The following is a 56661-nucleotide window of genomic DNA, read 5'->3' as shown; positions in this document are numbered from 1 at the left end:
ATGCTGCTCGGCGCGTTGCGCTTCACGCTCGCCGCGGTGCCCGCGGTGTTTTTCGTCAGGCGGCCGCAGATGCCGTGGCGCTGGCTCTTCGCCTACGGCGCGACGATCTCGTTCGGGCAATTCGCGTTCCTGTTCTCGGCGATGTACGTCGGCATGCCGGCGGGGCTCGCATCGCTGGTGCTGCAGGCGCAGGCGTTTTTCACGCTGATCTTCGCGGCGCTGTTTCTGCAGGAGCGCTTCCGTTTGCCGAACGTCGCGGGTCTGCTGATCGCGGCCGCGGGCCTTGCGGTGATCGGCCTGCAAGGCGGCCACACGATGTCGCTCGCCGGCTTCGTGCTCACGCTGTGCGCGGCGTGCATGTGGGCGCTCGGCAACATCGTCACGAAGAAGGTCGGCAAGGTCGATCTGGTCGGGCTCGTCGTGTGGGGCAGCCTGATTCCGCCGCTGCCGTTTTTCGCGGCGTCGCTCGTGTTCGAGGGGCCGCGGGAAATCGCCGCCGCGCTGACCGGCATCAGCGCGCTGTCGATTTTCGCGATCGTCTATCTCGCCTTTATCGCGACGTTGGTCGGTTATGGCTTGTGGAGCCGCCTGCTGTCGCGCTATCCGGCGAGCCAGGTCGCGCCGTTTTCGCTGCTGGTGCCGATCGTCGGGCTCGCGTCGGCGTCGCTGCTGCTCGGCGAGCAGTTATCCGCGATGCAGGTCGCGGGGGCCTTGCTCGTGATGGCGGGGCTCGCGGTCAATGTGTTCGGCGGCTGGGTCGTGCAGCGGCTCATGCCGGCGCGCTGAGCGCCGGCGGCGCGCCTCGCTCACGTCATGCGGTTCTTCGCGAGCGGCGGGTTCGCCGCGAAATAGCGCTTGATGCCGGTCAGGATCGCGCTCGCCATCCTGTCGCGATACGCGTCGTCGTTCAGGCGTCGCTCTTCGTCCGGATTGCTGATGAACGCGGTCTCGACGAGGATCGACGGAATGTCCGGCGCCTTCAGCACCGCGAAGCCGGCCTGCTCGACCGAGCCCTTGTGCAGCTTGTTGATGTCGCCGATTTCCTTGAGCACGAAATTGCCGTAACGCATCGAGTCGCGAATCTGCGCGGTGGTCGACATGTCGAACAGCGCGCGGTTCACGGTGGCGTCGGCGGATTTGATGTTGATGCCGCCGATCAGATCCGACGAGTTCTCCTTGTTCGCCATCCAGCGCGCGGCCGCGCTCGTCGCGCCATGCTCGGACAGCGCGAACACCGACGAGCCTTTCGCATCGGGTGTCGTGAACGCGTCCGCGTGAATCGACACGAACAGGTCCGCGCCGACGCGGCGCGCCTTTTGCACGCGCACGTTGAGCGGCACGAAGAAGTCGGCGTCGCGCGTCATCATGGAGCGCATGTTCGGTTGCGCGTCGATTTTCGCGCGCAGCTTCTTCGCGATGTCGAGCGCGATGTGTTTCTCGTAAGTGCCCGCGCCGCCGATCGCGCCCGGATCTTCCCCGCCGTGACCGGGGTCGATCGCGACGGTCAGCAGACGCACGGTGTTGCTTCTGCCCGGTTTCGGCGTGCTGAACGCGTAGGCGTCGTCGCTGCCGCCGAGATCGTTGCCGTCGAGGCCGCGCGCGGTGCTGCCGCTGCCATTGCCGCCCTTGTTGCGCGCGATCGCGGCGGGCGGCGCGAGCGGCGCCGACGGTGTGGCCTGCCTACCCGCGATGATCGGCGCAGTGGGCGTCCCCGTGCCATGCGCGGGAGGATGCGGCACGCCGGACGCGCTGCCGCTGCTGTCGTTGCCACCGCCGTTCTGCGCATAGTGCTCGAAGAACGCCTCGCTGTTGTCGGCGGGCGGCGTCGAGCCGGGGCCGCTCAGCGTGGCGGGCGGCGCGCCGTTTTCCGCGTCGAGCGCCTGCTGCTTGCGCTCGGTCTGCGCGAGCAGATCCATGAGCGGATCGGGTGCGACGGCCGGATACAGGTCGAACACGAGCCGGTACTTGTACGTGCCGACCGGCGGCAGCGTGAACACCTGCGGTTTCACCGAACCCTTGAGGTCGAACACCATGCGCACCACGTGCGGCTGATATTGCCCGACCCGCACCGACGAAATTTGCGGATCGTTCGGCGTGATTTTGGAGACGAGATCCTTGAGCTCCTGATCGAGATCGAGGCCGTTCAGATCGACGACGAGCCGGTCCGGTCCCTGCAGCAGTTGCTGCGTGTTCTGCAGCGGCTGATCGGATTCGATCGTCACGCGCGTGTAGTCGCGCGCGGGCCACACGCGCACGCCGAGCACCGAGCTCGCCCACGCGAGGCGCGGCGCGACGAGGCCGAGCACGAGCGTCGACGCGCCCGCCCGCAGAATCTGGCGGCGCCGCCAGTTATGCGTGGCGCCCGCCGCGGATTCGATCGAGTGGAACGGTTTGATCAACATCTTTCGAGACATGCCTTTCCTGATTCGCTATATGCCCGTGCGACGAGTACGCGTGCGTCTCCTTCGCCGTCGAGCGCGAGCGAGAAGACGAGATCCGGTACGCCAAGCAGCGGCCCCACGCGCTGCGGCCATTCGACGAGGCAGATCGCGCCGCTGTCGAAATATTCGCGAAAGCCCGCGTCGGCCCATTCGGCCGGATCGCTGAATCTGTACAGATCGAAGTGATAGAGCGCGAGTTCCCCAGCGGGCCGCTCGAGCACATAAGGTTCGACGAGCGTATAGGTGGGACTGCGCACGCGGCCGGTGTGACCGAGACCGCGCAAGGTTGCGCGCACGAGCGTGGTTTTGCCGGCGCCGAGGTCGCCGATGAGTTGCACCTGCAGGCCGTGGAATGCGTGGCCCCTCGCCGCTTCAGGCTCTTGCGCGGGCTGCTGGTCCTGCGCTGCCTCGCGCACGCTTTCGATCGCCTGTGCGAAACGCTCTCCGAACGCGTGCGTGGCGGCTTCGTCCGCGAGCGCGAAGGAGCGTTCGAGCAGGACGGGAGCGGGCGGCAGGTGCGCGTGATCGGGATTGACAGGCATTCTCGTAAAATAGCGTGATGAACCGAAGTCCGACGTCCTCTGTGTCCTGCATGAGCGCATCGGCCGATGCCGAGCCGACCCCTCGTGATATGCCTCGTTTCGACGAAGCAGCGCTCCGTGCGCTCGCGCTCGACATCAAGACGTGGGGCCGCGAACTGGGCTTCGGGGCGATCGGCATTAGCGACACCGATCTCTGCGCCGCTGAAGCGCCGCTTGCGGCGTGGCTCGAAGCGGGGTGCCACGGCGAGATGGATTATATGGCGAAACACGGCATGAAACGCGCGCGGCCGGCCGAGCTTGTGGCCGGCACGCGACGTGTGATTACCGCGCGCATCGCTTATTTGCCTGCGTCGACGCTTGCCGGGAGCGCACCCGGACGTGCGTGGGAAGAGGCAAGCGAGGGTGCGTACGAGGGTGCGTATGAAGCACCCGAAAGCGTGTCTGGAAGCGCGCCGCAAGACGCGCAGCACACGCCACGCACACGCGACTGGCGCGCGGCCGAGCATGCGCGGCTCGCGGACCCGTCGGCGGCGGTGGTGTCGATCTATGCGCGCGGCCGCGACTATCACAAGGTGATGCGTAATCGTTTGCAACATCTGGCCGAGAAAATCGAAGCGGCGATCGGGCCGTTCGGCTATCGCGTGTTTACCGATTCAGCGCCGGTGCTCGAAGTGGAACTCGCGCAGAAGGCGGGCATCGGCTGGCGCGGCAAGCACACGCTGCTCCTGCAGCGCGATGCCGGGTCGCTGTTTTTTCTCGGCGAAATCTACGTCGACATCCCCCTGCCGACCGATGCGCAAACCTCGCCCGAAGCCGCGCCCGAAACGCCGGGCTCGCATTGCGGCAGTTGCACGCGCTGTCTCGGCGCGTGCCCGACCGGCGCGATCGTCGCGCCTTACAAGGTCGACGCGCGCCGCTGCATCTCCTATCTGACGATCGAACTGAAGGGCAGTATTCCCCTGGACATGCGGCCGCTGATCGGCAATCGTGTCTATGGCTGCGACGATTGCCAGCTCGTGTGTCCATGGAACAAGTTCGCGCAGGCCGCGCCGCTCGCCGATTTCGACGTGCGGCACGGGCTCGATCGCGCGTCGCTCGTCGAGCTGTTCGCGTGGAGCGCGGACGAATTCGACACGCGCATGCAGGGCAGCGCGATTCGCCGCATCGGCTACGAAAGCTGGCTGCGCAATCTCGCGGTGGGTATGGGCAATGCGTTGCGCGCTGCGCCCGGAAGCCTTGGCGATGAGGCTCGCGCGGCGATCGTGCAGGCATTGAGGCAGCGCGCCGGCGACCCTTCGGCCGTCGTGCGCGAGCATGTGGAGTGGGCGCTGGAAGCGGCGTAAAGTAGCGGCAATTCGCGGCGGTTGGGTTGCCTTCGTGGCGCGCGTGCAGGAAGGCGCAGGCACGTCACGTGGCGAACGTGCAATGCGAACCCGCAGCGCAAACCTTCAGCCGCGCGGTAGGGGCGCAGGTAGGGGCGCAGGTAAAGGAGCAGGCAATCATGTTCAACGCAGTGATCGACGCGCCGTTCGGCAAGGTCGGCATCCGCCTCGAGGGCGACGCCGTGCGCGAGATCGTCTATCTGCCGGAATCGACGCGCAATGTCGCGCCCGATACACCGCTCGCGCGCGAAGCCGCCGAGCAGATCGAGCGTTACTTCGAGCGCGCGTCCGCGAAGTTCGAGCTGCCGCTCGCCGAGTGCGGCACCGCGTTCCAGCGGCGCGTGTGGCAGGCAATCAGCGAGATTCCGCCCGGCGTCGTGCTCACCTACGGGCAGCTCGCGAGGCAATTGGGCAGCGTGCCGCGCGCGGTCGGCCAGGCGTGCGGCGCGAATTTCTTTCCGATCGTGATTCCGTGTCACCGCGTCGTGAGTTCGAGCGGCATCGGCGGATTCGCGCATCATGCGGGCGATGGTTTCTTTCGCAACGTGAAGCGCTGGCTGCTCGCGCATGAAGGCGTTCCGTACGCATGAGCACGAGCGTGACGGATACCAGTAAGAAGGCCGGCGACGCGGCGAGCGCGTCGCCGCTTCTGCTCACGAGTTCCGCGTCGATCGATGCATTCTGCGACGCGCTGTGGCTCGAACACGGCCTGTCGCGCAACACGCTCGACGCGTATCGCCGCGACTTGCGACTCTTCTGCGAATGGCTCGCGCACGCGCGCAACGCGTCGCTCGATACCGCGAGCGAAGCCGACCTCACTGCCTACAGCGCAGCGCGCCAGAAAGACAAGGCGACCTCGGCGAACCGGCGGCTCTCGGTGTTTCGCCGTTATTACGCGTGGGCGGTGCGCGAGCATCGCGCGGCGCTCGATCCGACGCTGCGCATCCGCTCGGCGAAACAGCCGCCGCGTTTTCCGTCGACGCTCAGCGAAGCGCAGATCGAAGCGCTGCTCGGCGCACCCGATATCGATACGCCGCTGGGCCTGCGCGATCGCACGATGCTCGAGCTGATGTACGCGAGCGGTCTGCGCGTGACCGAACTCGTCACGCTGAAGACCGTGGAAGTGAGCCTGAACGATGGCGTGGTGCGCGTGACCGGCAAGGGCTCGAAAGAGCGCCTGATTCCGTTCGGCGAAGAGGCGCACGACTGGATCGAACGTTATCTGCGTGACGCGCGCCCAGCGCTGCTCGGCGAGCGCGCGGCGGATGCGCTCTTCGTGACGACCCGTGCGGAAGGCATGACGCGCCAGCAGTTCTGGAACATCATCAAGCGCCACGCGGCGGCGGCTGGCGTGCATGCGCCGTTGTCGCCACATACGCTGCGGCACGCGTTCGCGACGCATCTGCTCAATCACGGCGCGGACCTGCGCGTCGTGCAACTGCTGCTCGGCCACACCGATATTTCGACCACGCAGATCTACACGCACGTCGCGCGCGAGCGGCTGAAGTCGCTGCATGCGCAGCATCATCCGCGCGGGTGATGCGAGCTCGATGCGAGCTCGAGGCGGTTTGACGTGGGCCTGACGCGGGTTCGGTGCGGGTTCGGCGCGCGCTCGACCCAGCCCGCCTGACCAGACTAACCGCCGCACCCGCCGTTTCAGAGGAACTCGCGCAGCCGGTGCTTCAGAATCTTGCCGGTCGATGCAGCCGGCAACGCCGCAAGCACTCTGAGTTCGACCGGCCGTTTGTATGGCGCGAGCCGCTCGCCGCACCACGCGATCAATTCCGCGGGCGTGACCGTCGCGCCGGAAACCAGCTCGACGAACGCGATCACTTCCTCGTTGCCCTCGACCGCGCGCCCAATCACCGCCGACTGCACGACCTGCGGATGCGCGTTCAGCACATGCTCGACTTCGGCCGGATACACATTGAAGCCCGAGCGGATGATGAGCTCCTTGCTGCGCCCGACGATATGCAGCGCGCCATCCGCGTCCTGGCGCGCGAGGTCGCCGGTCTTGAGCCAGCCGTCTTCGGTGACGGCCGCGCGCGTTTGCTCGGGGCTGCGGTAGTAGCCGAGCATCACGTTCGGCCCGCGCACCCACAGTTCGCCGATCTCGCCTTGCGCCGCTTCGATGCCATCGAGCCCGACGAACTTCACCTCGACACCGGGAATGATCTCGCCGACCGAGCAGTCGCCGCGCGGCGCATCGAGCATCGTGTGCGAGACGGTCGGGCTGCTTTCGGTCATCCCGTAGCCGTTGTGCAGCGGCAGACCGTAGACGGCTTCGGCCTGCGCTTTGAGCGCGGCGTCGAGCGGCGAGCCGCCCGAATAGGCGAAGCGCAGTTGCGGCGCGGACCACGCGTGGCCCTGCGTCTGCAGATGTTCGAGCAGCTTCGCGTGCATGGCCGGCACGCCCTGGAAGATCGACACGCGCTCTTCGGCGAGCGCGCGGCGCACCGCTTCCGGCACGAAGCGCGGTGCGAGCCGCAATGTCGCGCCCGCATGCAGGCTGCCGAGGCACACCGACGCGAAACCGTACACGTGCGAAATAGGCAGCACCGCATAGACGACGTCGCCGGGCCCGACCTCGCGCAGCTGGCTCGACACCGCGGCGATGTACAACAGATTGCGGTGCGACAGCATCACGCCCTTCGGCGCGCCGGTGGTGCCGGTCGTGTAGATCAGCGCCGCGCATTGACGGTGGTTCGCGGCTTCCACGGGTTCGGCTTGCACCGTGCTGTCCACCGCATACGACCATGCGCCGATGTCCGGCGCGAGCGCGGGCGCGCTCTGCGCCTCGTGCCGCTGCGCATGCTGGCGCGCGTCGGCGGAGCTTTCCACCGCATAGGCGACGACGCGCGGTTGCGCATGCGCGCGGATCGAGTCGAGTTCGGCTGCGGACAGGCGCGCATTCGACACGAGCGCCCATGCATCGAGCTTCGCGGTTGCGAATAGCAGCACGATCTGCGCGATGCTGTTTTCCGCGACGATCATCACGCGATCGCCGCCGCGCACGCCCCATCCGCGCAGCAGCGCGGCGGTGGCGTCGACGGCTTCCAGCAGTTGCGCGCTGGTCAGGCGGCGCGCATCCTCGATCAGCGCGACGTGCTGCGGATCACGCGCGGCGGCGAGCGCGGCAATCTCGCTGATGCGCGCGGGCAGGGCGGCCAGCAATGCGGGAATGTCGATCGTGGAACGGATGGATGAAGCTGGGCTCATCGCTGCCTCCTGTTATTCGCGAACGATCGTGCCACAATCGCCGGGCCCGCACAATTGGCCGGTCGGCAAATAGCCGTTGTACGAACTCGCCATTACAATGCGCCGATGAGCAAATCCAGACATGTCTCCGAAACGCCTGCCACGCAGCTTTTGCGCCGCCACGGCGTCGCGTTCGGCGAACATCCTTACGACTACGTCGAGCACGGCGGCACCGGCGAATCGGCGCGGCAACTCGGCGTGGACGAACATCATGTCGTGAAGACGCTCGTGATGGAAGACGAGCACGCGAAGCCGCTGATCGTGCTGATGCACGGCGACCGCACCGTGAGCACGAAGAACCTCGCGCGGCAGATCGGCGCGAAGCGCGTCGAGCCGTGCAAGCCCGACGTCGCGAACCGGCACTCGGGTTACCTGATCGGCGGCACGTCGCCGTTCGGCACGCGCAAGCAGATGCCCGTGTACGTCGAGTCGAGCATTCTCGAGATGGACAAAATCTGGCTGAATGGCGGGCGGCGCGGTTTTCTCGTGAGCGTCGAGCCGAAGGTGCTCACGGATCTGCTGGCGGCCAGACCGGTGCAGTGCGCAAGCGTCGATTGACTTTCGGGTTGGTGCCGGCCTGAATACTTTCTTCGCGGATGTGTTCGGTAGAATGTGCGCCGCCCTGTTTCGAGTGGCGTGCCCTGAGGCGGTTGGGGTGTCGAGTGTCAGACCGCGATTCCTATAAGAGTCCCACATGCAAAATGTGATCGTTGCTATCGTTGCCTATCTGGTCGGTTCGCTCTCGTTCGCGGTGATCGTGAGCGCCGCGATGGGTCTCGACGATCCGCGTTCGTACGGCTCGGGCAACCCGGGCGCCACCAACGTGCTGCGCAGCGGCAGCAAGAAGGCGGCGATTCTCACGCTGATCGGCGACGCCTTCAAGGGCTGGCTGCCGGTGTGGCTGGTCGTGCATTTCGGCGCGCGTTACGGGCTCGACGACAGGTCGGTGGCGATTGCGTCGCTTGCCGTGTTTCTCGGCCACCTGTATCCGGTTTTCTTCCGCTTCAAGGGCGGCAAGGGTGTCGCGACCGCCGCGGGCGTGCTGCTCGCCATCAACCCGACGCTTGGCGTCGCCACGCTGCTGACCTGGATCATCGTTGCGTTCTTTACGCGCTATTCGTCGCTGGCGGCGCTGTGCGCCGCCGTGTTCGCGCCGCTCTTTTACGTGTTCCTGTTCGGGCCGCGCATCATCGCGCTGGCGGTTCTCGTGATGAGCGCGCTGCTCGTGTGGCGCCATCGCGGCAACATTGCGAAGCTGATGCGCGGGCAGGAGAGCCGTATCGGCGACAAGAAGAAGGCGGCGAGTCCGGCTGCGGGCAACGATCTTTGAGGCAGGGCTGCAGGGCAGGAGCGGCTGAAGTGGCCGGAGTCGTGTGCGGCGAGCACGTTGCGTCTCGACGCCGGTTTCGGCGCGGATGGCCGATGCAAGGCATCCCGACGCCGCGGCGGCTGCCGTCCGGGCTTTAGCGCGAGGCTCGTTGCCAGCCTCGCGCGCATCTCGCCGCTTAGTCTCGCCGCTTAATCGCGGAAGTTGTTGAAGTCGAGCGGCGTATCGGTCACGTCCTTGCGCAGCAGCGCGATCACGCTTTGCAGATCGTCGCGCTTGCCGCCGGTCACACGCACCGCGTCGCCTTGAATGCTCGCCTGAACCTTGATCTTGCTGTCCTTCACGAGGCGTACGATTTTTTTCGACAGGTCGCCGGATACGCCCTTCTTGATCTTGATGACCTGCTTGACCTTGTCGCCGCCGATCTTCTCGATCTTGCCGTAGTCGAGGAAGCGCACGTCGACGTTGCGCTTCGCCATTTTCGACAGCAGCACGTCTTTCACCTGGCCGAGCTTGAAGTCGTCGTCGGCATATGCGGTGAGTTCGTTTTCCTTGTGCTCGACGCGCGCATCGGACCCCTTGAAGTCGAAGCGCGTGGAAATTTCCTTGTTGGACTGCTCGATCGCGTTCTTGACTTCGATCATGTTCGCTTCGCAGACGACGTCAAACGATGGCATTGCATTCTCCCAATAGTGCGGCGATGCGTGACGCGGCCGGTCGGCTGCTCACGGTGCACTCGCTATAATCACGGACCGGACGTCATTTTACCGACGCCACTCCCTTTTGCCCAAGGCTGTCGCGCAGCGTCGCGAGATGGCCGATCCGGCCAGGGGGCGCTACTTTGTCGTCATGCGACGTTTCCCTGTTCTCGTTCCGATGTCCCAATCCGATTCCGCCGCCGCTTCCACCTCCGCTTGCGCCGCTCTTTTCGCCGGCTATCCGTTGAAGGCGCACAACACCTTCGGCTTCGACGTGCGCGCGCAGCTTGCGTGCCTGATCGAGCATGAAGAGCAGTTGCTGGCTGCGGTGCGCGATCCGCGCGTTGCCGGCCTGCCGCGCCTCGTGCTTGGCGGCGGCAGCAACGTCGTGCTGACCGGCGACTTCGCCGGGCTCGTGCTGCTGGTCGCGCTGCGCGGCCGGCGCGTCGTGCGCGAGGATCAGGACGCGTGGTATGTCGAAGCAGCCGGCGGCGAGCCGTGGCACGAGTTCGTCGCGTGGACGTTGGCGCAGGGGCTGCCTGGCCTCGAGAACCTCGCGCTGATTCCGGGCACGGTCGGCGCGGCGCCGATCCAGAACATCGGCGCCTACGGGCTGGAGATGTGCGAGCGTTTCGCGTCGTTGCGGGCAATCGAGCTCTCGACGGGCGAGGCGGTCGAACTCGACGCGCAGGCGTGCCGCTTCGGTTACCGCGACAGTTTCTTCAAGCAGGAAGGGCGCGGGCGTTTCGTGATTACGTCGGTGACGTTCCGTTTGCCGAAGGCGTGGCAACCGCGCGCCGGCTATGCGGATCTGGCGCGCGAGCTGGCGGCGCAAGGTCATGCGGGAAGCGCCGGTAAGGCCGACGGCGCGGGCCTGCAGCCGACCGCGCAGGCCATCTTCGATGCGGTGGTCGCCGTGCGGCGCGCAAAGCTGCCCGATCCGCTGGAGCTCGGCAACGCGGGGAGCTTCTTCAAGAATCCGGTGATCGAGGCGGCGCAGTTCGATGCGCTGAAGCGCCGCGAGCCGGATGTCGTGTCTTATCCTCAGCCGGATGGCCGCGTGAAGCTTGCCGCGGGCTGGCTGATCGACCGGTGCGGCTGGAAGGGGCATGCGATGGGCGCGGCGGCCGTACATGACCGGCAGGCGCTCGTGCTTGTCAATCGCGGCGGCGCGAGCGGTGCGGAAGTGCTGGCGCTTGCGCAGGCGATTCAGCGTGACGTGCTGGAAAAGTTTGGTGTGGAGTTGGAGTCCGAGCCGGTTTGCCTGTAACGCGCGGCTGCGGTATTTGCCGGAGCGGGAACGGTAGAAATGGAAAAGGCGCCGGGAGTTTTCTCCCTGCGCCTTTTTACATTCCGTCCGTGACTGTGCTGCTGCGTGGGCGTTTGTGCTCCTGAAGCGTTGCATTGTTGCGCCGGCGCGCACACCTTGCCTCGTATTCAAAATGCCCCGTCGCGTTCCCCGCGGGCGCCTCGCGAGTCGCTCGGCGGCCTGGCTCAGTGGTTGAGCTTGCCGAGCAGCAGGAATTCCATCAACGCCTTTTGCACGTGCAGACGGTTTTCGGCTTCGTCCCACACGACGCTTTGCGGGCCGTCGATCACTTCCGCGCTGACTTCCTCGCCGCGGTGCGCGGGCAGGCAGTGCATGAAGAGCGCGTCGGGATTGGCGCGCGCCATCATCTCGGCGTCGACGCACCAGTCCGCGAAGGCCTTCTTGCGCGCTTCGTTTTCGGCCTCGAAGCCCATGCTGGTCCAGACGTCGGTGGTGACGAGATCGGCGCCGGCGCAGGCCTCGTTCGGGTGGTCGAATTCCTCGTAGAACGGCGCGCTTTCCGCGGCGACCAGCGCGCGGTCGAGCTTGTAGCCGGGCGGCGTGGAGAGGCGCAGCTTGAAGCCGAGAATCTGCGCGGCTTCGATCCACGTGTAGAGCATGTTGTTCGCGTCGCCGACCCATGCGACCGTCTTGCCGCGGATCGGGCCGCGATGTTCGAAGTACGTGAAGATGTCCGCGAGCACCTGGCACGGGTGATATTCGTTGGTAAGCCCATTGATGACCGGCACGCGCGAATTTTCGGCAAAGCGCTGGATGATGTCCTGCCCGAACGTGCGGATCATGATGATGTCGACCATGCGCGAAATGACCTGCGCAGCGTCTTCGATCGGCTCGCCGCGGCCGAGCTGCGTGTCGCGCGTGCTCATGAACACGGCGTGGCCGCCCAACTGGAAGATGCCGGCTTCGAACGACAGGCGCGTACGCGTCGAATTCTTTTCGAAGATCATCGCCAGCGTGCGGTCATGCAGCGGGTGATAGGTCTCGTAGTTCTTGAATTTGCGTTTCAGAATGCGCGCGCGTTCCAGCACGTACTCGTAGTCTTCGAGCGATAAATCCTTGAACTGCAGGTAGTGGCGAATTTTCTTGGCGGTCATGAAACAAATACGGCGGTCTCACCCGGCAGGGTTGCCGGACTGCGCCGCCGTCGTTTGTGGTGGAGGGTAGCCCCCCTTCCTTACGGAAGAGGAGCCCCCTTGGAACCGGACTTGCGACTTTCACCGCATCCGGCTCGAGCCTATTGACGAAGCTCTCCTATTGGAGAACCGGCTTAGTTACAACAACATTCAGGTTATGCACTTGCTGGTGGCAATGCGGGTGCAAGAGAGCACGGTTAGACAGCGCGTCCGAGCCGCCATACATCCGGTATTCCAGATGATGATCATGCCAACCCGTTTCCTCTGTCAACTCCGTACCGCACAGCGCACACAAACCACCTTGAGACATATACAGCGTAACCCATTCGCGCCGGTACGACATGGATTGTTCCAGCCGCGCCTGTCGAAGTTGCTCGCCGTACTGTTCCCATTGCGGGTCGAAAGGATTGTATGCTCCCTTGACCTTCTTGTGCCGCTGAATCGGAGTACCGGTGATCTGGTACAGCTCCAGTAAGCCCTTACTGCCGTCGTCTTTCACCACGGGAGCGGCGAACACCCAATTCCGCGCCCCAACCGAATGGAAGTATTTCTTCCTGATCCAGTCGCGGCTCTTCTGTGGATGTCGCCGTTTCGACCACCGCCAGAGTCTCTGAAAAATCAGGTACTCCATGCGGCTGTACGTCGCCTTGGCCACCACGGGGCGGTGATACTGCGCCCAACCACGTAGCATCGGGTTCAGCAAGCGAATCAACTCCTCTTGCTTTACCGTCTTGTTGCCGCTAATCACTTCCACCACCTTGCGATAGAACGCTTGCGCGTTTTTCTTGCTCGGCTTGATGAGTAACGTTCCGCGATATTTGCGGAAATGCCACCCAAGGAAGTCGAAACCGTGGTCAATATGCACGATTCGCGTCTTCTCCTCGGACAATTGCAGCCCTCGTACAGCAAGGAATGCTTCGACCCAAGGTTGGACTTCAGTTTCCAGCACGTCTTTTGACACGCCGGTTATCACAAAGTCATCCGCGTACCGTACAACATTGATTTTCAGCTTCTTAACCTTCGCGAGTCCGAACTTTGCACCGAGGTGCGCTATCAGTTCTCGTTCCAGGCCATTTAGCGTCACATTGGCCAACGTTGGGGAAATGATACCCCCCTGCGGCGTACCGGCTTCCGTCGCCTGAAGCTGACCTTTGTAAATCAAGCCAGCTTTCAGCCATTTCCGGAGGATCGCCCTGTCCATCGGGACATGGTTTTCCAACCAGTCATGGTTGATATGGTCAAAGCAGCCTTTAATATCCGCCTCCAGAATCCAAGTTGCCGAAACCTTCTTGGACGTAGAGAGGAATATTTGGGCCATAGCATCAGCCGTCGAACGATTCTTCCGAAAGCCATAAGAATTCGGATCGCTCGTTGACTCTGCCACTGGCTCCAAAGCGAGCAAGTACAGAGCCTGCATCGCTCTGTCCAGCATGGTCGGGATGCCCAACGGGCGCATCTTCCCATTCGCCTTGGGGATAAAGACCCTCCGTAATGGCAGAGGTCTATATCCGCGCCGCCTCAACTTGCCGACGGCGAGCCATCGGCTTTCAGGCGTGTCCCATAGCTCACGATCGACTCCAGCCGTTCGCTTACCTTGGTTTTGCGTAACGCGTCGTATCGCCCATACCTTGGCGGACAACGTGCGGGTTAGCATCCGTTGCAGTGCCTTCACTCTGCGCCAGTTGCCTTCCTGCGTAGCCTTCGCAATTCGAATCTGCATCCCTCTCACGTTCCGTTCAACTCGTCGCCAGTCTATGGCGTACCAGTTGTCCAGTGCGTGGGAAAGCGCAGATCCATCCTTACGGATCGATACTTTCATGCTGCTCTCCTTCTCGAAAAAAAAATTCCCGAGCAGGAGAACGAAGTTGTCCCCTTGCGGGAGCCAATTTCGCTCCCGCAAGGGAATCCAGATAAATTGTCGGTGTACTGCACCCGACGATAGTTCGAGTCAAAGGGTAGTCAGCCGTCCTGCGACGGTAGACCAGACGGAAGTCTGCCCGCTTTCGCGTGAGGTAATGTCTCAACCCCTATCCGAACCATTACAGTCCGACATTCGCTTTTTCCGTCCTCCCATACCTGCATGGCCAACAGTGTTCCTTGCGGTTCACCTGCCAGAGACGTTCGTCCCGGGCAGTCATACAGGCTTACCACGTTCCCTATCTGTCACACGACTGGTTTAGGGCCTGCCTATTCCCCGGTGATTGTAACGACGACGTAACCCGACGAGTCAGCGAGTTAGCCAATCACGTACCCTTTGGTCAGTGCCAGTAGCAGCTTCGGCACAACGCATGCTTACGAGGTTTATCAGCAGTTCACATATGTTGCCCATGCCAGCCAGCCTAGCTCCTCAACCCCCTTGCTGCTGGGAGTCTCCAAGGCTATACCTCACGGTTTCGCCTTGCCCGGTACCGGGGGCTACGTTGTCAGGAGAGCTTCACACCTCACCGTTGCCAGTGACGCATGTCTCCGTAGGCTACTGCTAGTCGTATAGCAGGTTCGCTGCCTACCAATGGATACAGCCGGTAGGTTGAACAATGACAGACAGAGCTTTCGCTCGCGTCGTACATGAAATGACGGACAGTTTTACCCGATGAAATGCTTCGCCAAGCCAGCAGCCACCACACTCGCAACCGCTAAGCCACCAACGAACCAACGAAGGTCGTCGAGTCTTTTAGCAATGCGACGGAGGTCAGCTCTCATCCCGACAAACCCATCCACGATGGATGTGATATCGCGACGGACTGCATTTACACCGTACTGATCCCGCTTTTTCATGCGACCACTTGATAGGGACAGTAGACTGTCCCAAAGGAACCCCGAACCGGCGAACCGATCCCACGGCCTATATGTAGACGCAATGCAATGTCTACCAAGGGGCCGAGCCGTGACTTACTACGGGCGCTGAGATTGTTTAAGGAAAGCTCAGCCTTTCCAAAGGCTTGATTTTTAGAGAGGTTGTCTCCTCTACACGACTACTGCGAGCGTCGTGTCGCACAACTCAATCCAGCATAAAGGATTTCGTCCTGTTTGACGAGTCGGCGAAAAGACGGAGAAAGCCGTCCGAAAGCGTCGCGAAGGCATCGGCGCGCGCTTGTGTGCGCTGCGGGAAAAGGTCCGCTGCGCTATAATCTCAGGGTTATCCCAAGCCCGGCGGACCAGCGTTTCGCATACGGAAACGCGGCTCGCATGGTGCGGAAAGTCTGTCACGGCCTGGCCGTCATGGCAGGCGCCAGGGCGGTTCAGCCGGTTCCCAGCAGCGGTTCTCGTCGTTCGGTTCGTCATTGTTGCGTTAGCGCCAGCTTATGTCGCGGGCGGTCGCAAGCGCTTGCCGTGCATGCCGCGGCTGCGGCGAGTCCGGGCCACGGCCGGCATGGCGCTGGCTTGCCGTCATTCCGCAGGGCAGTCACACAGGTATTCCTACATGGCCGAAGCAGCTCCAATCGAATATTTCATTCAAGGCATCACGTCGACCGGGAAAAAGTTTCGGCCGAGCGATTGGTCGGAGCGGCTCGCGGGCGTGATGTCGTGCTTCGGGCCCGGTGTGAGGAAGGGCCCGAACGCCTATATGCAGTACTCGCTGTACGTCCGGCCGACCATGATCGGCGACCTCAAATGCGTCATTCTCGATTCGCGTTTGCGTGACATCGAACCAATGGCCTTCGATTTCGTGCTCAACTTCGCAAAAGACAACGACCTCGTCGTGACCGAGGCGTGCGAATTGCAGCTCGATCATCACGACACGGAGTCTGCGGCCCAAAATACGCGCTAATCAGGCGCAACGGGCCGAGTATGAAGAAAAACCGCCAGTGGCGGTTTTTTTGTCGCTCAAGCCATGCATGGTTCAGGTTTCACGACTCGAGCGTTGGGCTGGATAGCCGGCGAGGCGCGGCGCAACCGTGGCGGGAGCGGTGAGCCGAAAACAAAGAAGCCCGCCAAAGCGGGCTTCTCGTGCAGCGGAAACAGGAGGTGGCCCGCCGAAGCGGGCCGACCGGAATTACTGCGCGGCGGGCGCTTGCAGACCCTTGATGGCTGCAGCGAGGCGGCTCTTATGGCGAGCAGCCTTGTTCTTGTGAATGATGTTCTTGTCGGCGATGATGTCGATGGTCTTCGACGATGCCTTGAAGATTTCAGCGGCCTTGGCCTGCTCGCCTGCGTCGATTGCCTTGCGGACAGCCTTGATAGCCGTGCGGAACTTCGAGCGCAGTGCCGAGTTGTGCGAGTTTGCCTTGGCGGCCTGGCGGGCGCGCTTGCGTGCTTGTGCGGAGTTAGCCATGACGGTTCCTTATCCTGTTCCTGTTTCCAGTACCCGCCCTTCAGGAGGCGAGGTGCTGCTTCTCGATCCGAACCCTTGGAAGCGATTGCCCAAGGGCGCAAAAAAGTGTCGAAAAAATCGATCGAACTACGCGAAGGCGGGCCCGTATTCCCGGTTGTTGGATGTATTGACAGGTGGCGAAGCACCGACCTGAGAATCTCGTCCAAAAACCGTTCGAAAACCGAGCGAGCTTCGAAACCGACGATTATAGCAACAAAATCAGGCACGTGGCAACGGCGATGCGTGACAACGCAACACCAGCGCCGCGGCGCCATACCGGGAACCCGTAGTCCGGGCTTGGTTGCGCCGCAGTGCCAACAGGGGAGGGGGCCAGAGCGGGGCCAGAGCGCGTGGGGCGCATGCGCGAAGTCTGGGCACGAAACCCGGTCGCGAGAGAAAAGGGAATCAAACCCGCCCACCAGGCCAGAAAAACACGGAAGAGCCCGAAAAACGCGCTTTGTAGCCAATCTGTGCGAACGTCCGCGCGGCAAATCGGTCCGAATCGCGTTCCGGCTCGTCGTCCGCACTTGCGGCACCCGTATAATAAGCGCCCCATGAATCTATTCCGAGCCCTGCTGACGGTCAGCGGCTTCACGCTGCTGTCGCGCGTGACCGGACTGGCCCGTGAAACGCTGATCGCCCGTGCGTTCGGCGCCAGTCAATACACTGACGCGTTCTACGTCGCCTTTCGCATTCCCAACCTGCTGCGCCGCATTTCCGCCGAAGGCGCGTTCTCGCAGGCCTTCGTGCCGATCCTCGCCGAGTTCAAGAACCAGCAAGGCCACGACGCCACCAAGGCGCTCGTCGACGCGACCTCGACCGTGCTCGCGTGGGCGCTCGCCGTGCTGTCGGTGATCGGCGTGCTCGGCGCGTCGGGCGTGGTGTTCGTCGTCGCGTCGGGCCTCGCGCACGAGGGCCACGCGTACGATCTCGCGGTCGCGATGACGCGCATCATGTTCCCGTACATCATTTTCATCTCGCTGACGTCGCTCGCGTCGGGCGTGCTGAATACGTACAAGAACTTCTCGCTGCCCGCGTTCGCGCCGGTGCTGCTGAATATCGCGTTCATCGCCGCGGCGGTGTTCGTCGCGCCGCGTCTGCAAACGCCGGTCTATGCGCTCGCGTGGGCGGTGATCGTCGGCGGCGTGCTGCAGTTCGTCGTGCAGTTGCCGGGCCTGAAGAAGATCGACATGGTGCCGCGCATCGGCCTGAACCCGCTGCGCGCGCTCGCGCATCGCGGCGTGAAGCGGGTGCTCTCGAAGATGGTGCCCGCGATGTTCGCGGTGTCGGTCGCGCAGATCAGCCTCATCATCAACACGAACATCGCGTCGCACATCGGCCCCGGCGCGGTGTCGTGGATCAATTACGCCGACCGGCTCATGGAGTTTCCGACCGCGCTGCTCGGCGTCGCGCTCGGCACGATTTTGCTGCCGAGTCTCTCGAAGGCGCATGTCGACGCCGATCCGCACGAGTATTCGTCGCTGCTCGACTGGGGCCTGCGTGTGACCTTCCTGCTCGCGGCGCCGAGCGCGGTTGCGCTGTTCTTCTTCGCGCAGCCGCTGACCGCCGTGCTGTTCAACTACGGCAAGTTCGACGGCAACTCGGTCGTGATGGTGAGCCGCGCGCTGTCCGCGTACGGTGTCGGCCTGATCGGCCTGATCCTGATCAAGATTCTCGCGCCAGGCTTCTATGCGAAGCAGGACATCAAGACGCCGGTGAAGATCGGCATCGGCGTGCTGATCGTCACGCAGTTGAGCAACTACGTATTCGTGCCGGTGTTCGCGCATGCGGGTCTGACGCTGAGCGTCGGGCTCGGTGCCTGCGTGAACGCGTTGCTGCTGTTCTTTGGTCTGCGCAAGCGCGGCATTTATATGCCGTCGAGCGGCTGGCTCAAATTCTTCGTGCAACTGCTCGGCGCGTGCCTCGTCCTTGCCGGGGTGATGCACTGGCTCGCGATCAGCTTCGACTGGATCGCGATGCATAGCCAGCCGGTCGATCGCATCGTGCTGCTCGGCGCATGTCTCGTGCTGTTTGCCGCGCTATATTTCGGTATGCTTTGGCTGATGGGCTTCAAGTACGCGTATTTCAAAAGGCGAGTGAAGTGATCACGATGACGCGGGTTCTCGATTATTTCAGTACGCTCGTCGCCGAGGACGAAAGCCTGCCGCTGACCGAGGCGGCGCTCTCGCTCGGGCAGGACGCCTATCCCGACCTCGATCTGCAGGCGGTGCTTGCCGAAATCGACGAACTGGTGCTGCGTCTGCGCCGCCGCATGCCGGACGACGCCGATATCCGCCAGAAGGTCGGTGTGCTGAACCGGTTCTTTTTTCGCGAACTTGGCTTCGCGAGCAACCTCAACGATTACTACGACCCCGACAACAGCCACCTGAACGTCGTGCTGAAGCGGCGCCGCGGCATTCCGATTTCACTGGCGGTGCTGTATCTGGAGATGGCCGAACAGGTTGGCATTCCAGTGCGCGGCGTGTCGTTTCCGGGCCACTTCCTGCTGCGCGTGACCACCCCCGACGGCGACGTGATGCTCGACCCCACCACCGGCCATTCGCTGTCCGAGGCGCAGATGGTGGAGATGCTGGAGCCGTACGTGGCTTCGGCCGGCGATTCGATCGGCCGCGCGCTGCGTATGTTGCTGCAGCCGGCCACGCGCCGCGAGATCATCGCGCGGATGCTGCGCAATCTGAAAGCGGTCTATTTGCAGACCGAGCGCTGGCAGCGGTTGCTCGCGGTGCAGCAGCGCCTCGTGATCCTGTTGCCGGACAATATCGAGGAAGTGCGTGATCGTGGCTTCGCGTATGCGCGGCTCGATTATCTGCGTCCCGCGCTCGAAGACCTCGAAAGCTATCTCGGTGACCGGCCCGATGCGGAAGATGCGACGGTGGTCGAGTCGCAACTGCATGAACTGCGTCAGCGCGCGCGGCATGACAACGGCGAGTAGCCGCGCGCAGCTTCGTTTTTAGTTTCGTTTTTTTGTCTGCATAAAAAGGAACGCCTGCACATGAGTCATGTGCAGGCGTTTTTTTCGCTCCGTGCCGCATGTGCCGCGCGATGCGCTCCCGGCACGGCGAGTCAGGCGGCCATCACTTCGGCTGCATGCGGATCGCGCCGTCCAGACGGATCACTTCGCCATTCAACATCGGATTGTCGAAGATCTGCTTGGCGAGCATCGCGTATTCCGCCGGTTTGCCGAGGCGCGGGGGGAACGGCACCATCGCACCGAGCGCGTCCTGCACTTCCTGCGGCATGCCGAGCAGCATCGGCGTTTCGAAGATGCCAGGGGCGATCGTCATGACGCGGATCGCGTTGCGCGACAGGTCGCGCGCGATCGGCAGCGTCATGCCGACCACGCCGCCCTTCGACGCCGAGTAGGCGGCCTGGCCGATCTGGCCGTCGTACGCGGCGACCGACGCGGTGTTGATGATGACGCCACGCTCGCCATGCGCGTTCGGTTCGTTCTTCGACATCGCCGTCGCGGCGAGCCGGATCATGTTGAACGTGCCGATCAGATTGATCGAGATCGTGCGCGCGAACAGATCGAGCGGATGCGGGCCGTCTTTGCCGACCGTTTTCGCAGCCGGCGCGACACCCGCGCAATTGACGAGACCACGCAGCGTGCCGAGCTTCGTCGCGGCTTCGACGGCCTGCGTCGCGTCTTCTTCGCGGCTCACGTCGCATTTGACGAACACGCCGCCGAGTTCCTTCGCGAGCGCTTCGCCCGCGTCGAGATTGAGGTCGGCGAGCACGACCTTGCCGCCGTTTTCAGCGATCAGGCGCGCGGTGGCGGCGCCCAGACCCGATGCACCGCCGGTGATCAGGAACACGTTGTCGCGAATCTCCATGTCTTCTCCTTTGCTACGGTTATTCAGTGCTGTCTCGTTCGAATCCATGTTCGACGATCGATTGTAATGACTGTGCTGCGATGCGGAAAGCGCAGCGGTTGGCGTTGCGGCTCATGAGGCAGACCGCGGTGCAAGCGCACCGGGACGGAAAGCAACTCATTCTCGCCGCGTGCCGCCTTTGCTCGATAACGTTCCGTGGCGTCCCGATCAATGCGCGCCAATGAAAAACCCGCCAGCGCGGGCGGGTTTTTCATCAAACGCGAATAACGGACAACGCGCGCTTACTTGAGCGCGTCGAACGCGCGGGCGCGAATTTCCTCGACACTGCCAAGGCCCGAAATACGGCGGTATTGCGGTGCCTTCAGTTGGCTCGACGCGTCGCCGTTCTTCGCCCAGTTGTTGTAGTAGTCGATCAGCGGCTTGGTTTGCGACTCGTACACTTCGAGGCGCTTCTTGACCGTTTCTTCCTTGTCGTCGTCGCGCTGGATCAGCGGTTCGCCGGTCACATCGTCACGGCCTTCGACTTTCGGCGGATTGAACTTGACGTGATACGTGCGGCCCGACGCCGGGTGCGAGCGGCGGCCGCTCATGCGCGTGATGATCTCGTCGAACGGCACGTCGATCTCCAGCACATAGTCGATCGCGACGTCGGCCTGTTTCATCGCCTCGGCTTGCGGAATGGTGCGCGGAAAGCCGTCGAACAGATAGCCGCTCGCGCAGTCCGGCTGCTGCAGACGCTCTTTCACGAGGTTGATGATGAGCTCGTCCGTGACCAGCTCGCCCGCGTCCATGAAGCGCTTCGCCTCGAGGCCGAGCGGCGTGCCTGCCTTGACGGCCGCGCGCAGCATGTCGCCCGTGGAAATTTGCGGAATGCCGAATTTTTCCTTGATGAAGTTTGCCTGAGTGCCCTTGCCGGCGCCCGGTGCACCTAACAGGATCAAACGCATGTGATATCTCCAGATCTATGTGAATTCTTTGGTGACGCGGCAACTACCCCGGCGACTCCGACTCTCCGAAGAGCCCGCGTCGGCTGCCGTTTCATGTTTCGCGCTGCACGTCGGAAACGACGGCGCTGCAAAACGTCAACGGTGCGACCGGGACAACCCTGGGTGTCGCCTGTCATGGGAGGCGTGCATAGCCGCCCGATTATGCCACGGCTTCCCGCGCTCAAGACCCGAATAAAGCCCGTACACGGGCGAGATCGGCGGGTGTGTCGACCCCGGGCAACGGTACGTCCTGCGTGACGAGCACGGCGATGCGTTCGCCATGCCACATCGCGCGAAGCTGTTCGAGCGCTTCGACCTGCTCGATCGGCGAGATGGCGAGACTCGGGTACGTGCGCAGGAATTTCGCGCGATACGCATAGAGGCCGATATGCCGGTACACGATGGCGGGTGCGGGCGGCGCGGGCATCGACGCGACGTTGGGCCAGTGCGGCTGCCACGCGTCGCGTGCCCAGGGGATCGGCGCGCGCGAGAAATACAACGCGACGCCGCGCGCATCGGGCACGACCTTGACGACGTTCGGATTGAAAATTTCGGCGGGATCGGTAATCGGATGCGCGGCGGTAGCGATCACGCAGCCGCCCGTTGCCGCGAGATGCGAGGCGACGCCGCGCACGAGCGCCGGGTCGATCAGCGGCTCGTCGCCCTGCACGTTGACGACGATCGTCTCGTCGCTCCAGCCGAAGCGCGTCGCGACTTCCGCGAGACGGTCCGTGCCCGATGGATGATCGGCGCGCGTGAGCACTGCGTCGAAGCCGTGGTCATGTGCCGCGTCGAGCACTTCCTGCGCGTCCGAGGCGATCAGCACCTGCTGTGCGCCCGATTCGCGTGCGCGCTCCGCGACCCGCACCACCATCGGCTTGCCGCCGATGTCCGCGAGCGGCTTGTTGGGCAGACGCGTCGACGCGAGGCGGGCCGGCACGACGGCGATGAACGGCTGAGTGGCAGTGGCGTGGGTCATCGGATGAAAGACGGCGGATAAAGGCGGCGGATGACGGGAGGGACTTGCGCGAGACCGCGCGCATCACGGCTTCGCGCTGCCGGACAGCTTCAGGCGACCGAACCCGGGTTCAGATCGACCGGCGTGCCTTCAACGGTCTGCCGTGCTTCGTCGACCAGCATCACGGGGATGCCGTCGCGAATCGGATAGGCGAGCTTGTCCGCGTTGCAGATCAGCTCCTGCGCGGCGCGGTCGTAGCTGAGCGGGCCCTTGCAGATCGGGCAGACGAGGATTTCAAGCAGGCGAGCGTCCACGGACTTTCTCCACAACTAATGCAGTGAGGCGATGATCGAGCGCGGCTTCGACCGGGACTACCCAGATGCGCGCATCGTGCCAGGCCCCCAATTTTACCGCATCCTTTTCCGTTATCAGGATCGCATCGGCGTCCACATCGGTGAACGGATTGCGCTCGAAGGCGTAGTGATCGGGCAGCGCGCGGGTCGCGGGCGTGAGGCCGGCGGCGCGCAGCGTCGCGAAAAAGCGCTCCGGCGCACCGATGCCGGCCGCGGCCAGCACGCGCTGACCGGCGAATTGCGCGAGCGGGCGGCGCAGCGCGGGATTGTCGAGATGCCACGCGTCGGCAGGCGCGAGTTGCAGCGCGAACGTGTTCGGCCACGCGGGCAGCGTGCGCGCATACGGATCGTTGATGAGCGTCGCGTCGCGGCGGCGCGAGAGCGGCTCGCGCAATGGCCCGGCGGGCAGCAGGAAGCCGTTGCCGCCGAGCCGGTGATCGAATACGACGAGTTCGACGTCGCGCGCGAGGCGGTAGTGCTGCAGGCCATCGTCGCTGACGATCACGTCGATGTCGCGGTGCGCGGCGCACAGCGCCTGAGCGGCCGCGACGCGATCCGGACAGACCCACACCGGCGCGCCGGTGCGGCGTGCGATCAGCAGCGGTTCGTCGCCGCCTACGCTTGCCGGAGAATCGGGTGTGACCGGCGTCGGCGTGCTCACGCGCGCGCCGTAGCCGCGCGACACGATACCCGGCGCGAAGCCCGCGGCGCGCAACGCTTCGACGAGCGCGATCACGGTCGGCGTTTTGCCGGTGCCGCCGACCGTCACGTTGCCGACCACGACCACCGGCACACCGATGCGCACCGACTTCAACCAGCCGAACGAGAAGGCCGCGCGGCGCGCGGCCGCGATCGCGCCGAACACGCACGCGAGCGGCGTCAGCGCCCACGCGAGCGGTCCGCGTCGTTGCCACTCGCGAGCGAGGCGCGCTTCGAGACGATCGTTGAGTGTGCTCATGGGCGGGTTGCGGGCATGGGCTGCGCGCCGTGCGCCGGACGAGGGCGGCGCGGCATCGTGAAGGCGTCATGCGCAATGCGCGGGGTCAGCATCAACGCGGTTCTCCGGGCAATCGTGTGGTGAGGCGAAAAATGACGCGGCGGCAAGGGCCGCGCTTGCCGGACAGCGTGCCGCAACGGCCCGCTTCGCGGCGTTAGCGGCATGTCCGGCATGCCGTGCAACCCGCCACTCTAGCGCGCGGGCGTCCCGCCCGGCAAGTCGCGTAGCGCCTGCCTACGTTTTCCGGCGACATCCACAGCCTGTGGATAACTTTGTGGAGAACCTACCCCTCAATCGCCCGAAAGGGCCGTTCCGCGCGCTCTGGATCGGTGCGCTACGTTCTTGTCGAGATATAAACGCCATATAAATCAATGGCATGCTTCGAATTCATCAGCGCTGGCGGGCGTTCTGGCGGAATTCGTCAGGTGGTTCCCGCCATGTGGACACTTTTAACAATCATGCCGTGACGCTGGACGCCGATGGCCGGTCGGTCTATCGTCTGTCCGGCCAGTCCTACTTATTCCTCGCATGAATCCCGAAAGCCCTTTTTCTTCGCCGGCGACGCCCGGTGGTGAAGTCGTCGTTCCCGTTTCCGCGCTCAATCGCGCGATCGGCTCGATGCTCGAACGCTCGTTTCCGCTCGTCTGGGTCGCAGGCGAGGTGTCGAACTTCACGCGCGCCGCGAGCGGTCATTGGTATTTCTCGATCAAGGACGCGCAGGCGCAGATGCGCTGTGTGATGTTTCGCGGCCGTGCGCAATACGCCGAATTCATGCCGCGCGAAGGCGACCGCATCGAAGTGCGCGCGCTCGTCACGATGTACGAGCCGCGCGGCGAGCTGCAACTGAACGTGGAGGCCGTGCGCCGCACCGGTCAGGGGCGTCTCTACGAGGCGTTTCTGCGGCTGAAGGCGCAGCTCGAAGCCGAAGGCCTGTTTGCCGCCGAGCGCAAGCGCGCGTTGCCGGCGCATCCGCGCGCCATCGGCATCGTCACGTCGCTGCAGGCGGCCGCGCTGCGCGACGTGCTGACCACGCTGTCGCGCCGCGCGCCGCATATTCCCGTGATCGTTTATCCGGCGCCCGTGCAGGGCGCGGGCGTGAGCGCGAAGCTCGCCGCGATGGTCGAGGCCGCTGGCGCGCGGCGCGAGGTCGACGTGCTGATCGTGTGCCGCGGCGGCGGCTCGATTGAGGACCTGTGGGCCTTCAACGAAGAAGTGCTCGCGCGCGCGATCGCGGAGAGCGCGATTCCGGTGGTGAGCGGCGTCGGTCACGAAACTGATTTCACGATTGCCGATTTCGCCGCCGACGTGCGCGCACCGACGCCGACCGGCGCCGCCGAACTCGTGAGCCCGCAGCGCGTGCTGCTGCTGCGCGAACTCGATCACCGGCACGCGACACTCGCACGCGCGTTCGGCCGCATGATGGAGCGGCGCGCGCAGCAACTCGACTGGCTTTCGCGCCGGCTCGTGTCGCCGGCCGAGCGTCTCGCGCGGCAACGCATGCATCTGCAGCAACTGAGCGCGCGGCTCGCCTCGGCGGGCTCGCGTCCGGTGCGCGACGCGCGAGCGCGGTTTTCGCTGTTGCAGATGCGCTGGCAGCGCTGGCGTCCGGATCTCGCTTCCGGGCGCGCGCGGCTCGACAATTCCGCGCAACGTCTGAACACGGCATGGTTACACCAGTATGAACGTCGGGTTGCGCGTATCGGCACGCTGGCCGGGCGGCTCGAAGTGCTGAGCCCGCAGCGCACGCTCGAGCGCGGTTATGCCGCCGTGCTCGACGCGCAGAGCGGCCGTGCAGTCCGCTCTCCCTCGTCACTGAAACCGGGACGGCGCCTGACGATGCATCTCGCCGAAGGCTCGGCCGACATCGCGCTCGCCGACGTGCAGGCGCGTCTCACCGACGGTTTCTGACGTTGGTGCACCGAACGACACGCGCGTGTCCGCGTGTGTCGCGTGTGTCGCGTGTGTCTTTAGGCAAGCCAGGCACGCGCCGTGCGACCCCGCTTTGACGGCTTTATACGCGGCATCTTTGCCATACTGGGCATAAAGTCCGTTGGTTTGCGGGGTTATTCCAACTCGCCTACAATCGAGTGCTCGATAGCGTCATCCGCAGACTCCCCACAACAGATACAGAGAAGGAAAGCACCATGGAACATACGCTCCCGCCGCTGCCGTTCGCGAAAAACGCGCTCGTCCCGCACATGTCGGAAGAGACGCTCGAGTTTCACTACGGCAAGCATCACCAGACCTATGTGACCAACCTGAACAATCTGATCAAGGGCACGGAGTTCGAAAACCTGTCGCTGGAAGAGATCGTCAAGAAGTCGTCGGGCGGCGTGTTCAACAACTCGGCTCAGGTGTGGAATCACACGTTCTTCTGGAACAGCCTGTCGCCGCAAGGTGGCGGTGCGCCGAGCGGCAAGCTCGCCGACGCGATCAACGCGAAGTGGGGTTCGTTCGACAAGTTCAAGGAAGAATTCGCCAAGACCGCGGTTGGCACGTTCGGCTCGGGCTGGGCATGGCTCGTGAAGAAGGCGGACGGTTCGCTCGACCTCGTGTCGACGAGCAACGCAGCGACGCCGCTCACCACCGACGCAAAGCCGCTGCTGACGATCGACGTGTGGGAACACGCTTACTACATCGACTATCGCAATGCGCGTCCGAAGTTCGTCGAAGCGTACTGGAACATCGTCAACTGGGAATTCGCGGCGAAGAATTTCGCGTGAGACACGCGGGTTACCGTGTGATCTCGCGGCATGACGCGATGAGGTCCGGGTAGCCTGAACCGACTGTCGCGGTTGCGACGGCAACGGTAGCGAAAAACGAAAGCCCTCCTGTGTGAGGGCTTTCTGTTTTTGTGGGGCCGGGCTTTGGGCTCACGTCACAGGTTTGGATTCCGCTTTGAGGTTCGAGGGCTGCTTCCGGCATCATCGGCGCGTGTCTTTCCGATGAGTTCCAGCCGAAAGATTGTCACAGTTGGTAACTGCGGCCCTGTGCGCACGACGCGGGGCAGAGGCGATGAGCCGGCGCGTTTTGCGGTCATTTGCCAGGCGCTGGCTAACTGCTCTCCCTGCTCCTTACCTTAGGCTTCCTAGCCGCTCGAGTCGGAGTCGCTCGACATCTGCCGATGCCGGCCCCCCCGGCCGCCGCCGCCTGACGGCTTCACTGAACTGGCGGGTGCGAGCGGCGGTGGAGGGTGGTTGATGTACTGGAAGTTCTGGGCGATCGCGGCACTCGGATAGCTCGTAGCCGGTTGCTGGAGCACGTCGCTTGGCGCGGCCGCAGTAGACTGCGCGAACACGGGCGCCGCACAGGCGACGCAAGCCGCGCTCGCGGCGAGAATGAGCGGGTTCATTGAGGCATCCTTCGTTTCAATAATATGGGCCGACCGCATGGCTGCGCGAGCGCGCGGCGGGGATAGTCTGGCGCGAGTTTAGGCCGCGTTTCCCGTAATTTGATTGCCAGCTCATTTACAAGCATTACCCGATATAACGCGCGCGATCGCCACTTTTTGCGCTGCGCGCGCTCAGCCAGGCGCGGTACGGCGAAAAACTTTCTGTAACGAACCGGTAACCACGGAATTCATCGGTTAGCCTAACGTTTAAATTCCAATTTCCTGAAGTGCACTACCATGATTTCGAACAACAAATCGATCAGCCTCGCCATTCCGGCGGTCGTCATCGCACTCGCGCTTGGCGGTTGTGCAGTGGTGCCACCGAGCGGTCCGAGCGTAGTCGCGCTGCCGCATAGCGGCGAACCGCTCGCGCAGTTCCAGCAGAATGACTACGCTTGCCGCGACTACGCGAACCGCTCGACCAATCCGTCCGGCGCGGCGCAGGCGGCCACCACGAACAGCGTGAATAGCGCGGCACTGGGCACGCTCGGCGGCGCGGCGGTCGGCGCGCTGATCGGTGCGGCGGCGGGCAATGCCGGTGCGGGCGCGGCCATCGGCGCGGGCAGCGGTCTCCTGATCGGCGGCGCGAACGGTGCGAATGGCGCCGAGTATTCGGCGGCCGGTCTACAGGCGCGCTACGACGCGGCCTACGCTCAATGCATGACCTCGAAGGGCGACACGATCGCGCAGCCGCAGCCTTACTATGCCGCGCCGCAACCGGTGTACGTGGCGCCTCGGCCCTATTACGCGCCGCCGCCGGTCATGTATGCGCCTTATCCGTACTACTGAGCCGCCGGGTGGCCACTGCCAATCCTCTGGAGGTTCGGGTGGAGTGTCCGGGCATTGACGGATGATCCGCCGCGCCTGTGAGTACAACGGTCAGTCGTTGTAACGGTTCTGTTATGTCTGGCGGATAGGCGCGAAACGATGGCGGCAAGCTCACTGGCAACGGGCGCCGGTGTGGGAGCGACAAACGGAGTAGCGGTGTTTGGGTTGTTATGAGGTTGTCGCGGTGTGCTTACTCCGTGCCGTCCGTTTTATTTGCCACTGTCGTTTTACGCGGGCGACGACCGCGCGACGCTGTCTTGCGAGTTGCCTTCTGCGCCACAGGGGCTTCGTCTTCACCGACCGGTGATGCAGGGGCCTCGGCTGGCGCGGCGATTTCAGGCGCTTCATCGATCGCTCGCGGTGCGCTCTTCTTCACTTTCTTTGCGGCCGTTTTTCGCGATGTGCGCTTTTTGGCGTTTTGGGCACGCTCGGCCTGTTCGCCCTCTGTTTCCTCGGCGGTTTCCTGGCCGGCGACCGGCTCCGTGCCCGCGCGCTCCGATGCTACCTGGGGCACTTCGGGCAGTGCTGCCACGAACTCGTTTGCTGACGGCACCTGTTCACGCGTCTCGTCCTCCTGAGTCTGCTCGCTGGCTACCTGCTCGGCGACTGCTGGCTCGACGGCCGCGGATTCCTCAAAGGCAACTTCGTGTTGGCCGCGGCCTGCCTTGCGTCTGTTTCGATCTTTTCGACGCGATTCGTGCTTGGCGCCCGGCTCGCCAGTGGCAGCTTCCACGGCCTGTGCCTTATGCGAGTGTTCAGCCGACTCCGTTTCAACAGGCTCATTCACGGTTTCGCCGGCGACATTCGCTGCTGTGCTTCGATATACATACGCACCTGATTTCTCGTCGCGGCCGAATTCGAGCAGTCCTCGTGCCTGCGCTTCTTCCAGCAGATTGCCGAAAGCGCGAAAACCGTAGTACGTCTCGTTGAAGTCCGGTTTGCGCCGTTTGATTGCGTTTTTCAGCACGGACGCCCAGATCTTGCCGCTATCGCCCCGTTCGGAAGCGAGCGCGTCGAACGTTTGCACCGCAATTTCAACCGCCTTGCTGCGGCGTTTTTCCAGATCTTCCTTAGGCCGGGCCTTGTCCTCGTCGGGTGCACGTTTGGCGGTTTGCTGAGTGCCTTGTTGCTGGCGCGACGATTCACGCCTGACGACCGAGCGCTGACTTTCGCGCACGAGATCGTCGTAAAAGAAGAACTCGTCGCAATTGGCAATCAGCAGATCCGACGTGGACTGCTGCACACCCACGCCGATCACCTGCTTGGCGTTCTCGCGCAGTTTCGACACCAGCGGAGAAAAATCCGAATCGCCGCTGATAATGACGAACGTATTGACGTGCGATTTCGTGTAGCAGAGATCGAGGGCGTCGACCACGAGCCGGATGTCGGCGGAATTCTTGCCCGACTGGCGCACGTGCGGAATCTCGATCAACTCGAAATTGGCTTCGTGCATCGCTCCTTTGAAGCTCTTGTAGCGGTCCCAGTCGCAATAGGCTTTTTTGACGACAATGCTGCCCTTGAGTAGCAGGCGTTCGAGTACCAGCTTGATGTCGAATTTGTCGTACTTCGCGTCACGCACGCCCAGTGCGACATTTTCGAAGTCGCAAAATAGCGCCATGCTGACGTTTTCGTTGGATGACGCCATGTATCTCTCCACTGAAGCGATCGTCGAAGTCGACGAATCGCGACATGATAGCGATTCCAGCGAAAGTGGGCAGCTTTTGTGGTCTGATGCGCACGCACGGGCATGAAGTAATCCGGCCTGAAATGCCACAAGTCGTTTCCGCTACATGTTCCCGTTGCGAATGGCGCCGCCTGGCCCCGCGCGAGTTTCCAGTACTTCGTCGATTAATCCATAGTCTCTTGCTTCGAGCGCCGACATGAAGTTGTCGCGGTCGGTATCGCGCGAGATTTCCTCGATGCTGCGGCCAGTGCGTTCAGCCGTTATTGCATTGAGACGCGCTCGTGAATACAGCACCTCCTTCGCCTGGATTTCGATGTCCGCCGCGGTGCCCTGGCCGCCGCCGGACGGTTGGTGAATCATGATGCGCGCGTTCGGCAGCGCATACCGTTTGCCGCGTTGGCCCGCGGTGAGCAGGAAGGTGCCCATGCTCGCCGCGAAACCAGTGCACAAGGTCGAGACCTCGGGTTTGATGAATTGCATGGTGTCGTAAATCGCGAGGCCGTCGTACACCGAGCCGCCCGGCGAATTGATGTAAAAAGAAATATCCTTGTCAGGGTTCTCGGATTCCAGAAAGAGCAGTTGCGCGACGATCAGACTGGCCGACTGCTCGTTCACCGGCCCGACCAGAAACACGATGCGCTCGCGCAGCAAACGGGAGTAAATGTCGTACGCACGCTCGCCACGGCTGGACTGTTCGATCACGGTAGGCACGAGGCCCAGACCGGAGACGGATGGGTAGCTGGAATGCATAGGTTCCTCGTTACGAGTGCGCGGCACGGGCAGGTGGCACGGGTGTTACCAGGTGCTCGGGTGGCGCCGGGTCAGAAACCGCGCGCGCCCCGCGCTGGTTGTTGCTCATTTGACGAAGTCGCGGCCAGCCGTGTGACAGGAATTTTTTTTCGTCTCGCTGTCACATCCCCGATTGCTCGCGCGTCAAACTGAAGGAATGCCGACGCTGGCGAGCGCCCGCGCAATGTCGCAAGCTCGCTTTTTCACTACACACGATCTGGAGGTCTACGCATGACGGAACAGGGAATCGACAAGGCATCCAGTTTCGAGGCGGCGCGCGCCCGTCTACTGGCGCTCGCGTACAGGATGCTGGGCAGCCGGGCGGAAGCGGAAGACGTGGTGCAGGACGCCTGGCTCAAATGGCATCTGGCCGATACGCGGGCCGTGCAAACACCGGCCGCGTGGCTTACCACCCTGACCACGCGCATGGCGATCGACCGTTTCCGGCAGGCGCAGCGTGAGCGCGCGTCGCAGGCCACCGGCTGGTTACCGGAGCCTTGGCTTGACGAGGTTGCGCCATCTGCTGAGGAATTGGCGTTGCGCACGGCGGATATGTCATACGGTGTGATGCTGCTGCTCGAACGTTTGAAGCCCGAGGAACGCGCTGCGTTCGTACTGCATGAAGCCTTCGATTGCGATTATGCGGAGATCGCCTCGATTCTCGAGCGCACGCCGGCCGCTTGCAGGCAGATCGTCCATCGGGCCAAGGCGCGTTTGCAGCTGGCCGGTGCGCCGTTGAAGCGGCCCGATCCGGCGGTGCATGGGCGGATCGTCGAGCGTTTGCGCGCGGCGCTGGAAACGCAGGACCGGGCGGGTCTGCTACAGCTCTTTAGCGGCGCGCCGGAAGTGATGAGCGACGCGCCCTTGTGCGGTCCCCAGAATGCGGCTCTGCAAGTACCGCTGAGCGAGCCCGTCCCCGTGGCCGCATCCGAACCGCTGCACACAGGCGAACCGGTGGCTGTGGGCTGGGTGGACGCAATAACCTCGCTCGCGCAACAGGCGACCCATGCCGAAGTGGTGTCCATGCAGGGGGATGTGTGCCTCGCGCTGTTCTGCGAAGGCGACGTCGTTGGGGTGATCGACGTGCTGACGGACGGCACAACGGATAGTTCGGCGAAGATCGTCGCGTTGCGCATCGTGACCAGCGCCGCGCGTTTGGAGGCCGCTAACCGCATGCTGGGCCGAGCGGCGGTCAAGGAACTGCTCGCACGGATCCAGCATCGCCCGGGCGCCTCAACTGCGGTGAGCCGCGACTTCCCAATTGATGTCTACGCATAGCACCTGTGTGCCGTGTGGCGTATGGGCAGCAATCGAGGCAGTGACGCACAGGTGTGCTTCGTTGATCGACAGATAGGGTGGCGTCAGATGCACCTGACCGGGCTGACGCATCGCCTGAATAAAGTACGGACGGCGCTCCCAGCTCGCGCCTTCCGAATGCAGCAGCGGGTGGAAGCGCTTGGCGCGTTGCGACGTGCGCCCCGGTGGCAGCACGTTGTCGCCGATCTGCCGGCCCGAGCCGTCCAGCACGAAACAGCGAGCCGTTTCGCCAAGTGCGAGCAGCGGTGCAGTGGCCTCGGTGACGGATTCCCCGGCAACCAGTTGCGCGGCGGCTGTCTCCAGGGCGGCGACATAAGGCGCGAGCCTTGCGGATTGGGCTTTCTCACGTGTCGCGACCCGTTCGCGCAGCGCCGCGGAGAGCGAATCCATGAGGTCGGCCGCAACTTGCGGCTTGACCGGTTCGACGCTCGGGCCCGCGAAAAAGGCGCCTTGGACGAAGTCGACGTTGCATTCAAGCGCGATCAGCGCGTCACGCTCGGTGCTCAGTCCGCCCATCAGCACGAGTTGTCCCGACTCATGCAGCAGCGAGACGAGACCCGGCAGCACGCGCTCGATATGCGAGTGTTCGCTGGCTTGCGCGAGGATGCAGCGGTCGAGTGTCACGATGTCCGGCCGCAGATTCCACACGCGGTCGATATTCGAATGCTTCGCACCGAAGCCGTCGAGTGCGATCAGGAAACCGGATTTGCGCAACGCGTCGATGATTTCGGTGAAGCGCGTGGTTTCGCCGCCCGCCTGCTCGGATACTTCGAGCACCACGCGCTGCGGCGGCAGACCGAGTGCCTTCAGGCTGGCAAGCAGCGCGTCGCCGTAACTGGTGTCCATCAGCGCAGCCGGATGCAGGCTCAGGAAAAGCCATTCGTCGTGGCTGTCGAACGCGTTGAAGTTGCCGAGGTGCAGCGATTCGGCCAGTCGCCCGAGTTCCAGCAGGTCGCCGCGTCGGGCGGCCTGTGTGAAAACCTCGTGCGAGGGCACGTGCTGCGCATTTTCGTCGTGGGCGCGCAACGATGCGTGATACCCGATCGCACGCCGGTGCGACACCGAGAAAACCGGCTGAAACACGCTGAAGACGGTGTACCCGCCATACAGGACGGTACGCCGGGAGCCTTCGTCGCCGGCCATCGGGCGTGGTGGCTGAAAACCGGGAGGATCGAGTTCGATCATGCTCATCATGTCAGTCGTGTGAAAGTGGCGGCGCTTGCCGGATCGGCACGAGTTTGCCCGCGCAGATCAAAAGTTTACAGGATAGGCGAGCAAGAACTATGCGCGTGCGCAAACGCCACCTGAGTGTCCATCAGCCATGCTCTGATACGGCAATTGTGCGCCCGCTAAAGCGTGAAGGCGATGATTCGCACTTCGCTGGTGCGGCGCACGCCCTGTTGCAGGTCGGCGGCGCTCTTCAGTGGCACTCGCGGCAAGCTGCGCCGGAACGCGCTCCGCTTGCCCATCGCTATCGTTCCGGGTCTCATGTCCGTTCCGAAGGATCGGTTTTTTTCGCGGGCGTGCGGATGTCCGGCGACAGTTGCGCGAAGATCCACGACGAGCACGCGGTAATGATCCCGACGCACAGGAACGTCGCATGAAACGCGGGCAGCGAATTGGCGGCGGTCACGCGTTGCATGAGGCCGGTAAAGGTCGTCAGCAAGGCACCGGCCACGGTTACGCCAAGGCTCATCGAGAGCATCTGTACCAGCGAAAACAGGCTGTTGCCGCTGCTCGCGCCACCGGTGCCGAGGTCCTTCAATGTCAATGTGTTCATCGCGGTGAACTGCATCGAGTTCACGCCGCCGAACACCGCGAGTTGCACGAGCCGCAGCCACAACGGTTGATTCGTGCTGGTGAGGGCAAAGCTCGCCATCATCAGGCCGACCAGAATCGTGTTGGCCATCAGCACGCTTCGGTAGCTGTACTTGACGATCAATTTCGTGACGAGGCGCTTGGATGCCATGCCCGCCGCCGCGACGGGCAGCATCATCAGGCCGGCTTCGAAGGCGCTATAGCCGAGACTCACCTGCAGCAGCAGGGGAATCAGATAGGGCATCGAGCCGCTGCCGATTCGTGCGAACAGATTGCCGAGCAGGCCGACACTGAAAGTGTGGATCTTGAAGAGGTCGAGCGGGAAGATCGGCGACGGCTCGCGCACCGCGTGCAGACCATAGGCGACGAAGCAGGCGAGACTCAGAATCAGCAGCACCAGTACCGTTGCGTGCTGAATGCCGAATTCGCTGCGGCCGTCGAGCGCGAACGAAATCGCCACCATGCCTACAACCAGAAACAGGTAGCCCGTTATATCGAACTTGCCGGTGTTTTCGTTGCGGCTATCCGGCATGAAGATAAACGTGGCGATGCAGCCCACTACGCCGACCGGCACGTTGATCAGAAAGATCCAGTGCCACGACGCGATCTTGACGAGCCAGCCGCCGAGCGTTGGGCCGATCAGCGGTCCGATCAGGCCCGGAATCGCCACGAACGACAAAGCCGGCAGATAGCGTTCCGCCGGAAAGGTGCGCAGCACCGCGAGTCGCCCTACCGGCAGCAGCATGGCGCCGCCCACGCCTTGCAGAACGCGGAAGATCACCAACTGATTCAGCGTGTGCGAGTTCGCGCACAGCAACGAGCCGACTGCGAACACGAGGATCGCACTGAAGAACACGCGCCGCGTGCCGAGCTTGTCGGCAAGCCAGCCGGACACGGGGATCATCACCGCCATCGTCAGCGAATAGGCAATCACCACCGATTGCATGCGCAGCGGCAGCTCGCCGAGACTTGTCGCCATCGCGGGGAGCGCGGTGTTGACGATGGTCGAGTCGAGCGTCTGCATGAAGAAGCCGGTGGCGACGAGCCACAGCATCACGGTGAGAGAACGGGGCGAGGGGCCCGAGGGAGTGGGGGTGTCTGGGGCGAGGGCGGGCGGCGTCGGCGTCGTGGACATGGAGGGCGGCTGGGCGCGCAGGGGCGGGCTGGGAGTCGCTATTCTAGGGAAAAGCGCGGCCTGGCGCAGCGTCCCGTGACGGGCGGCGCGCGAGGCGGCGGTCTGCCCGACCCGTCTTCACGCGTCCGGCGCCAGCTTCGCTGCCGCGTGGAAAAACGCCCGCGCGCGCGGATCGTTCCCGAATGCCACGTGAATCCGGGTCCACGGACTCGGTTCCTGATTCGGCCGGAAGTAATGGCCCGGCGCGACCGTTACACCGAGCGGCGTGCCGCATTCCACCAGCCGCCTGGCATCGGCCACATGTGCCACGCGTGCCCATACGAACTTGCCGCCCGCCGGCTTCTCGAAAATTTCCCAGCCGGCGTCTTCGAGCGTCTGGATGGTCGAGCCGAGCGCATCACGCATCTGGCGGCGCAGACGTTCCAGGTATTTGTGATACGCGCCGCGCTCCAGCATCGACACCGCTACCGCTTCGGCAAAGCGCGAGCCGCCGATGCTCGTCAGCATCTTGATATCGACCAGGTCCTTGATGAGCGCGTGACCCGCCACCACGCAGCCGATCCGTAGCGACGACGACAACGTCTTCGACAGTCCGCCAATGTAAATGACCTGCTCGAGCTGATCGAGCGTGGCAAGGCGGTCGCTGATATCGGCCTGGAGGTCGGCGTAGATGTCGTCTTCGATAATCGAGAAGCGGTGCTCGCGCGCCATTTGCAGGAGCCGGAAGGCGACCTGCGGCGCGACCGTGGTGCCGGTCGGATTGTGGAACACGGTATTGATCAGCAACAGTTTGGGCCGGTGCAGCTTGAGCTGCTCCGCCATCACGTCGAGGTCGGGACCGTTGTGGATGCGTGGAATGCCGATCAGCCGCACGCCATGCAGCTTCAGCAGGCCGTACAGGTTGTAATAGCCGGGGTCTTCGACAAAGATCGTGTCGCCGGCCTTCAGCATGTAGCGCATCAGCAGATCGAACGCCTGGCTCGCGCCGTTGGTGATGAGAATTTGCGACGCATCCGCCTGGATGCCCAACTGCGCGATGCGCACACGCAGATGCTCACGCAGGACCGGGTTGCCGAGCGGCGTCGCGTAATCGACCATGCTCGAGGGGTCGGTGCGCGACACGTGGCGGATCGCCTGGGCGATGCCATCCATGTCGCGCCAGCTTTCCGGAATAAAGCCGTTGCCGAGCCTGAGCATTTCGCCCGGATGACTGAACTGCTGGAGCAGATGGTCCGATTCGTCCTCGGCGCGGCGCGGGTCCGACGCGCCTGCGCAGAGCGAGCCCGCCGGCTGGCGATCGGCGACATAGAAGCCGGAGCCGCGCCGCGAGTCGACATAGCCGAGCGATACCAGCCGGTCATAAGCCTCGATCACCGGAAAGCGGCTCACGCCGAACTCGGCTGCGAACTGGCGGATCGACGGCAGCTTCGAGCCGGGGTGCGCGTTGCGCGAGCGGATCCACGCGGTGACACCCGAGACGATCTGTTCGGTGAGCGGCACGCCGTTGTCGCGATCGAGCTGGATTTCGAGCTTCATACGGTTGCTTTCCTCTGTTGGCCGCCGAGGTGAAGATGGGCGGCTCGCGTCGCGCCAGTCAGGCTAACTGTTCGGTTTTTCGACTGAACAGTTCCGATGAAAGTGTTCGGAACTGTGCATGGGTTTCCGATCATCGCACGTCAATAATCGCTACAACAGGAAAGTTCTTCAAGGAGAGCGGCGATGCGTGAAGTCCGGATTTTTGAACTGGAACATGGCGAGCCCGCGGCGGCCTGGCGTGTCGCGCGTCCGTCGATTTTCAAGGTGATCTCAGGCGAGGCCTGGCTGACCCTCGAGGGCGAGCACGAAGATCATTGGCTCGCGACGGGCGAGTCGATCGAATTGCCGCGCGGCTCGGTGGCGTGGATCAGCGCGGGGCAGGCGGGGGCGCGTTTTGCGCTGGCAAGCGGCTCGCAGCGCGCAACGCCGAAACCCCTTTCCGGGTGGCCGATGCTGGGCTGGCTGGCGCGCCGTCCCAGTGTGGTCTGAAGCGGTTGCGCGCGGCATCACCCTGATTCACCCACCTCATACTCCCCGATGTACCTCGCGCGCGGGCGGATCAGCCGTCCGTCGCGCGTTTGCTCCATCGCATGAGCGATCCAGCCGACCACCCGCCCCACGGCGAACAGCGTGAACGCCGCGCCGGCCGGCAACCCGAGTCCCCGCTCGATGGCGACGAGCGCGAAGTCGACGGTCGGTTCGGCGCCAGTCGTGTCACGCACCGCACGCGCGAACCGCAGCACGTCGTTCAGCGGCGAGCGGGCCGGCGCGCAGTCGGCGAGCATCTCCAGCAGCAGCCGCGCACGCGGATCGCCGTCCGGATAAAGCGGATGGCCGAAGCCCGATAGCACCGGTCCCTGCGCACCCTGTTCGTGGCGCGCGAGACGGTTCGCCAGATAGCGGTCCAGATCGGGCGCGCGCGCCGCTTCATCGAGCAACGCGGCGATGCGCACCGTCTCGCCGCCGTGACGCGGGCCGGCAAGCGCCGCGAGTCCGCCCGCCACCGCGCCGAACAGGTGCGTACCCGTCGACGTGATGCAGCGGACCGTGAACGTCGACGCATTGAGTTCGTGATCGGCGCAGGCGACCAGCGCCGCGCGCAGCAGCGCGCTCTGCTGCCGGTTGCGCACCTGCCACGTGGCGGCGAGCTGCCGGTGCAGCGGTTCGTTCGACGGCGCCGACGGCAGCATCGCGGCGGCCAGCAGCCGCATGACGGCGCATGCGGTGTCGAGTTGCGCGTCGCGGCCGAGCGCCCACACGCGCGGTATCTGCGCCGCGGCGGCCGGCAGCAGCACGAGCGCGCGATCGAGCGGCGTGCTGTCGCTCCAGAGCTTGAGCCACGCGCTCCATTGCGCGGGGGCGAGCGGCACGGCCGGTGCATCGGCGATGCGCCGCACGCTGCATTCCCACAGCAGCGCCGCGACGTCTTCGAGCGATGCACTGCGCGCGAGCGCCATCGCATCGTGTCCGCGATACAGGAGACGCCCGTTCGCGACCAGCGTGATCGACGATTCGAGCACCGGCACGCCCCAGTCGAGCACCTTCTGCGCGACCTTGCCCGCGCGTTTGCCATCCGCCTTGCGGCGCGCGAGGCGGCGCACCTCGGCGGCATCGTAGAGCCGATGGCGGCCCTGCGCGTCGGGCGACGAGCCGAGCATGCCGCGGCTCACGTACGCATACAGCGTGGGCAGGCTGACGCCGAGCGTCGCGGCGGCTTCGGCAGCGGTGAGGAAAATCGGGCTTGACATGAAAATGTGCGGAAACCGAAGAAATCAATATATATTGATTATCATAATCAAGATTGATTACGGCAAGGCGAAATTCTAGACTCGGGTCACTTCCTTTCTGTCCGCGTTTCGAACGCGCCCCATGCCATGACGCCCGAACTCGCTCTCAAACATATCTGGACCCTCGCCGGATGCGATCCGGTCGTGCTGCACTCCGTTTCGTTGAGCGGCGCGGACCCTGGCCTGCCGTCGGTCTACCGCGTCGGCAGCCTCGCTTCGGCCACCATCGCCGCGACGGGTCTCGCCGCGGCTGAATACTGGCGCTTGCGCACGGGGCGCCGGCAGCACGTGTCGGTGCAGATGCGGCGCGCGCTGGCGGCGTTTCGCAGCGAGCGCTATCTGCGTATCGACGATGGGCCGCCCCTCGTGCTGCGCGACCCTGTGACCGGTTTCTACGAGACACGCGACGGCCGCTGGATCCAGTTGCACACGAATTTCGCGCATCATCTGCAGGGTGTGCTGCGGGTGCTCGGCTGCGAGAACGGGCGCGAGCCGGTGGCGGCCGCGATTCGCAACTGGGACGGCGCGGCACTCGATCAAACGCTCGCCGACGAGGGCCTGTGCGCCGCGCTGATTCGCACACCCGACGAATGGGCCGCGCTCGAGCAGGCGAAGGCGATTGCGGGGCTGCCGCTCTTCGAGATCGAGCGCATCGGCGACGCACCGCCCGAGCCGCCTGAGTCATCGCCGCGCCGCCTCGATGCCGGGCTCGAGCGGCCGCTCGCGGGCGTGCGCGTGCTGGACCTGTCGCGGATCATCGCGGGACCGGTGGCTGGCCGTGCCCTCGCGCATCATGGCGCGGACGTGTTGACGATCAACGGCCCGCATCTGCCGAACATTGCGCCGCTCGTGATCGACAACGGCCGTGGCAAGCGTTCGGCCGTCGTCGACCTGCGCGACGCGGCCGGATGCGGGACGCTGCGCGGGCTCGCGGGCGGCGCCGACGTGTTCCTGCAGGCGTATCGTCCGGGCGCGCTCGCGGCACGCGGCTTCGGTCCGGACGAACTCGCGCGGCTGAGGCCCGGCATCGTGTATGTGTCGGTGTGCGCGTATGGGCACACGGGGCCGTGGTCGCAGCGGCGCGGATTCGATAGCCTCGTGCAGTCGGCGAGCGGCATCGCGTGGACCGAGCGCGCGGCGGCAGGCTGTGCCGAGCCGCGGCATCTGCCGTGTCAGGCGCTCGATCACGCGACCGGTTATCTGGCCGCGTTCGGCGCGATGGTCGCGCTCGCGCGGCGGGCCAGCGAAGGCGGCAGCTGGCATGTGAGGGTGTCGCTCGCGCAGACGGGGCGCTGGCTTCAGTCGTTCGGGCTGTTGTCCGAGGGGCAGCAGGCGCCCGACGTTTCGCTCGACGAGATAGGCGATTGCGTCGCGAGCGTGCAATCCGAATTCGGGCGCGTGCTTGGGGTGCAGCCGGCGGAGGAACTGGAGGAGACGCCCGCGTTTTATGCGCTGCCGCCGGCGCGTATCGGCGCGCATGAGGCTCGGTGGACGTGACGGCTGGGCCTGTTCACGCTAATGACGGACTTGCGCTGGCCGCCAGAACGGCCGAGCGCAAGGAATGCGACGAAGGCGATACCACCACCCACCCACCACCCACCGCGCCTACTTCCTCAGTTCCGCCACGAAATCGTAGTAATCGTTGCGGCAATACGTGTCGGTCAATTCAATCGCCCGCTGATCGGCCGTATAACCGACGCGCGTAATCAGCAGCAGCGCCTCGTTCGGCGCAATGCTCATCTGCTGCGCGATTTCCTCGCTCGCGTTCACCGCGCGGAAATGCTGCAGCGCGCGCACGATCGTCAGTCCGCGATTCTCGAGGTAGGTGTAGAGCGAATCGCCGATTGCCTGCGGATCGGGAATCACCGCCGCCGGAAACGTGGAGTTCTCGACCGCCATCACGATGCCGTCGGCCAGCCGCAGCCGCCGCAACCGCGTCACCGCCGCCGCCGGCGACAGGCCGAGCTGGATCACTTCATCGCGATTGGCCGGCGAAATTTCGCGCGACAGCCACTTCGAACTCGGCGTGAAGCCGCGCCGCCGCAGCATTTCGCTGAAGCTCGACAGACGCGACAAAGGGTCTTCGTAGCGCGGCGTGATGAAGCTGCCCGCGCCCTGAGTGCGGCGGATCAAACCCTGCTCGACGAGCAGCGCGATCGCCTTGCGCGACGTGATGCGCGACACGCCGAGCGCCTCGGAGAGCACGCGCTCTGAGGGCAGCGCCTCGCCGGCATTCCAGCGGTTTTCGTGGATCGCGCTGCCGAGCTTGCGGGCGAGTTGCAGATAAAGCGGCGTGTCGTTTTCCGGGTCCGGGCGCAGGTCGCGCCAGCGGTCTTCCGAGGCAGAGGTCATGGGGCTCACGCAAGATGGGCAAGCGGCAATTCTAGAACATCGGCGCGCCGCGTTATAGCGGGCTTTTGCCAGGCGCACCGCCGCGAGGCCGCCGAGCCGCTAAACTCGTTGCTAGTTTTTTCGTAGCATGCGTCGCGCCGTGATGCGCCGTACCGTGTCGTGCCGCGCGATGTGCGTGCCGCACGGTGAGCATGCCGCGCAACGCATCGCATTGGATCGAGCCACTTCGAGGAGTCAGCATGACGAGCGATATCGCAAGCGTGAGCCTGCCTGGCGGCGAGCGCATTCCGGCATTGGGGCAAGGCACGTGGGAAATGGGCGAGAGGCCGGCGCAGCGCGCGGCGGAAATCGATGCGCTGCGCTGCGGCATCGAGCTCGGCATGACGCTGATCGACACGGCCGAAATGTACGGCGACGGCGCGACCGAGTCGCTGCTCGCCGAAGCGCTCGCCGGCTTACGCGACAAGGTGTTCGTGGTGAGCAAGGTGTATCCGCACAACGCGAGCCGGCGTGGCGTGATCGCAGCCTGCGAGCAAAGCCTCAAGCGTCTGAAAACGGATCGGCTCGATCTGTATCTGCTGCACTGGCGCGGCTCGGTGCCGCTCGCCGAAACCGTCGATGCGTTCGAGGCGCTGCGCCGCGCGGGCAAGATCCGCCACTGGGGCGTGAGCAACTTCGACACCGACGACATGGACGAACTCGTCGCGACGCCGGGCGGCGACGCATGCGCGACCAATCAGATTCTCTACAACGTGGCGCGCCGTGGCCCGGAGTTCGATCTGCTGCCGTGGCTCGCCGCGCGCGGGATGCCGGCGATGGCCTACAGTCCGGTCGATCATGCGCGCCTGCCGAAGCGCTCGCCGCTCGATGACATTGCCGACGCGCGCGGCGTCTCGGTGTTTCAGGTGGCGCTGGCGTGGGTGCTGGGCAAGCCGGGTGTCTGCGCGATTCCGAAGGCGGGGCACGTCGAGCATGTGCGTGATAACCATCGCGCATCGCAACTGAAGCTGGAAGCCGCTGAACTCGCCGCGCTCGACGCGTATTTCAAACCGCCGCGCAGCAAGCGTCCGCTCGAAATGCTGTGAAGGTGGGTGCAAGCCTGAGCGCGGCCGCCGCTTGCGATGCGGCGGCGCGCTTCATGGAGGGCGTTGACGGTCCCGCAGGGGACCCCGGCGATGCCGTTGCGCTTAGGTGCAGGCGTGGTGCAGGTGCACGGAGCCGAGCACGGCGACTTCGGCGGGCGTGTGCTTGAGGGAGTCTTCGTCGACCTGGGCGGCATCCGCGAGGAAGTCGTCGATGAGCGACGACACCGGCACATTGCTCAGACACAGCGACACGCGCTGCGTCTCGTTGGCGGGCATGGTGGCGCGCTGGCCGAGGAACAGCACCCCGTACTGATAGCCGTGGATGATGCCGCGGATCGCGCCGACGCATCCGGCTTGCGCGGCGTTGTCGTTGCGCTGCTTGCACATTTGCACGAGGGTGTAGGCCGAGAACGTCGGGTCGACCGGCGGCGCGGCCTGCGACATGGTTTGCCGCATCTGCTGGGACGAGGCGGGCGCCGGCGTTTGCGCATTGGCGAGCGATGCGAGGCCCAGTGCGGCGGCCATCAGCACGGCGGCGGCCGCGCGTGTCGCGGAGGGGGGGACATTTCGTTGCATGTTGTGGGCCCTCATGTCGATTGTTGAATCTGATATGAGGCGATCGTCTCGGATTGGTTCCATAACACTCGCACGCAATGGAGGTTGTGTTCCCACCGCCTGTGGCGCGGTTCGCGTGACGGTCCGGCGATTGCCGTTGCGCGCTCTGTCGCGTTCCATTGGCGCTCGTGCCGAAGGCGGGCGGGTCGCTCCGACCGGCTTCGGGCGGTGACGTTCGACCCGGGGGACCGGGACGTCACCGTCGTTGCCGGCGGATAGCGGACAGTATGCCGGTACATGCCGCCGGCGGGTAGAGCACGGGCCCACTATCCGTGGCTCGTGCGACGTCGAGCCATCGCGTCGGCGCGATGGAGCCGGGCAACGGGGTTACGGAAAATTACCCGCCATCATGCGCCGCGTCGCCAGGATTGCCGCTGTCCGCCGGCTTGCCCGCGCCGTTATCGCGTGCGCTGGTTTGCAGCGCGCGCAACGTATCGACGGGGATATGGCAGCGTATCAGGTGCGCGCGAGCCTGCGCCGGGTCACCGCCCGCATCGAGAAAAGGCGGATCCTGCTGCTCGCAGATCGCGCCTAGCTTGCGCGGACAGCGCGTGTGAAAGACGCAGCCCGACGGCATGGCGCCCGCGCCCGGCAGCTCGCCGGACAGATGGATGCGCGCCGGCTGCCGCCGCTCGTCGCCGGGCGCGCCATCGCCGTGCAGCGTCGGCACCGCGGAGAGCAGCGCCTCGGTATACGGATGCTGCGGCCCGTCGAACACCGCGGCGGCCGGCCCGATCTCGAGCAGCCGGCCGAGATAGAGCACCGCGATGCGATCCGACACGTAGCGCACCACGTGCAGATCGTGCGAGATGAACACGTAGCTGACGTCGCGCTCGCGCTGCAGGTCGGCGAGCAGGTTCAGGATCGCGGCCTGCACCGATACGTCGAGCGACGAGGTCGGCTCGTCGCAGACCACGACGCGCGGCTCGCCGGCAAACGCGCGCGCAATCGCGACGCGCTGCTTGAGTCCGCCCGACAGCTGCCGCGAGCGCGAATCGAGATAGCGCTCCGGCAGACGCACGGCGGCGGTCAAGGCAGCGAGCCGTTCGTCGATCGCGGGACCGCGCAGCGCCGTGAAGCGTGTGAGCGCGCGGCCGATCAGCCGCTTCACCGAATGCGCGCGATTGAGCGCCGAGTCCGGATTCTGGAACACGATCTGCAGCGACTTCAGTTGCTCGCCGCTGCGGCGCGTGACGCGTGCGGCGAGCGGCGCGCCGTCGAGTTCGAGCACGCTGCCCGCATCGGGCGTGAGCAGGCCGAGCATCAGCTTCGCGAGCGTCGTCTTGCCGCTGCCCGATTCGCCGACGAGCCCGAGCGTTTCGCCGCTCGCGAGTTCGAGCGAAACATCGTCGACCGCGCGCAGCGGCGCACCCGACACGTGGAACGTCTTCGACAGATTCCGCGCGCGCAGCACCGTAGACGACGGCTCGCGTTGCCGCGCATCGCCTGCATCGCGCGCGTCATTGGGCAATACCGCGGGCAATGCGGCGGGCAATACAGCGGGCAACGCATGGGGCGATGCACCGGACACTGCATCTGACACCGCATCAGGCAGGCCATCAGGCAGGCCATCGGGCAACATGCGAGGCAACGTATCAGGTAACGCATCGTGCGACGCGGGGGGCGCTTCGGGCGCATTCGACGCCGCGCGCGGCAATTCGATCGCGCGTTCGTGATAGTGACAGCGCGCCATCTGGTCGCCGTGCGCCGCGCAGAGCCTGTAGGGTGGAGGCGCTTCGCGACGGCAGCGATCGTCGGCGAGACGGCAGCGTTCCGCGTAGATGCAGCCTTGCACGACCGAGCCCGGCAGCGGCAGGCCGCCCGCGATCGTATCGAGCCGTTCGCTGTCCTTGCTGCGCCCGGCGCCCGGCAGGCACCGCAGCAACCCCACGGTGTAGGGATGACGCGGCCGCGTGAAGACGTCGCGCGTCGCGCCTTCCTCGACGAGCTTGCCCGCATACAGCACACCGACGCGCTCGCACATGCGCTCGATCACCGCGAGGTTGTGGCTGATGAACAGCACCGCGGTGCCGAGCTCCTTGCGCAGTTGCGCGACGAGGTCGAGCACTTCCGCTTCGACCGTCGCGTCGAGCCCGGTGGTCGGTTCGTCGAGAATCAGCAGGGCGGGGTTCGACGCGAGCGCCATCGCGATCACGACGCGCTGCTGCATGCCGCCCGACAATTGATGAGGATAGCTGTCCATCACGCGCTCGGGCGCGGCGATGCGCACGCGCCTGAGCATCTCGAGCGTGCGTTGCAGCGCTTCGTCGCGTGCGGCGCCGGCCGCTTCGAATGCTTCGGAGACCTGTCGCGCGATCGTCAGCGACGGATTCAACGCGCGCCCCGGATCCTGATAGACCATCGAGATCGTCGTCGCGCGCATGCTGCGCAGCGCATCGGCGCCGAGCTTCTGCACGTCCTCGCCGGCGATCACGATCTTGCCCGCTTTCACCTTGCCGTTGCGCGGCAGATAGCGCAGCGCCGCCATCGCGACGGTCGACTTGCCGCAGCCCGACTCGCCGACGAGCCCATACGCTTCGCCGCGGCGCACGCGAAACGAGATGTCCTGCAGCACGTCGCGGTCGCGTCCGCGCACGCGGTACGCGACCGTCAGGCCGACGATGGTCAGCGCGTCGGTACGATCGCTCCTCGACACGTCGAAGGCCGCGAACGCCGCGGAGGAGGAGGGCTGCGCGTTCATCGGTCGAGCACTCCCTGCACGGCGTCGGCGATCAGGTTCACGCCGACCACCAGCGAGGCGATCGCGCCCGCCGCGAACACGACGGTCCACCAGGCGCCGCCCGCCATCAGCGTGTACGACTCGGACAGCGCGAGCCCCCAGTCGGCCGAGGGCGGCTGGATGCCGAAGCCGAGAAACGACAGCGTCGCGACCGCGAAGATCGCATAGCCGAGCCGCACGGTCGCTTCGACGACGATCGGCGGCAGCACGTTCGGCAGGATTTCCGCGAACATGATGTAGGGCGCGCGCTCGCCGCGCAGTTGCGCGGCGGCGACGTAGTCGAGATGCCGCTCGGCGAATACGGCGGCGCGTACGGTGCGCGCGGTGATCGGCGCGAACGTGATACCGATCACGAGGATCACCGTGAAGTTCGACGCGCCGAGCGCGGCGAGCGCGAGCAGCGCGACGATCACGAGCGGCAGCGCGAGCACCGCGTCGATCATGCGGCCCACGACGTTGTCGACCCAGCCCTCGAAGTAGCCGACGACGAGCCCGAGCACGGTGCCCGCCGCGGTGCCGAGCAGCGTCGCGAGCGGCGCGATCGTGAGGATGTCGCGCGCACCGACGATCACGCGCGAGAACACGTCGCGGCCGAGCTGGTCGGTGCCGAACCAGTGCGTGTGATCGGGTGGCGCGAGCGAGTTGAGCGGATCGGAGGCATACGGATCGAGAGGCACGAACCACGGCCCGGCGATGGCGCAGCCGATCCACCATGCGACGATCAGCGCGCCGACGACGAAGGTCGGCGAGCGCAGCAGCAGGCGCAGACGCGCAAAGCGGGGCTCGGCGCTGGAGCGCGGCGCAGAGCCCGGCGCAGGCGGTGTGGGCGGGCCGGGTGGCGTGGACGAAGCCGGCGGCAAGGTCGCGCTCATTGCGCGCTCCTCACCCGCAGCCGCGGATTGAGCAGCACGTGCAGCGCATCGGCGACGAGGTTCGCCAGCGTGTAGACCACGCCGATCGTCAGCACGCCCGCTTCGAGCATCGGAAAGTCCTTCGCCTTGGCTGCGTTGTAGATCAGCGAGCCGATGCCCTGGTAGTGGAACAGCGTCTCGACCACGACGAGTCCGCCGATCATGTAGCCGAGCTGCGTCGCGGCGACCGTGATGGTCGGCAACAGCGCGTTGCGCAAAACGTGGCGCCAGATCACGACGTGGCGCGGCAGGCCTTTGAGGATCGCGGTGCGCGTATAGTCGGCGTCGAGCGCTTCGACGGTGCCTGCGCGCGCCATCCGCGCGATATAGCCGAAGAAGACGAACACGAGCGGCAGCACCGGCAGCACCAGATACCGCAACTGCTCGAAGACGCTCGCGCCGGGCGGGTACGACGCTTCGATCGGCAGCCAGCGCAGCCAGACGCCGAATACGAGAATCAACGCGATCGACGACACGAATTCCGGCACCACCGTCGCTGACAAGCCCGCGATGCTGATCGTGCGATCGAGCCAGCGCCCCGCGTGCATCGCCGACCAGACGCCGCCCGCAATGCCGAGCGGCACGACGACGATGAACGCGAAGAGGCCGAGCTTCGCCGAATGCGCGAGCGCGTCGGCGATGAACGGCCCGACCGGTTCGCGGTACGCATACGAAAGTCCCATGTCGCCGCGCACGAAATGCGTGATCCAGTCGACGTATTGCGTGACGAGCGGACGATCCGCGCCGAGCTGATGATTGAGCGCGGCGACCGCGCGCGCATCGGCGAGCGGGCCGAGCACCGCGCGGCCGATATCGCCGGGCAGCAGCTGGCCGCCCGCGAAGACGATCAGCGACAGCAGCCACAGCGTGACAAGCGAGAGGCCCGCGCGCGTCGCGAGAAAACGCGCGACGCGGCCCGCGTTGCCGTTCGCCGCCGCTCGCGATGGGGAAGGGGACGCCTTGGCCGACATCGTGAACTCCTGCGCAAATGCCCAAACGCGCCGACGCTTACGCGCTCAGCGTCGCGCGGTCGAAATAGAGCTGCGCGAGCGCGGTGAAGCGCACGCCGTTCACGCCTTTGCGCATCGCGATCAATTGATCGTAGAAGAACGGGATGATGAGCGGCGTTTCGTCGAGCAGCAGCGTCTGGATCTGTCCGGAGATTTTCCTCTGCGTGGCGAGGTCGATCGCCGCGACGAACTGCGCGACCAGTTGATCGTATTGCGGATTCCTGAAGTGCGCGGCGTTCCACGTGCCGTTGCTCGTGAGCGGCGCGTTGAGGAACACGTTCGGCACGCCGCGATGGCCGTAGTCGGTGATGCCGAGCGGCGAGTCGAGCCAGTCGGATTTGCCCGGCGTGCCCGCGCCGTAGTAGAGCGACTGGCTTTCGACCTTCAGATTGATGCGCACGCCGATCGCCTTCGCGGCGTTCTGCACGACCACCGCGAGGTCGGGAATCTCCATGTATTTTTCGGTGGTCAGCGTGACGTCGAAGCCGTTCGGCACGCCCGCCTGCGCGAGCAGTTGCTTCGCTTTCGCGACGTCGATCCTGCGTTGCGGCACGCCCGCGTCCGACGACGGAAACACCGGCGCGAATGGACTATCGTTGCCGAGTTGCGCGCGGCCCTTGAAGAGGCCGCGCACGATCACATCGCGATCGAGCGACAGCGCGAGCGCCTGGCGCACCCGCTTGTCCTTGAAGAGCGGGCTGTCGTTGCGCATGTGAATCTGCCGGTGCGCGCTCGACTTCACACCAACGGCCTTGTAGTCGGGATTGTTCAGAATGCTCGCGCCGCCCTGCACGGTGAAGGTGCCCATCACGTCGGCCTGATGGCCCTGCAATGCAAGCAGCTGCGCCTGCTCGTCGGCGTAGAACGTGAACTGTACGCGTTGCGGTAACGCTTTTTCTCCCCAATAGTCGGGATTGCGTACGAATGAGGCGCCGATCTTCGGCTGATACTTCTCGAACCTGAACGGACCTGTGCCGATGAAGCTCTTTTCGTAATTGCCCGCGTAATTCGCGGGCAGGATCACGCCGTTGTAATTATCCGAAGAAACGTAGTACGGGAAATTGCCGTTCGGCGCATCGAGATGAAATTCGACCGTGTGTTCGTCGACCACTTTCGCGCCGCCCTTCGACAGCACCCCCTTCAAGACCGAGAGCGCGGCCGAGCCGCTCGCCGGGTCGGCGAGACGGTCGAACGTGGCGACCACGTCTTTCGCGCCGAAGCTTTGGCCGTCGTGGAATTTCACGTTGGGGCGCAGCTTGAAGGTCCACACGTCGCCCTTGTCGTTCGGCTTCCACGACAGCGCGAGCGCCGGCCTCAGCATGAGCTTTTCACCGTCGTCGTCGATCAGGAATTCGCCGGTCTGGTTCAGCAGCGCGAGGCTCGCGGCGTCGGTCACGGTGAGCGGATCGACGGCTCCCGCCGGCGTCAGATGCGCAACGCGGATCGTCTGGTTCGATGTGCCCGCTGCGCCGGGCGCGTTTTGCGCATGCGCGCGCGACATGCCGAGCAAACCGCCGCCCGCGAGCGCCAGACCGATCACGCTCGCGTGGCGCAGCAGCTCGCGCCGCGTGATGCGGCCGGCAAGGAATTCGTCGATGGCGTGGTTGCCGTAGGCGTCGGCGGTGGAGCGGGCTGCGTTCAGTGCTGGATGAAGTGCGAGAAATCGGTCCGCGGGTGTTTTCATCGATGGAGTGTCCAGTCCGTTCTGCTGCCGGTTCTGAAGCGTCGCGCGAGCCGCGCGACAGCGCGAGGTGCAGCGCGCTTTCGGGCCCGTGGCGTGTGGCCGCGGCGATCGGCGAAAGCGCAACGCTGCGCAATGCGGTTTCAGTGTAAGCGATTGCTTGCGGCTCTGGCGCGCTTGCGGCGTTGCGGGCTTGCCGATCGGCCGATAAAGGAGCCGCTGTGTGTCGTCACTGCAACGGTTGGCCCCGCGCTTGGCGTAACCGTTGCCGCAACCGCCACTGCCATGATTGCCGCGATGCGCAGCCGTCATCACGAACGAACCGTCAATGCCGCGTCGGAATCCTTACTGGTCGCACGATGCGCTTGCAGTGAGATTTACCATGGAGACTCTGGAGACTCGCGCCAGGCAGGGTCTTACCGCACCGCCGCATCCGGCCGGCGCCAGCGATGAAACAGCACCGAGCCGATCCAGCACGCCATGAAGGCCGCAACGATGCCGTAGCCGAGCGCGCCGAAATGATCGTTGATGCCCGCGACCGCATCCCAAACGCCCCCGCTCCAGTTGAAGTGCTCCGACAGCAGCCCCAATGCCTCGACGCCGCCGATCACGATCGCGACCATCGCGGACACGAACGTGATGCTCGCGTTGTAGTAGAGCTTGCGCTTCGGGTCGTCCATGGCCCAGCCGTAGGCGTGCACCATCAGCACGTTGTCGGTCGAATCGACGAGCGTCATGCCGGCCGTGAAGAGCGCCGGAAACACGAGGATCGAATAGAGCGGCAGGCCCGTGCTCGCCTGCGACGCGGCGATCGCGAGCAGGCCGATCTCGGTGGCGGTGTCGAAGCCGAGCCCGAACAGCACGCCGACCGGGTACATGTGCCAGCTTTTCGTCACGAGCCGGAACAGCGGCCGCAAGGCGCGCGAGAACAGGCCAACTGGCGCGATGGCGCCGGCGGACTGCGGCGCCGCTTCGCCCCCTTGTTGCGCATGCCGGTAGCGGCGCCAGACGTCGCGCAGGATCACGAGATTGACCGCCGCGAGCACGAGCAGAAACGTCGCGGAGACGAGGGTGCCGAGCGTGCCGCCGACTTCCTTGAAGCTCTCGAAGCGTCCGTGCAGCGAATGCGTGGTCCATGCGATGCCGAGCGTCGCCGCGATCACGATTGTCGAATGACCGAGCGAAAACGCGAGCCCGACGCCGAGCGGCCGCTTGCCGGTCTGCATGAGCTTGCGCGTGACGGCGTCGATCGCGGCGATGTGGTCGGCGTCGACCGCATGGCGCAGACCGAAGCCATACGCGAGCAGGGCGGTGCCGAGCAGCAGCGGATAGTGGCGAAACGCGACGAGCGCCCACGCCCATGCAGCGAGGTTGGCGGCGATCAGCACGGCATACAGCGTGACGAGGCGAGGGCGCAGCGAGGCGGTGGGCGTCATGAGGCGCGCAGACAATCGGGCAGCAATCGGGCAGGTTAGTCGGTGGGTCAGTGATCGTGCGGATGCTTGTGAATCGGATCGACCCAGTAGACCGCTTCGGGCTGTTCCACTGCGTCGATGTTCAGATTGACCACGACCGCTTCGTTGTCGCTGCGCACCAGCACACATTCGAGCGGCTCGTCGGTGCTTGCATTGATCTCCTGATGCGGCACATAGGGCGGCACGAAGATGAAGTCGCCGGGGCCGGCTTCCGCGGTGAATTCGAGGTGTTCGCCCCAGCGCATGCGCGCCTGGCCGCGCACGACGTAGATCACGCTTTCGAGCGCGCCGTGATGATGCGCACCGGTCTTCGCGTTCGGATGGATCGTCACGGTGCCCGCCCAGATTTTTTGCGCGCCGACGCGCGCCGCGTTGATCGCGGCGGCGCGATTCATGCCGGGCGTCTGAGCGGTGTTGGTGTCGAGTTGATCGCCGCGGATGACTTTCACGCCGTGCTCGCGCCAGTCGATCTGCGCGGCGGCCTCGTGCTCGGCCCGGTAATGCGGATGTTCGTGATCCTGGCTCATGGTGTCTCCTCCTCGGCGTGAGCGCCGTGTTCGAGTCCGTCGCTTGGGTTTTGCGCCTGGGTTTTGCGTTTCAGGGACGTGCTTCAAGCATCGTGTTTCAGTGCAGGCTATTAGCAGAGGGCTCCATTGAAGCTCGTCCAGTCAGGCTGTCCGACATTCTGGCACGTTCAAAAAACGTGTGCGTGATGCAGCGCCGCGCGCGAACAGCGCCGCGAAAAAAAGCCCGCTCACACGGAGCGGGCTTCGAGCCGTTGGCGTCGACGGCGGCATCGTTGCTGGCATGCAGCGCGGCAAAGGGCTGGCTTGCCGCGCCCGACACCGCCGCGCCGGCGTCATTGCTTCTTCGCGTTGATCACGGCTTCGGCGACGTTGCTCGGCGTTTCGGCGTAGTGCTTGAACTCCATCGTGTAGGTCGCCCGGCCCTGGGTGGCCGAGCGCAGCGACGTCGAGTAGCCGAACATCTCGGCGAGCGGCACTTCCGCGCGCACGAGCTTGCCGCCGCCGCCCGCGATGTCTTCCATGCCCTGCACCATGCCACGCCGGCTCGACAGGTCGCCCATCACGTTGCCCATGAAGTCTTCGGGCGTTTCCACCTCGACGGCCATCATCGGTTCGAGCAGAATGGGCCTGGCCTTGCGCATCGCTTCCTTGAACGCCATCGAGCCGGCCATGCGGAACGCGTTTTCGTTCGAGTCGACATCGTGGTACGAACCGAACGTGAGCGTCACCTTCACGTCGACCACCGGATAGCCCGCGAGCACGCCGGCCTTCAGCGTTTCCTGGATGCCCTTGTCGACGGCCGGGATGAATTCGCGCGGAATCACGCCGCCCTTGATCGCATCGACGAACTCGTAGCCCTTGCCCTGTTCAGCCGGCTCGAGCGAGATCACCGCGTGGCCGTACTGACCACGCCCGCCCGACTGCTTGACGAACTTGCCTTCGACGTCCTCGACCTTGTTGCGCACCGTTTCGCGGTAAGCCACCTGCGGCTTGCCGACGGTCGCTTCCACGCCGAACTCGCGCTTCATGCGGTCGACCAGAATTTCGAGGTGCAGCTCGCCCATGCCGGAGATGATCGTTTGGCCCGATTCTTCATCCGTCTGCACGCGGAACGACGGGTCTTCCTGCGCAAGACGGTTCAGCGCGATGCCCATCTTTTCCTGATCGGCCTTGGTCTTCGGCTCGACGGCCTGCGAGATCACCGGGTCGGGGAAGATCATCTTTTCGAGGATGATCACATGGTTAGGATCGCAGAGCGTGTCGCCGGTGGTGGCTTCCTTCAGGCCGACCGCCGCGGCGATGTCGCCCGCATAGACCTCCTTGATTTCCTTGCGCTCGTTCGCGTGCATCTGCAGGATGCGGCCGAGGCGCTCCTTTTTTTCCTTGATCGCGTTGTAGACCGTGTCGCCCGAATTGACGACGCCCGAATACACGCGGAAGAAGATCAGCTGGCCGACGAACGGGTCGGTCATGATCTTGAAGGCGAGCGCCGAGAACGGATCGTCGTCGTTAGGATGCCGTTCGATCTCCTTGTCGTGCTCGTCGTGACCGGTGATTGCGGGCACGTCGACGGGCGAGGGCAGATAGTCGATCACCGCGTCGAGCATCGCCTGCACGCCCTTGTTCTTGAACGCACTGCCGCACAGCATCGGCACGATCTCGTTGGCGATCGTGCGCGCGCGGATGCCGTGCTTGATTTCTTCTTCGGTCAGGTGGTGCTCGCCGCCCAGATACTTTTCGAGCAGCTCCTCGTTCGCCTCGGCGGCGGCCTCGACCATCTTGTCGTGCCATTCCTTCGCGGTGGCCGCGAGTTCAGCCGGAATCTCGCGGTACTCGAACTTGATGCCCTGGCTGGCGTCGTCCCAGTAGATCGCCTTCATCTTCACGAGATCGACCACGCCCTGGAAATGCTCTTCCGCGCCGATCGGAATCTGGATCGGCACGGCGACCCCCTTCAGACGCTCGCCGATCTGCCGCTGCACGCGGAAGAAATCGGCGCCGACGCGGTCCATCTTGTTGACGAAGGCGATGCGCGGCACCTTGTACTTGTTCGCCTGGCGCCACACGGTTTCCGATTGCGGCTGCACGCCGCCGACCGAGTCGTAGACCATGCACGCGCCGTCGAGCACGCGCATCGAGCGCTCGACTTCGATCGTGAAGTCGACGTGGCCCGGGGTGTCGATGATGTTGATCCGATGCTCGGGATAGTTGCCGGCCATGCCTTTCCAGAACGCGGTCGTGGCCGCCGACGTGATCGTGATGCCGCGCTCCTGCTCCTGTTCCATCCAGTCCATCGTCGCCGCGCCGTCGTGAACCTCGCCGATCTTGTGGGTCACGCCGGTGTAGAACAGGATGCGTTCAGTAGTGGTGGTTTTGCCGGCATCGATGTGAGCGCTGATGCCGATATTCCGGTAGCGCTCGATGGGAGTCTTGCGGGGCACGTGAACCTCCTTGGAATGGCGCGCCTGAAACGCATGCCGGGCGGCCGTTGGGGCCGCCCGGGAAGTCTGGATGCTGCTGGATCGAGATTACAAGGATAGCGCGTCGGTTGGTCTTTTGCATGAATCCTGCTGGCGGGCGGGAGGCGGGTTCGCGCGTGGCTGCGCGAACGAAAAAAAGCCGGCGCCCGTGGCAGGCGCCGGCTTTTTCTGGAAACGCGCTGGAACGGCGGGGCGGCGTGGAGCGCCGCCCGATGTGCGGCAGGACGCGCTGTTCATCCCGCCGCCTGCCGGTTTCGCCGCGCGCGTGAGCTTACTGCGTCATCCCCGGCACCGGCGGCAAACCCTGAATCTGCATGCCCGGCTTGATGCCCTTCGACGTGAACCAGCCCTTGCTCATCTCGAGCGCGAACACGCCGTTGTGCGTCGGGCAGTGGTTGTTGGTGGTCTCGGCCTGCATCTCGTCGATGTCGGTGATCGTGCCGTCGGCGCGCATGAACGCGATCGACAGCGGGATCAACGTGTTCTTCATCCAGAAGCAGTGGCCCGCGTTCTCGTTGAACACGAACAGCATGCCTTCGTTCGGGGCGAGATTCGTGCGGTACATCAAGCCCTGTTCACGGTCCGCGTCGTTGGCGGCGACGGCCGCGTCGATCACGAACATGCCCGCGGTCAGCTTGACGCGCGGAAATTCACTCGGCTGCTTGGCGCCCGGTGGCATCTGCTGCGCATGGACGGGGGCGCTGGTGGCCGCGAACGAGATTGCCGCGAGCGGCAGTGCAACGGCAATAGCGAAACGCGCCATCAACGAGCGCATGGAAAATCGCACGGCATGACTCCTTGCTCAAATTAATTCGCGCATGTTACGCGAGCGCGTCAAAAACAAAAAGGCAGATCGCCTTGCGGTGATCTGCCTTACAACGCCGTAAGAACGGCAATGAAGCGAGTTCTTGACTGCGTTTTTACAACAAACTTACTCCGACGCTGCCGAAGCTGCAGCAGCAGCAGCTGCCTTCTTGTGCGACTTCTTGTGAGCGTGGTGCTTCGTGGTCTTCTTTGCCGACGAAGCTGCTGCTGCCGGCGCTGCCGAAGCTGCTTCCGGTGCCGAAGCTTGTGCGAATGCTGCCGTTGCGAAGAGGCCAGCGACCAGAGCGGCGATCAGTTTGTTCATTGTGTGAATCCTCAGCTTGAGTTAATTAACCAAATGACCCGGCTTATATAGAGTCATGTCGGTAAACGTGCCATCCACCTTTCGGTTGACAGATGCATCGAACAAATTTTTTTCGATGCGTCTGCTAGCGTTCAGACTTTCGTACTCGCCGCGAAAACGGCGTATGCAAAGGTCTTTAAAGCTGAATGCCGGATAGCTTCGGGGCATCTGCGTCGAATAACGTATGGCACTGCAGAGCGGTTGACGCGAATTCCACGGAAAATTTTTGTCGCGATGCACATGATGAAAATGCGGCGCGACGGCTTTTGCAAGCCTGTGTGCTTCATCTTTTCGCGCGCGTTTCACGCATTGGTTTCACGCGCGATTTTGTTTGTCGATACAACGAGTTACTGCGATTGATGCCAGCGCGATTCATGGCTGAAATGCATGACGTCCCGATGCATTCGCAGGTTCAGACGACGCCGTCCCACGGTGCATTCGATCGCAACTCGACACTCTCGCCCGGTTGAAGTCCAAGTGAAAAAATGTCAAGCGCGCCGACGCCGACGCGCACGAGACGCAGTGTCGGAAAACCCACCGCGGCTGTCATGCGCCGTACCTGGCGGTTCTTGCCTTCGGTGATCGACAACTCGATCCACGTGGTCGGGATCGCGGCGCGATAGCGGATCGGCGGGGTGCGCGTCCAGAGCATGCTGCCTGGTTCCACATGATTCGCGCGACACGGGCGCGTCACGTAGTCGCCGAGATCGACGCCGCTCGCGAGCTTCTTCAACGCGGCCTCGTCGATCGCACCTTCCACTTGCGCCCAATAGCGCTTGACGAGTTTGTGACGCGGCTCGGCGATACGTGCCTGCAACGCGCCGTCGTCGGTCAGAAGCAGCAGGCCTTCGCTGTCCGAATCGAGCCGGCCCGCCGGATACACGCCGGGCACCTTGACCCAGTCGGCGAGCGACGCGCGCGTTTCGTGCGGCGAGAATTGACAGATGGTGCCGAACGGCTTGTTCAGTGCGAGAAGGCGCATAGGAGAGAAGGATAAAGTCGCGCAAGTCGCGCGGACGGGGACGCGGCCGGGCGCATTGGCGCACACTGGGGCGCATCGAAGCGCATCGAAGCGCATCGAAGCGCTTCGATGTGCGTCACGCAAACGTCACGAAGCGTGGCGAAAGCGCAGCGTGAAAATCTGGCGACGGCATCCGGCAAGCATCGTGAGCGTGGTCTGTCGAAGCCATCGTCCGGTCGTGGATGGCGCGATGATAATGCATAAACCGGGACAACGATTCTTGTGTCTTATAGAAGAGTGCAGCACTCTCCGGCGTGCGTTCATGTTGGAAAACCCCGAGCCATGGCCGCCTCGCCGCGCGCGAGGCGTGGGCTAGAATAGCGGCCAGGCCGCTCGCGGGCGTCCGGCATTGCGCGGCGAGGGGCGCCCCCTTGCGCAGTCTCCCATCAGCTTTTGCACAGCTTTCACTGGAGTCCGATCATGCCGTATCAGCACATCAAGGTTCCGACCGGTGGCGACAAGATCACTGTCAACGCCGATTTCTCGCTCAATGTTTCCGACCAGCCGATCATTCCGTACATCGAGGGCGACGGCACGGGTCTGGACATCACACCGGTCATGATCAAGGTCGTGGATGCGGCGGTCGAGAAAGCGTACGCGGGCAAGAAGAAAATCCACTGGATGGAAATCTACGCGGGCGAAAAGGCGACCAGGGTGTACGGCCCGGATGTATGGCTGCCCGATGAAACGCTGCAGGCGGTGAAGGAATACGTCGTGTCGATCAAGGGGCCGCTCACCACGCCGGTCGGCGGCGGCATCCGCTCGCTGAACGTCGCGTTGCGCCAGGAACTGGACCTCTACGTGTGCCTGCGGCCGGTGCAGTATTTCAAGGGCGTGCCGTCGCCGGTGCGCGAGCCCGAAAAGACCAACATGGTGATTTTCCGCGAGAACTCGGAAGACATCTACGCGGGCATCGAATGGGCGGCTGAATCGGAGCAGGCGAAGAAGATCATCAAGTTCCTGCGCGAAGAAATGGGCGTGAAGAAGATCCGCTTTCCCGATTCTTCGGGCATCGGCATCAAGCCGGTGTCGCGCGAAGGCACCGAGCGTCTCGTGCGCAAGGCGATCCAGTATGCGCTCGACAACGAGCGCCGCTCGGTCACGCTCGTGCACAAGGGCAACATCATGAAGTTCACCGAAGGCGCGTTCCGCGACTACGGTTATGCGCTCGCGCAGAAGGAGTTCAACGCGGAGCTGATCGACGGCGGTCCGTGGATGAAGGTCAAGAATCCGAAGACGGGCGGCGACATCGTCGTGAAGGACGTGATCGCCGACGCGTTCCTGCAGCAGATTTTGCTGCGCCCGGCCGAATACGACGTGATCGCCACGCTGAACCTGAACGGCGACTACGTCTCGGACGCGCTCGCGGCGCAGGTAGGCGGCATCGGCATCGCGCCGGGCGCGAACCTGTCGGATTCGGTTGCGATGTTCGAAGCGACGCACGGCACCGCGCCGAAATACGCGGGCAAGGACTACGTGAATCCGGGTTCGGAAATTCTCTCGGCGGAAATGATGCTGCGCCATCTCGGCTGGACCGAGGCGGCGGACCTGATTATCAGCTCGATGGAAAAATCGATCCTGCAAAAACGCGTGACCTATGACTTCGCGCGCCTGATGGAAGGCGCAACCCAGGTGTCGTGCTCAGGATTTGGGCAAGTGATGATCGAGAATATGTGATTCATGCGCTGGGATTATCCAGCATGCATTGCAATACCCCGGCGCGATGACGTGACCGGGGTA

At 64.4% G+C, this 56661-nt stretch carries 50 protein-coding genes (1 of these 50 only partly in view); 19 read left to right on the top strand and 31 right to left on the bottom strand.

Going from position 1 to position 56661, the window contains the following annotated elements:
- A protein-coding gene (locus B9Z01_RS32325) for an EamA family transporter (RefSeq protein WP_085489611.1) crosses the window boundary here: on the top strand, positions 1–786 show its 3' portion. It extends 96 nt beyond the left edge of the window; 786 of the gene's 882 nt are visible here — the last part of the coding sequence; the start codon falls outside the window, past its left edge; its stop codon occupies positions 784–786.
- A gap of 20 nt (positions 787–806) precedes the next feature.
- On the opposite strand, the gene B9Z01_RS32320 is transcribed toward B9Z01_RS32325, so the two are convergent.
- Positions 807–2414 (bottom strand): N-acetylmuramoyl-L-alanine amidase, encoded by a 1608-nt coding sequence (locus tag B9Z01_RS32320; RefSeq protein ID WP_085489610.1) that lies wholly within the window; start codon positions 2412–2414, stop codon positions 807–809.
- Positions 2396–2983, bottom strand: coding sequence for a tRNA (adenosine(37)-N6)-threonylcarbamoyltransferase complex ATPase subunit type 1 TsaE (tsaE, locus tag B9Z01_RS32315; RefSeq protein ID WP_085489609.1), 588 nt, complete (start codon positions 2981–2983; stop codon positions 2396–2398). The genes B9Z01_RS32320 and tsaE overlap by 19 nt, the downstream gene beginning before the upstream one ends.
- A 17-nt stretch (positions 2984–3000) precedes the next feature.
- Here tsaE and queG point away from each other — a divergent pair, with 17 nt between their 5' ends.
- The 3 genes from queG to xerD all read left to right on the top strand — a co-directional run bounded on the left by queG (position 3001) and on the right by xerD (position 5905).
- On the top strand, positions 3001–4326 hold the full coding sequence (gene queG / locus B9Z01_RS32310; RefSeq protein WP_085489608.1) for a tRNA epoxyqueuosine(34) reductase QueG: 1326 nt from the start codon (positions 3001–3003) through the stop codon (positions 4324–4326).
- A 158-nt stretch (positions 4327–4484) separates the two neighbouring features.
- Positions 4485–4955: a methylated-DNA--[protein]-cysteine S-methyltransferase gene (locus B9Z01_RS32305; protein ID WP_085489607.1), complete on the top strand. Its 471-nt coding sequence runs from the start codon at positions 4485–4487 to the stop codon at positions 4953–4955.
- Positions 4952–5905 carry a site-specific tyrosine recombinase XerD gene (gene xerD / locus B9Z01_RS32300; protein WP_085489606.1) on the top strand — a complete coding sequence of 318 codons (954 nt, stop codon included), beginning with the start codon at positions 4952–4954 and terminating at the stop codon, positions 5903–5905. The genes B9Z01_RS32305 and xerD overlap by 4 nt, the downstream gene beginning before the upstream one ends.
- 116 nt (positions 5906–6021) lie before the next feature.
- On the opposite strand, the gene B9Z01_RS32295 is transcribed toward xerD, so the two are convergent.
- Positions 6022–7584, bottom strand: a complete 1563-nt coding sequence (locus B9Z01_RS32295) for a class I adenylate-forming enzyme family protein (RefSeq protein ID WP_085489605.1) — start codon at positions 7582–7584, stop codon at positions 6022–6024.
- Positions 7585–7689: 105 nt separating this feature from the next.
- Between B9Z01_RS32295 and ybaK the strand changes: the two genes are divergently transcribed.
- Together ybaK and plsY are read left to right on the top strand one after the other, a co-directional pair.
- Positions 7690–8181 carry a Cys-tRNA(Pro) deacylase gene (gene ybaK, locus B9Z01_RS32290; protein WP_085489604.1) on the top strand — a complete coding sequence of 164 codons (492 nt, stop codon included), beginning with the start codon at positions 7690–7692 and terminating at the stop codon, positions 8179–8181.
- Between the two features lie 136 nt (positions 8182–8317).
- Positions 8318–8953 (top strand): glycerol-3-phosphate 1-O-acyltransferase PlsY, encoded by a 636-nt coding sequence (plsY, locus tag B9Z01_RS32285; RefSeq protein WP_085489603.1) that lies wholly within the window; start codon positions 8318–8320, stop codon positions 8951–8953.
- A gap of 188 nt (positions 8954–9141) precedes the next feature.
- On the opposite strand, the gene B9Z01_RS32280 is transcribed toward plsY, so the two are convergent.
- The gene (locus tag B9Z01_RS32280) at positions 9142–9627 is read right to left on the bottom strand and encodes a YajQ family cyclic di-GMP-binding protein (protein ID WP_085489602.1); all 486 of its coding nucleotides are present in this window, start codon (positions 9625–9627) and stop codon (positions 9142–9144) included.
- A gap of 199 nt (positions 9628–9826) precedes the next feature.
- Here B9Z01_RS32280 and murB point away from each other — a divergent pair, with 199 nt between their 5' ends.
- Positions 9827–10918 carry a UDP-N-acetylmuramate dehydrogenase gene (gene murB, locus B9Z01_RS32275; RefSeq protein ID WP_085489601.1) on the top strand — a complete coding sequence of 364 codons (1092 nt, stop codon included), beginning with the start codon at positions 9827–9829 and terminating at the stop codon, positions 10916–10918.
- Between the two features lie 224 nt (positions 10919–11142).
- On the opposite strand, the gene argF is transcribed toward murB, so the two are convergent.
- Positions 11143–12072, bottom strand: a complete 930-nt coding sequence (argF, locus tag B9Z01_RS32270; RefSeq protein WP_085489600.1) for an ornithine carbamoyltransferase — start codon at positions 12070–12072, stop codon at positions 11143–11145.
- Positions 12073–12229: 157 nt separating this feature from the next.
- On the bottom strand, positions 12230–13930 hold the full coding sequence (ltrA, locus tag B9Z01_RS32265) for a group II intron reverse transcriptase/maturase (RefSeq protein ID WP_085489642.1): 1701 nt from the start codon (positions 13928–13930) through the stop codon (positions 12230–12232).
- A 1602-nt stretch (positions 13931–15532) separates the two neighbouring features.
- On the opposite strand from ltrA, the gene B9Z01_RS32260 reads away from it, so the two are divergent.
- Positions 15533–15880: a DUF3579 domain-containing protein gene (locus B9Z01_RS32260; protein WP_085489599.1), complete on the top strand. Its 348-nt coding sequence runs from the start codon at positions 15533–15535 to the stop codon at positions 15878–15880.
- Positions 15881–16105: 225 nt separating this feature from the next.
- Here B9Z01_RS32260 and rpsT read toward each other — a convergent pair whose 3' ends face one another.
- The gene (rpsT, locus tag B9Z01_RS32255) at positions 16106–16384 is read right to left on the bottom strand and encodes a 30S ribosomal protein S20 (RefSeq protein ID WP_085489598.1); all 279 of its coding nucleotides are present in this window, start codon (positions 16382–16384) and stop codon (positions 16106–16108) included.
- Here rpsT and B9Z01_RS35225 point away from each other — a divergent pair.
- The 3 genes from B9Z01_RS35225 to B9Z01_RS32245 all read left to right on the top strand — a co-directional run bounded on the left by B9Z01_RS35225 (position 16383) and on the right by B9Z01_RS32245 (position 19376).
- Positions 16383–16577 carry a hypothetical protein gene (locus B9Z01_RS35225; protein ID WP_143809122.1) on the top strand — a complete coding sequence of 65 codons (195 nt, stop codon included), beginning with the start codon at positions 16383–16385 and terminating at the stop codon, positions 16575–16577. The two genes, rpsT and B9Z01_RS35225, sit on opposite strands and share 2 nt — an antisense overlap.
- A gap of 400 nt (positions 16578–16977) precedes the next feature.
- Entirely contained in the window at positions 16978–18528 is a 1551-nt protein-coding gene (gene murJ / locus B9Z01_RS32250; protein WP_085489597.1) for a murein biosynthesis integral membrane protein MurJ, read from the top strand.
- A 5-nt stretch (positions 18529–18533) separates the two neighbouring features.
- Positions 18534–19376: a SirB1 family protein gene (locus B9Z01_RS32245; protein WP_085489641.1), complete on the top strand. Its 843-nt coding sequence runs from the start codon at positions 18534–18536 to the stop codon at positions 19374–19376.
- A 142-nt stretch (positions 19377–19518) separates the two neighbouring features.
- Here the strand turns inward: B9Z01_RS32245 and B9Z01_RS32240 are convergent, their stop codons facing one another.
- The 5 genes from B9Z01_RS32240 to lpxK form a co-directional block, all read right to left on the bottom strand.
- Positions 19519–20277 (bottom strand): 3-hydroxyacyl-CoA dehydrogenase, encoded by a 759-nt coding sequence (locus B9Z01_RS32240; protein WP_085489596.1) that lies wholly within the window; start codon positions 20275–20277, stop codon positions 19519–19521.
- A 281-nt stretch (positions 20278–20558) separates the two neighbouring features.
- Positions 20559–21224, bottom strand: coding sequence for an adenylate kinase (gene adk, locus B9Z01_RS32235; protein ID WP_085489595.1), 666 nt, complete (start codon positions 21222–21224; stop codon positions 20559–20561).
- A 220-nt stretch (positions 21225–21444) separates the two neighbouring features.
- Positions 21445–22242 carry a 3-deoxy-manno-octulosonate cytidylyltransferase gene (gene kdsB, locus B9Z01_RS32230; RefSeq protein WP_085489594.1) on the bottom strand — a complete coding sequence of 266 codons (798 nt, stop codon included), beginning with the start codon at positions 22240–22242 and terminating at the stop codon, positions 21445–21447.
- 89 nt (positions 22243–22331) lie between these two features.
- The gene (locus B9Z01_RS32225) at positions 22332–22535 is read right to left on the bottom strand and encodes a Trm112 family protein (protein WP_007180583.1); all 204 of its coding nucleotides are present in this window, start codon (positions 22533–22535) and stop codon (positions 22332–22334) included.
- Positions 22516–23532 (bottom strand): tetraacyldisaccharide 4'-kinase, encoded by a 1017-nt coding sequence (gene lpxK, locus B9Z01_RS32220; protein ID WP_085489593.1) that lies wholly within the window; start codon positions 23530–23532, stop codon positions 22516–22518. The genes B9Z01_RS32225 and lpxK overlap by 20 nt, the downstream gene beginning before the upstream one ends.
- A gap of 567 nt (positions 23533–24099) precedes the next feature.
- On the opposite strand from lpxK, the gene xseA reads away from it, so the two are divergent.
- Positions 24100–25479, top strand: a complete 1380-nt coding sequence (gene xseA / locus B9Z01_RS32215) for an exodeoxyribonuclease VII large subunit (protein ID WP_085489592.1) — start codon at positions 24100–24102, stop codon at positions 25477–25479.
- A 236-nt stretch (positions 25480–25715) separates the two neighbouring features.
- The gene (sodB, locus tag B9Z01_RS32210; protein WP_085489591.1) at positions 25716–26294 is read left to right on the top strand and encodes a superoxide dismutase [Fe]; all 579 of its coding nucleotides are present in this window, start codon (positions 25716–25718) and stop codon (positions 26292–26294) included.
- Positions 26295–26659: 365 nt separating this feature from the next.
- On the opposite strand, the gene B9Z01_RS32205 is transcribed toward sodB, so the two are convergent.
- Entirely contained in the window at positions 26660–26923 is a 264-nt protein-coding gene (locus B9Z01_RS32205) for a hypothetical protein (RefSeq protein WP_085489590.1), read from the bottom strand.
- 276 nt (positions 26924–27199) lie between these two features.
- Here B9Z01_RS32205 and B9Z01_RS32200 point away from each other — a divergent pair, with 276 nt between their 5' ends.
- Entirely contained in the window at positions 27200–27751 is a 552-nt protein-coding gene (locus B9Z01_RS32200) for a glycine zipper family protein (protein ID WP_085489589.1), read from the top strand.
- A 229-nt stretch (positions 27752–27980) separates the two neighbouring features.
- Here B9Z01_RS32200 and B9Z01_RS32195 read toward each other — a convergent pair whose 3' ends face one another.
- Both B9Z01_RS32195 and clpP read right to left on the bottom strand, forming a co-directional pair.
- Positions 27981–29435 carry an NYN domain-containing protein gene (locus B9Z01_RS32195; RefSeq protein WP_085489588.1) on the bottom strand — a complete coding sequence of 485 codons (1455 nt, stop codon included), beginning with the start codon at positions 29433–29435 and terminating at the stop codon, positions 27981–27983.
- Positions 29436–29576: 141 nt separating this feature from the next.
- A complete protein-coding gene (gene clpP / locus B9Z01_RS32190) occupies positions 29577–30224 on the bottom strand; it encodes an ATP-dependent Clp endopeptidase proteolytic subunit ClpP (protein ID WP_085489587.1) in 648 nt (215 codons plus the stop codon).
- A gap of 270 nt (positions 30225–30494) precedes the next feature.
- Here clpP and B9Z01_RS32185 point away from each other — a divergent pair, with 270 nt between their 5' ends.
- Entirely contained in the window at positions 30495–31541 is a 1047-nt protein-coding gene (locus B9Z01_RS32185; protein WP_085489586.1) for a sigma-70 family RNA polymerase sigma factor, read from the top strand.
- Here the strand turns inward: B9Z01_RS32185 and B9Z01_RS32180 are convergent.
- From B9Z01_RS32180 to B9Z01_RS32170, 3 genes are all read right to left on the bottom strand, one after another.
- A complete protein-coding gene (locus B9Z01_RS32180; RefSeq protein ID WP_085489640.1) occupies positions 31497–32771 on the bottom strand; it encodes an EAL domain-containing protein in 1275 nt (424 codons plus the stop codon). The two genes, B9Z01_RS32185 and B9Z01_RS32180, sit on opposite strands and share 45 nt — an antisense overlap.
- 295 nt (positions 32772–33066) lie before the next feature.
- Entirely contained in the window at positions 33067–34533 is a 1467-nt protein-coding gene (gene mdtD, locus B9Z01_RS32175) for a multidrug transporter subunit MdtD (protein WP_085489585.1), read from the bottom strand.
- 117 nt (positions 34534–34650) lie between these two features.
- Positions 34651–36069, bottom strand: coding sequence for an aminotransferase-like domain-containing protein (locus B9Z01_RS32170; protein ID WP_085489584.1), 1419 nt, complete (start codon positions 36067–36069; stop codon positions 34651–34653).
- A 183-nt stretch (positions 36070–36252) separates the two neighbouring features.
- On the opposite strand from B9Z01_RS32170, the gene B9Z01_RS32165 reads away from it, so the two are divergent.
- Complete coding sequence (locus tag B9Z01_RS32165; protein WP_085489583.1) at positions 36253–36558, top strand: DUF2917 domain-containing protein; 306 nt, start codon at positions 36253–36255, stop codon at positions 36556–36558.
- Between the two features lie 17 nt (positions 36559–36575).
- On the opposite strand, the gene B9Z01_RS32160 is transcribed toward B9Z01_RS32165, so the two are convergent.
- Positions 36576–37817 (bottom strand): citrate/2-methylcitrate synthase, encoded by a 1242-nt coding sequence (locus B9Z01_RS32160; RefSeq protein WP_085489582.1) that lies wholly within the window; start codon positions 37815–37817, stop codon positions 36576–36578.
- Positions 37818–37943: 126 nt separating this feature from the next.
- Between B9Z01_RS32160 and B9Z01_RS32155 the strand changes: the two genes are divergently transcribed.
- Positions 37944–39353, top strand: a complete 1410-nt coding sequence (locus B9Z01_RS32155; RefSeq protein WP_085489581.1) for a CoA transferase — start codon at positions 37944–37946, stop codon at positions 39351–39353.
- A gap of 108 nt (positions 39354–39461) precedes the next feature.
- On the opposite strand, the gene B9Z01_RS32150 is transcribed toward B9Z01_RS32155, so the two are convergent.
- On the bottom strand, positions 39462–40208 hold the full coding sequence (locus B9Z01_RS32150; protein WP_042321463.1) for a GntR family transcriptional regulator: 747 nt from the start codon (positions 40206–40208) through the stop codon (positions 39462–39464).
- Between the two features lie 239 nt (positions 40209–40447).
- Here B9Z01_RS32150 and B9Z01_RS32145 point away from each other — a divergent pair, with 239 nt between their 5' ends.
- Positions 40448–41293 carry an aldo/keto reductase gene (locus tag B9Z01_RS32145; protein ID WP_085489580.1) on the top strand — a complete coding sequence of 282 codons (846 nt, stop codon included), beginning with the start codon at positions 40448–40450 and terminating at the stop codon, positions 41291–41293.
- A gap of 102 nt (positions 41294–41395) precedes the next feature.
- On the opposite strand, the gene B9Z01_RS32140 is transcribed toward B9Z01_RS32145, so the two are convergent.
- From B9Z01_RS32140 to B9Z01_RS32085, 11 genes are all read right to left on the bottom strand, one after another.
- A complete protein-coding gene (locus tag B9Z01_RS32140) occupies positions 41396–41869 on the bottom strand; it encodes a hypothetical protein (RefSeq protein ID WP_085489579.1) in 474 nt (157 codons plus the stop codon).
- Positions 41870–42245: 376 nt separating this feature from the next.
- Positions 42246–44609: an ABC transporter ATP-binding protein gene (locus B9Z01_RS36470; protein WP_244196207.1), complete on the bottom strand. Its 2364-nt coding sequence runs from the start codon at positions 44607–44609 to the stop codon at positions 42246–42248.
- Positions 44606–45520: an ABC transporter permease gene (locus B9Z01_RS32125; RefSeq protein ID WP_085489578.1), complete on the bottom strand. Its 915-nt coding sequence runs from the start codon at positions 45518–45520 to the stop codon at positions 44606–44608. The genes B9Z01_RS36470 and B9Z01_RS32125 overlap by 4 nt, the downstream gene beginning before the upstream one ends.
- Positions 45517–46530 (bottom strand): ABC transporter permease, encoded by a 1014-nt coding sequence (locus B9Z01_RS32120; RefSeq protein WP_085489577.1) that lies wholly within the window; start codon positions 46528–46530, stop codon positions 45517–45519. The genes B9Z01_RS32125 and B9Z01_RS32120 overlap by 4 nt, the downstream gene beginning before the upstream one ends.
- A 37-nt stretch (positions 46531–46567) precedes the next feature.
- Positions 46568–48253 carry an ABC transporter substrate-binding protein gene (locus B9Z01_RS32115; protein ID WP_085489639.1) on the bottom strand — a complete coding sequence of 562 codons (1686 nt, stop codon included), beginning with the start codon at positions 48251–48253 and terminating at the stop codon, positions 46568–46570.
- Between the two features lie 413 nt (positions 48254–48666).
- Positions 48667–49686: a HoxN/HupN/NixA family nickel/cobalt transporter gene (locus tag B9Z01_RS32110; RefSeq protein ID WP_085489576.1), complete on the bottom strand. Its 1020-nt coding sequence runs from the start codon at positions 49684–49686 to the stop codon at positions 48667–48669.
- 47 nt (positions 49687–49733) lie between these two features.
- Positions 49734–50252: a cupin domain-containing protein gene (locus B9Z01_RS32105; RefSeq protein WP_085489575.1), complete on the bottom strand. Its 519-nt coding sequence runs from the start codon at positions 50250–50252 to the stop codon at positions 49734–49736.
- Between the two features lie 332 nt (positions 50253–50584).
- Positions 50585–52693: an elongation factor G gene (fusA, locus tag B9Z01_RS32100; RefSeq protein WP_085489574.1), complete on the bottom strand. Its 2109-nt coding sequence runs from the start codon at positions 52691–52693 to the stop codon at positions 50585–50587.
- 310 nt (positions 52694–53003) lie between these two features.
- The gene (locus B9Z01_RS32095) at positions 53004–53519 is read right to left on the bottom strand and encodes a DUF192 domain-containing protein (RefSeq protein WP_085489573.1); all 516 of its coding nucleotides are present in this window, start codon (positions 53517–53519) and stop codon (positions 53004–53006) included.
- 144 nt (positions 53520–53663) lie between these two features.
- On the bottom strand, positions 53664–53861 hold the full coding sequence (locus B9Z01_RS32090) for a hypothetical protein (RefSeq protein ID WP_085489572.1): 198 nt from the start codon (positions 53859–53861) through the stop codon (positions 53664–53666).
- Positions 53862–54312: 451 nt separating this feature from the next.
- A complete protein-coding gene (locus tag B9Z01_RS32085) occupies positions 54313–54882 on the bottom strand; it encodes a pseudouridine synthase (protein ID WP_085489571.1) in 570 nt (189 codons plus the stop codon).
- Between the two features lie 459 nt (positions 54883–55341).
- On the opposite strand from B9Z01_RS32085, the gene icd reads away from it, so the two are divergent.
- Positions 55342–56598 (top strand): NADP-dependent isocitrate dehydrogenase, encoded by a 1257-nt coding sequence (gene icd / locus B9Z01_RS32080; protein ID WP_085489570.1) that lies wholly within the window; start codon positions 55342–55344, stop codon positions 56596–56598.
- Positions 56599–56661 lie beyond the last annotated feature (63 nt).

The organism is Paraburkholderia susongensis (assembly GCF_900177725.1).
GTDB classification, from domain to species: domain Bacteria; phylum Pseudomonadota; class Gammaproteobacteria; order Burkholderiales; family Burkholderiaceae; genus Paraburkholderia; species Paraburkholderia susongensis.
The sequence above is the reverse complement of the archived record's forward strand: the minus strand, read 5'-3'. Positions and strand labels throughout refer to the sequence as shown.

Bases quoted from the DNA above. Each gene is read 5' to 3' on its own strand.
- B9Z01_RS32320 (WP_085489610.1), bottom strand. From the start codon at position 2,414: ATGTCTCGAAAGATGTTGATCAAACCGTTCCACTCGATCGAATCCGCG.
- tsaE (WP_085489609.1), bottom strand. From the start codon at position 2,983: ATGCCTGTCAATCCCGATCACGCGCACCTGCCGCCCGCTCCCGTCCTG.
- queG (WP_085489608.1), top strand. From the start codon at position 3,001: ATGAACCGAAGTCCGACGTCCTCTGTGTCCTGCATGAGCGCATCGGCC.
- B9Z01_RS32305 (WP_085489607.1), top strand. From the start codon at position 4,485: ATGTTCAACGCAGTGATCGACGCGCCGTTCGGCAAGGTCGGCATCCGC.
- xerD (WP_085489606.1), top strand. From the start codon at position 4,952: ATGAGCACGAGCGTGACGGATACCAGTAAGAAGGCCGGCGACGCGGCG.
- B9Z01_RS32295 (WP_085489605.1), bottom strand. From the start codon at position 7,584: ATGAGCCCAGCTTCATCCATCCGTTCCACGATCGACATTCCCGCATTG.
- ybaK (WP_085489604.1), top strand. From the start codon at position 7,690: ATGAGCAAATCCAGACATGTCTCCGAAACGCCTGCCACGCAGCTTTTG.
- plsY (WP_085489603.1), top strand. From the start codon at position 8,318: ATGCAAAATGTGATCGTTGCTATCGTTGCCTATCTGGTCGGTTCGCTC.
- B9Z01_RS32280 (WP_085489602.1), bottom strand. From the start codon at position 9,627: ATGCCATCGTTTGACGTCGTCTGCGAAGCGAACATGATCGAAGTCAAG.
- murB (WP_085489601.1), top strand. From the start codon at position 9,827: ATGTCCCAATCCGATTCCGCCGCCGCTTCCACCTCCGCTTGCGCCGCT.
- argF (WP_085489600.1), bottom strand. From the start codon at position 12,072: ATGACCGCCAAGAAAATTCGCCACTACCTGCAGTTCAAGGATTTATCG.
- ltrA (WP_085489642.1), bottom strand. From the start codon at position 13,930: ATGAAAGTATCGATCCGTAAGGATGGATCTGCGCTTTCCCACGCACTG.
- B9Z01_RS32260 (WP_085489599.1), top strand. From the start codon at position 15,533: ATGGCCGAAGCAGCTCCAATCGAATATTTCATTCAAGGCATCACGTCG.
- B9Z01_RS35225 (WP_143809122.1), top strand. From the start codon at position 16,383: ATGACGGTTCCTTATCCTGTTCCTGTTTCCAGTACCCGCCCTTCAGGA.
- rpsT (WP_085489598.1), bottom strand. From the start codon at position 16,384: ATGGCTAACTCCGCACAAGCACGCAAGCGCGCCCGCCAGGCCGCCAAG.
- murJ (WP_085489597.1), top strand. From the start codon at position 16,978: ATGAATCTATTCCGAGCCCTGCTGACGGTCAGCGGCTTCACGCTGCTG.
- B9Z01_RS32245 (WP_085489641.1), top strand. From the start codon at position 18,534: ATGACGCGGGTTCTCGATTATTTCAGTACGCTCGTCGCCGAGGACGAA.
- B9Z01_RS32240 (WP_085489596.1), bottom strand. From the start codon at position 20,277: ATGGAGATTCGCGACAACGTGTTCCTGATCACCGGCGGTGCATCGGGT.
- adk (WP_085489595.1), bottom strand. From the start codon at position 21,224: ATGCGTTTGATCCTGTTAGGTGCACCGGGCGCCGGCAAGGGCACTCAG.
- kdsB (WP_085489594.1), bottom strand. From the start codon at position 22,242: ATGACCCACGCCACTGCCACTCAGCCGTTCATCGCCGTCGTGCCGGCC.
- lpxK (WP_085489593.1), bottom strand. From the start codon at position 23,532: ATGAGCACACTCAACGATCGTCTCGAAGCGCGCCTCGCTCGCGAGTGG.
- xseA (WP_085489592.1), top strand. From the start codon at position 24,100: ATGAATCCCGAAAGCCCTTTTTCTTCGCCGGCGACGCCCGGTGGTGAA.
- sodB (WP_085489591.1), top strand. From the start codon at position 25,716: ATGGAACATACGCTCCCGCCGCTGCCGTTCGCGAAAAACGCGCTCGTC.
- B9Z01_RS32205 (WP_085489590.1), bottom strand. From the start codon at position 26,923: ATGAACCCGCTCATTCTCGCCGCGAGCGCGGCTTGCGTCGCCTGTGCG.
- B9Z01_RS32200 (WP_085489589.1), top strand. From the start codon at position 27,200: ATGATTTCGAACAACAAATCGATCAGCCTCGCCATTCCGGCGGTCGTC.
- B9Z01_RS32195 (WP_085489588.1), bottom strand. From the start codon at position 29,435: ATGGCGTCATCCAACGAAAACGTCAGCATGGCGCTATTTTGCGACTTC.
- clpP (WP_085489587.1), bottom strand. From the start codon at position 30,224: ATGCATTCCAGCTACCCATCCGTCTCCGGTCTGGGCCTCGTGCCTACC.
- B9Z01_RS32185 (WP_085489586.1), top strand. From the start codon at position 30,495: ATGACGGAACAGGGAATCGACAAGGCATCCAGTTTCGAGGCGGCGCGC.
- B9Z01_RS32180 (WP_085489640.1), bottom strand. From the start codon at position 32,771: ATGAGCATGATCGAACTCGATCCTCCCGGTTTTCAGCCACCACGCCCG.
- mdtD (WP_085489585.1), bottom strand. From the start codon at position 34,533: ATGTCCACGACGCCGACGCCGCCCGCCCTCGCCCCAGACACCCCCACT.
- B9Z01_RS32170 (WP_085489584.1), bottom strand. From the start codon at position 36,069: ATGAAGCTCGAAATCCAGCTCGATCGCGACAACGGCGTGCCGCTCACC.
- B9Z01_RS32165 (WP_085489583.1), top strand. From the start codon at position 36,253: ATGCGTGAAGTCCGGATTTTTGAACTGGAACATGGCGAGCCCGCGGCG.
- B9Z01_RS32160 (WP_085489582.1), bottom strand. From the start codon at position 37,817: ATGTCAAGCCCGATTTTCCTCACCGCTGCCGAAGCCGCCGCGACGCTC.
- B9Z01_RS32155 (WP_085489581.1), top strand. From the start codon at position 37,944: ATGACGCCCGAACTCGCTCTCAAACATATCTGGACCCTCGCCGGATGC.
- B9Z01_RS32150 (WP_042321463.1), bottom strand. From the start codon at position 40,208: ATGACCTCTGCCTCGGAAGACCGCTGGCGCGACCTGCGCCCGGACCCG.
- B9Z01_RS32145 (WP_085489580.1), top strand. From the start codon at position 40,448: ATGACGAGCGATATCGCAAGCGTGAGCCTGCCTGGCGGCGAGCGCATT.
- B9Z01_RS32140 (WP_085489579.1), bottom strand. From the start codon at position 41,869: ATGCAACGAAATGTCCCCCCCTCCGCGACACGCGCGGCCGCCGCCGTG.
- B9Z01_RS36470 (WP_244196207.1), bottom strand. From the start codon at position 44,609: ATGAACGCGCAGCCCTCCTCCTCCGCGGCGTTCGCGGCCTTCGACGTG.
- B9Z01_RS32125 (WP_085489578.1), bottom strand. From the start codon at position 45,520: ATGAGCGCGACCTTGCCGCCGGCTTCGTCCACGCCACCCGGCCCGCCC.
- B9Z01_RS32120 (WP_085489577.1), bottom strand. From the start codon at position 46,530: ATGTCGGCCAAGGCGTCCCCTTCCCCATCGCGAGCGGCGGCGAACGGC.
- B9Z01_RS32115 (WP_085489639.1), bottom strand. From the start codon at position 48,253: ATGAAAACACCCGCGGACCGATTTCTCGCACTTCATCCAGCACTGAAC.
- B9Z01_RS32110 (WP_085489576.1), bottom strand. From the start codon at position 49,686: ATGACGCCCACCGCCTCGCTGCGCCCTCGCCTCGTCACGCTGTATGCC.
- B9Z01_RS32105 (WP_085489575.1), bottom strand. From the start codon at position 50,252: ATGAGCCAGGATCACGAACATCCGCATTACCGGGCCGAGCACGAGGCC.
- B9Z01_RS32090 (WP_085489572.1), bottom strand. From the start codon at position 53,861: ATGAACAAACTGATCGCCGCTCTGGTCGCTGGCCTCTTCGCAACGGCA.
- B9Z01_RS32085 (WP_085489571.1), bottom strand. From the start codon at position 54,882: ATGCGCCTTCTCGCACTGAACAAGCCGTTCGGCACCATCTGTCAATTC.
- icd (WP_085489570.1), top strand. From the start codon at position 55,342: ATGCCGTATCAGCACATCAAGGTTCCGACCGGTGGCGACAAGATCACT.